The sequence below is a fragment of the Achromobacter sp. Bel genome (assembly GCF_012928505.1).
GTDB lineage: Bacteria > Pseudomonadota > Gammaproteobacteria > Burkholderiales > Burkholderiaceae_B > Achromobacter.
The window spans coordinates 1-47,618 of record NZ_JABBJN010000047.1 but is presented as its reverse complement, the minus strand read 5'-3'; the positions used below and the strand labels follow the sequence as shown (position 1 = coordinate 47,618).

Annotated in this window: 41 protein-coding genes, 1 rRNA gene and 1 other RNA gene; 33 read left to right on the top strand and 10 right to left on the bottom strand. The window is 64.9% G+C overall.

Annotated features, from left to right (window positions below; genetic code table 11):
- The first annotated feature begins 203 nt into the window (after positions 1-203).
- Both rrf and HG262_RS23710 read left to right on the top strand, forming a co-directional pair.
- Positions 204-316 (top strand): 5S ribosomal RNA (gene rrf / locus HG262_RS23715).
- A gap of 242 nt (positions 317-558) precedes the next feature.
- Complete coding sequence (locus tag HG262_RS23710; protein ID WP_169273351.1) at positions 559-924, top strand: hypothetical protein; 366 nt, start codon at positions 559-561, stop codon at positions 922-924.
- Positions 925-994: 70 nt separating this feature from the next.
- Here HG262_RS23710 and HG262_RS23705 read toward each other — a convergent pair whose 3' ends face one another.
- Positions 995-1,579: a LysE family translocator gene (locus tag HG262_RS23705; RefSeq protein WP_248293473.1), complete on the bottom strand. Its 585-nt coding sequence runs from the start codon at positions 1,577-1,579 to the stop codon at positions 995-997.
- A 158-nt stretch (positions 1,580-1,737) separates the two neighbouring features.
- Here HG262_RS23705 and gcvA point away from each other — a divergent pair, with 158 nt between their 5' ends.
- Entirely contained in the window at positions 1,738-2,613 is an 876-nt protein-coding gene (gene gcvA, locus HG262_RS23700) for a transcriptional regulator GcvA (protein ID WP_169273349.1), read from the top strand.
- Positions 2,614-2,795: 182 nt separating this feature from the next.
- Here the strand turns inward: gcvA and HG262_RS23695 are convergent, their stop codons facing one another.
- A complete protein-coding gene (locus HG262_RS23695) occupies positions 2,796-3,074 on the bottom strand; it encodes an SWIB/MDM2 domain-containing protein (protein ID WP_006217453.1) in 279 nt (92 codons plus the stop codon).
- A gap of 147 nt (positions 3,075-3,221) precedes the next feature.
- Between HG262_RS23695 and HG262_RS23690 the strand changes: the two genes are divergently transcribed.
- Together HG262_RS23690 and pyrC are read left to right on the top strand one after the other, a co-directional pair.
- Entirely contained in the window at positions 3,222-4,415 is a 1,194-nt protein-coding gene (locus HG262_RS23690) for a M20 aminoacylase family protein (RefSeq protein ID WP_105555531.1), read from the top strand.
- Between the two features lie 10 nt (positions 4,416-4,425).
- Positions 4,426-5,490 (top strand): dihydroorotase, encoded by a 1,065-nt coding sequence (pyrC, locus tag HG262_RS23685; protein WP_169273348.1) that lies wholly within the window; start codon positions 4,426-4,428, stop codon positions 5,488-5,490.
- Positions 5,491-5,624: 134 nt separating this feature from the next.
- On the opposite strand, the gene HG262_RS23680 is transcribed toward pyrC, so the two are convergent.
- Positions 5,625-7,451, bottom strand: coding sequence for an ATP-binding cassette domain-containing protein (locus tag HG262_RS23680; protein WP_169273347.1), 1,827 nt, complete (start codon positions 7,449-7,451; stop codon positions 5,625-5,627).
- 143 nt (positions 7,452-7,594) lie between these two features.
- Here HG262_RS23680 and rnpB point away from each other — a divergent pair.
- The 16 genes from rnpB (at position 7,595) to lpxC (ending at position 26,676) form a co-directional block, all read left to right on the top strand.
- Positions 7,595-7,999, top strand: an RNA gene (gene rnpB, locus HG262_RS23675) — RNase P RNA component class A.
- Positions 8,000-8,367: 368 nt separating this feature from the next.
- Complete coding sequence (gene mraZ / locus HG262_RS23670) at positions 8,368-8,796, top strand: division/cell wall cluster transcriptional repressor MraZ (RefSeq protein WP_006226256.1); 429 nt, start codon at positions 8,368-8,370, stop codon at positions 8,794-8,796.
- Positions 8,797-8,803: 7 nt separating this feature from the next.
- On the top strand, positions 8,804-9,901 hold the full coding sequence (gene rsmH, locus HG262_RS23665) for a 16S rRNA (cytosine(1402)-N(4))-methyltransferase RsmH (RefSeq protein WP_169273346.1): 1,098 nt from the start codon (positions 8,804-8,806) through the stop codon (positions 9,899-9,901).
- Complete coding sequence (ftsL, locus tag HG262_RS23660) at positions 9,901-10,191, top strand: cell division protein FtsL (protein WP_169273345.1); 291 nt, start codon at positions 9,901-9,903, stop codon at positions 10,189-10,191. The genes rsmH and ftsL overlap by 1 nt, the downstream gene beginning before the upstream one ends.
- The gene (locus HG262_RS23655) at positions 10,188-11,918 is read left to right on the top strand and encodes a penicillin-binding protein 2 (RefSeq protein ID WP_169273344.1); all 1,731 of its coding nucleotides are present in this window, start codon (positions 10,188-10,190) and stop codon (positions 11,916-11,918) included. The genes ftsL and HG262_RS23655 overlap by 4 nt, the downstream gene beginning before the upstream one ends.
- The gene (gene murF, locus HG262_RS23650) at positions 11,915-14,773 is read left to right on the top strand and encodes a bifunctional UDP-N-acetylmuramoyl-L-alanyl-D-glutamate--2,6-diaminopimelate ligase MurE/UDP-N-acetylmuramoyl-tripeptide--D-alanyl-D-alanine ligase MurF (protein ID WP_169273343.1); all 2,859 of its coding nucleotides are present in this window, start codon (positions 11,915-11,917) and stop codon (positions 14,771-14,773) included. Before HG262_RS23655 ends, murF begins: the two co-directional genes overlap by 4 nt.
- A complete protein-coding gene (gene mraY / locus HG262_RS23645; protein WP_105555524.1) occupies positions 14,763-15,932 on the top strand; it encodes a phospho-N-acetylmuramoyl-pentapeptide-transferase in 1,170 nt (389 codons plus the stop codon). The genes murF and mraY overlap by 11 nt, the downstream gene beginning before the upstream one ends.
- Positions 15,929-17,461, top strand: a complete 1,533-nt coding sequence (gene murD, locus HG262_RS23640; protein ID WP_169273342.1) for a UDP-N-acetylmuramoyl-L-alanine--D-glutamate ligase — start codon at positions 15,929-15,931, stop codon at positions 17,459-17,461. Before mraY ends, murD begins: the two co-directional genes overlap by 4 nt.
- Positions 17,458-18,651, top strand: coding sequence for a putative lipid II flippase FtsW (ftsW, locus tag HG262_RS23635; RefSeq protein ID WP_169273341.1), 1,194 nt, complete (start codon positions 17,458-17,460; stop codon positions 18,649-18,651). Before murD ends, ftsW begins: the two co-directional genes overlap by 4 nt.
- Positions 18,648-19,724 (top strand): undecaprenyldiphospho-muramoylpentapeptide beta-N-acetylglucosaminyltransferase, encoded by a 1,077-nt coding sequence (gene murG, locus HG262_RS23630; RefSeq protein ID WP_169273340.1) that lies wholly within the window; start codon positions 18,648-18,650, stop codon positions 19,722-19,724. Before ftsW ends, murG begins: the two co-directional genes overlap by 4 nt.
- Positions 19,721-21,127, top strand: coding sequence for a UDP-N-acetylmuramate--L-alanine ligase (gene murC / locus HG262_RS23625; protein ID WP_169273339.1), 1,407 nt, complete (start codon positions 19,721-19,723; stop codon positions 21,125-21,127). Before murG ends, murC begins: the two co-directional genes overlap by 4 nt.
- The gene (locus HG262_RS23620; protein ID WP_169273338.1) at positions 21,124-22,074 is read left to right on the top strand and encodes a D-alanine--D-alanine ligase; all 951 of its coding nucleotides are present in this window, start codon (positions 21,124-21,126) and stop codon (positions 22,072-22,074) included. Before murC ends, HG262_RS23620 begins: the two co-directional genes overlap by 4 nt.
- Positions 22,075-22,086: 12 nt before the next feature.
- The gene (locus HG262_RS23615; protein ID WP_169273337.1) at positions 22,087-22,911 is read left to right on the top strand and encodes a cell division protein FtsQ/DivIB; all 825 of its coding nucleotides are present in this window, start codon (positions 22,087-22,089) and stop codon (positions 22,909-22,911) included.
- Positions 22,912-22,915: 4 nt separating this feature from the next.
- Positions 22,916-24,142: a cell division protein FtsA gene (gene ftsA, locus HG262_RS23610; protein WP_006217473.1), complete on the top strand. Its 1,227-nt coding sequence runs from the start codon at positions 22,916-22,918 to the stop codon at positions 24,140-24,142.
- 187 nt (positions 24,143-24,329) lie between these two features.
- Entirely contained in the window at positions 24,330-25,514 is a 1,185-nt protein-coding gene (gene ftsZ / locus HG262_RS23605; RefSeq protein WP_035213763.1) for a cell division protein FtsZ, read from the top strand.
- Between the two features lie 238 nt (positions 25,515-25,752).
- The gene (lpxC, locus tag HG262_RS23600) at positions 25,753-26,676 is read left to right on the top strand and encodes a UDP-3-O-acyl-N-acetylglucosamine deacetylase (RefSeq protein WP_006226269.1); all 924 of its coding nucleotides are present in this window, start codon (positions 25,753-25,755) and stop codon (positions 26,674-26,676) included.
- 194 nt (positions 26,677-26,870) lie between these two features.
- Here lpxC and HG262_RS23595 read toward each other — a convergent pair whose 3' ends face one another.
- Positions 26,871-27,278, bottom strand: a complete 408-nt coding sequence (locus HG262_RS23595) for a DciA family protein (protein WP_169273353.1) — start codon at positions 27,276-27,278, stop codon at positions 26,871-26,873.
- A 127-nt stretch (positions 27,279-27,405) separates the two neighbouring features.
- Between HG262_RS23595 and HG262_RS23590 the strand changes: the two genes are divergently transcribed.
- The 9 genes from HG262_RS23590 to HG262_RS23550 all read left to right on the top strand — a co-directional run bounded on the left by HG262_RS23590 (position 27,406) and on the right by HG262_RS23550 (position 38,010).
- Complete coding sequence (locus HG262_RS23590; protein WP_169273352.1) at positions 27,406-28,392, top strand: M23 family metallopeptidase; 987 nt, start codon at positions 27,406-27,408, stop codon at positions 28,390-28,392.
- A 176-nt stretch (positions 28,393-28,568) separates the two neighbouring features.
- Positions 28,569-31,304, top strand: a complete 2,736-nt coding sequence (gene secA, locus HG262_RS23585; RefSeq protein WP_169273336.1) for a preprotein translocase subunit SecA — start codon at positions 28,569-28,571, stop codon at positions 31,302-31,304.
- 15 nt (positions 31,305-31,319) lie between these two features.
- Positions 31,320-32,039, top strand: a complete 720-nt coding sequence (locus HG262_RS23580; protein WP_169273335.1) for a VOC family protein — start codon at positions 31,320-31,322, stop codon at positions 32,037-32,039.
- Positions 32,040-32,222: 183 nt separating this feature from the next.
- The gene (locus tag HG262_RS23575; RefSeq protein ID WP_169273334.1) at positions 32,223-32,978 is read left to right on the top strand and encodes a GntR family transcriptional regulator; all 756 of its coding nucleotides are present in this window, start codon (positions 32,223-32,225) and stop codon (positions 32,976-32,978) included.
- Between the two features lie 8 nt (positions 32,979-32,986).
- Positions 32,987-33,961 carry a tripartite tricarboxylate transporter substrate binding protein gene (locus HG262_RS23570; protein WP_248293474.1) on the top strand — a complete coding sequence of 325 codons (975 nt, stop codon included), beginning with the start codon at positions 32,987-32,989 and terminating at the stop codon, positions 33,959-33,961.
- Positions 33,962-34,020: 59 nt separating this feature from the next.
- On the top strand, positions 34,021-35,715 hold the full coding sequence (locus HG262_RS23565; RefSeq protein WP_169273332.1) for a thiamine pyrophosphate-binding protein: 1,695 nt from the start codon (positions 34,021-34,023) through the stop codon (positions 35,713-35,715).
- Between the two features lie 174 nt (positions 35,716-35,889).
- On the top strand, positions 35,890-36,672 hold the full coding sequence (locus HG262_RS23560) for an SDR family oxidoreductase (protein WP_169273331.1): 783 nt from the start codon (positions 35,890-35,892) through the stop codon (positions 36,670-36,672).
- 106 nt (positions 36,673-36,778) lie between these two features.
- Positions 36,779-37,237, top strand: a complete 459-nt coding sequence (locus tag HG262_RS23555; RefSeq protein WP_006226278.1) for an Lrp/AsnC family transcriptional regulator — start codon at positions 36,779-36,781, stop codon at positions 37,235-37,237.
- Between the two features lie 161 nt (positions 37,238-37,398).
- On the top strand, positions 37,399-38,010 hold the full coding sequence (locus tag HG262_RS23550) for a gamma-glutamylcyclotransferase (protein ID WP_169273330.1): 612 nt from the start codon (positions 37,399-37,401) through the stop codon (positions 38,008-38,010).
- Between the two features lie 14 nt (positions 38,011-38,024).
- On the opposite strand, the gene pagP is transcribed toward HG262_RS23550, so the two are convergent.
- The 4 genes from pagP to HG262_RS23530 all read right to left on the bottom strand — a co-directional run bounded on the left by pagP (position 38,025) and on the right by HG262_RS23530 (position 41,847).
- Positions 38,025-38,579 carry a lipid IV(A) palmitoyltransferase PagP gene (pagP, locus tag HG262_RS23545; protein ID WP_169273329.1) on the bottom strand — a complete coding sequence of 185 codons (555 nt, stop codon included), beginning with the start codon at positions 38,577-38,579 and terminating at the stop codon, positions 38,025-38,027.
- 150 nt (positions 38,580-38,729) lie between these two features.
- Positions 38,730-40,202: a magnesium transporter gene (gene mgtE / locus HG262_RS23540; RefSeq protein WP_169273328.1), complete on the bottom strand. Its 1,473-nt coding sequence runs from the start codon at positions 40,200-40,202 to the stop codon at positions 38,730-38,732.
- Positions 40,203-40,212: 10 nt separating this feature from the next.
- Complete coding sequence (locus tag HG262_RS23535; protein ID WP_105555505.1) at positions 40,213-40,623, bottom strand: acyl-CoA thioesterase; 411 nt, start codon at positions 40,621-40,623, stop codon at positions 40,213-40,215.
- 105 nt (positions 40,624-40,728) lie between these two features.
- Positions 40,729-41,847, bottom strand: coding sequence for a YeiH family protein (locus tag HG262_RS23530; RefSeq protein ID WP_211187738.1), 1,119 nt, complete (start codon positions 41,845-41,847; stop codon positions 40,729-40,731).
- 115 nt (positions 41,848-41,962) lie between these two features.
- Between HG262_RS23530 and HG262_RS23525 the strand changes: the two genes are divergently transcribed.
- Positions 41,963-42,856 carry a LysR family transcriptional regulator gene (locus HG262_RS23525; RefSeq protein WP_169273327.1) on the top strand — a complete coding sequence of 298 codons (894 nt, stop codon included), beginning with the start codon at positions 41,963-41,965 and terminating at the stop codon, positions 42,854-42,856.
- Between the two features lie 3 nt (positions 42,857-42,859).
- Here HG262_RS23525 and HG262_RS23520 read toward each other — a convergent pair whose 3' ends face one another.
- Positions 42,860-44,056: a M20 aminoacylase family protein gene (locus HG262_RS23520; RefSeq protein ID WP_169273326.1), complete on the bottom strand. Its 1,197-nt coding sequence runs from the start codon at positions 44,054-44,056 to the stop codon at positions 42,860-42,862.
- Positions 44,057-44,132: 76 nt separating this feature from the next.
- On the opposite strand from HG262_RS23520, the gene HG262_RS23515 reads away from it, so the two are divergent.
- The gene (locus HG262_RS23515; RefSeq protein ID WP_169273325.1) at positions 44,133-45,836 is read left to right on the top strand and encodes an AMP-binding protein; all 1,704 of its coding nucleotides are present in this window, start codon (positions 44,133-44,135) and stop codon (positions 45,834-45,836) included.
- 7 nt (positions 45,837-45,843) lie between these two features.
- On the opposite strand, the gene HG262_RS23510 is transcribed toward HG262_RS23515, so the two are convergent.
- Positions 45,844-46,719: an inositol monophosphatase family protein gene (locus HG262_RS23510; RefSeq protein ID WP_169273324.1), complete on the bottom strand. Its 876-nt coding sequence runs from the start codon at positions 46,717-46,719 to the stop codon at positions 45,844-45,846.
- A 144-nt stretch (positions 46,720-46,863) separates the two neighbouring features.
- On the opposite strand from HG262_RS23510, the gene mnmD reads away from it, so the two are divergent.
- Positions 46,864-47,618: tRNA (5-methylaminomethyl-2-thiouridine)(34)-methyltransferase MnmD (gene mnmD, locus HG262_RS23505; protein WP_169273323.1), on the top strand; the 755-nt coding region annotated here is incomplete at its 3' end.

Sequence of the window (47,618 nt, the reverse complement as noted above, 5' to 3'; positions counted from 1 at the left end):
TATAGTGAGAACCCCTGCGTAAGTGATCACGGCTTTGTTTGCCCGCCACATGCGTAGCGCTGGATTCACTGCAGTACCCAAGCAGTATCAGCAGGTGCCCAAGCTGCACCAGCAGTACCTGAGCAGTGTCCGGGCCAGTGCGCTCGGGAGGTAGACCAAGATTCGAGTGGTTGACGCAATCGACAACCGCTCAAGCAGTTACGCTTGACGACCATAGCAAGGTGGTACCACTCCTTCCCATCCCGAACAGGACAGTGAAACGCCTTCGCGCCGATGATAGTGGACGGACGTCTGTGAAAGTAGGTCATCGTCAAGCTCTTATCCCTCAAAGCCCCGCCGGCATCCGGCGGGGCTTTGTCTTTGGGCGATGACTTAGTGATATCACCCGCAAATCGCGCCCGCATCCGGGCCGTGATTCCGCCCGCGCCAGGAGCCTTCGGTTGGCAGTCAACCAGGCTGCAAGCCGCGCCAATGCTGAATGTGCACAAATAACAACGCCCGTGGGCGGGCGGGCTTTGTGCGGTAAGATTGACCGAGTCAATTCGTTGGAGCGTTATCGTGAGTGATACCCAGACCCCCGTGCCCGGTACGAAGTTAGATCTGCGCACGCTGACCCACGTGGCTTACGGCTTGTTTGCCTTGGGCTTTTTGACGAGTGGAATTCTGGGCATCGCGACGTTAGCTGCCGTGGTGCTGATGTATCTGAAGCGCTCTGAGGCCGCCGGCACGGTTTACGCTGCCCACTTCGATTGGATGCTGCGTACGTTCTGGTGGGCCATGCTGTGGCTGGCCATCAGCGGCATCGCCGTGTACATCTTTATTGGATGGATCGGCTTGATCGCGACGGTCGTGTGGGTGTTGTACCGGTTGATCAAAGGCTGGCTGGCGTTGTTGGAAGGCGCTGCGCCCACCACATACGCCTGATCTGGCGCCCGTTCGGGCAGACGGAAGGCCGGCAACTTGCCGGCCTTTTTCATGCGCCTTGTTTTCAGAATCAGGACAGGACCACATACGCCGCGACGGCTAGCATTGAAAGGCCGAAGACCGCGGCTTGGATGCGCATTGCCCTGGGTGACGTGAATCGCCCGAGGATGACCTGGCCGCCATAGATCCAGGGGAAATGGCAGAACAGGCCCAGGACCACAAAGGCGGCGCTCAGCTGCGCGACCTGTGCGGAGAGGCTTGCGCCGGGCGTCAGGAACTGCGCGAACATGACCACGATCATCGAGTGGATTTTCGGGTTCAGGGCGACGCAGATGAAGCCATCCCGGAAGCCCATCGCTTGCCGTGGGCGCATCGCGCTGTCAGGCGCCATGGATGCGCGGAAGAATCCCCAAGCCAGATACAACAGGTAGGCGGCACCGGCCCATTTGAGGACGATGTGGAGCTGTGGATATTCGTGCAGCGTTCCCCCCAGGCCCAAGCCGTAGATCGCGCAGAGCGCGAGGTTGCCGGCTTCGAATCCGATCCAGAACGGCATCGAGCCCTTGATTCCGTAACGGCCGCCAGCGGTGGCCAATAGGGTGTTGCCTGGCCCAGGGCTGATGATCATGGGAATGGCGTACCCCAGGAAAATCATCCAACTCTCCCACCCGATCATTGCTGTTCCTTTGATTGTGATTGTCGCCGTTCGCCACGATGCATTCGTGCGCGGGCGAGGGCCTAGTAGATCGCGCTTCCGGCTCCCGGAAAAACGATCTATTCTCATCCCCTTGATAAACCGTACTAATCGAGATCATGCGACGTCTGCCACCGTTGGGCGCGCTGCGCGCTTTTGAGGCCGCCGCGCGGCATATGAGTTTCACGCAGGCCGCCGCCGAGCTGTGTGTGACGCAGGCGGCGATCAGCCATCAGGTGCGGCAACTGGAAGGTTGGCTTGGCCATCCCATGTTCACGCGTCGGGGCCACGCGTTGAACCTGACGCAAAAAGGCGGGGCCTATCTGGCGGAACTGTCGCAAGTTTTCGATCAGATAGCTGCCGCGACGCAGCGCGTGCGCGACAAGCGCGAGGGGCCCTTGCGGATCTCGGTGCTGCCTTCATTCGCGTCACGCTGGCTGTTGCCTCGCCTGCCGGCATTTCGCGCCAGCCATCCTGAAGTGGATTTGCGCGTGACGAGTTCGGTGCAGCTTTGGAGCGGCGACGACACGTTCGATATCGGGATACGTTCAGGATTGGGGCGCTGGCCTGGCGTCAAGGCGGACCTGATCGCGCGGGAGTTCCTAAGTCCTGTGTGCAGCCCTGCGTTGGCCTCGGGGCCGCCTGCATTGACGCGGCCGGAAGACCTGAAGCAGGTGCCGCTATTGCATGATCAACCACGCATGGCGTGGCAGCAATGGTGCCAGTACGCGGGTGTGGCATTAGACCTGTCGCAGGGCTTCGTTTTCAACGATGCGGCGTTGGTATTGCAGGCTGCCGTCGATGGGCAAGGCGTCGCGTTGGGGCGCTTGATGTTGGCGGCGAACGACTTGCGGGCAGGGCGTCTGGTGCGGCTTTTCGATCACGCATTGCCGAACGATTACAGCTATTGGATTGTGTATGCGAGGTCGTCCGCGCAGCGTCCGGAGGTTGCAGCATTCCGAGGCTGGTTGCTCGAAGAGGCGCGCCAATCCTAGCGATCAGCCCAATGGGATCGGAAGGGACTGCTAAAGGGGAATGCCATGTCCGCAGAATGTGGAGCAGGCTGTCGCGCGAGGAAGAGAGCTTGCGGGAGAGGAGAGTGTGCTAGCCCGGCGGTGAGCCAGGGCGTCGCGACAATCCAAGAGGCAGGGACGTACGGGGTACGCCCTTTGCCTGCTTACTTCAGATGTGCGTTGACCAGTTTGGTCAATTCGAACATCGTGACCTGATCTTTGCCAAAGATCGGACGCAGCTTGGCATCGGCGTTGATGTTGCGCTTGTTGCTGGCATCTTGCAGGTTGTGCTTCTTGATGTATTCCCAGATCTTCTTGGTGACCTCGGTACGCGGCACGGCTTCCGAGCCGATGACAGCGGCCAATTCGGCGCTGGGGGTCAGGGGCTTCATGAATGCAGCGTTCGGCTTGCGCGCGGTCGCGGGTTTGGAGGTTGTGGCCATAATGCGGCGCTCCTTCTCTGGCTGTTGGAAAAATTGTCCTGCGGCCGGAGCATAACGTGTCTCTCTCGTAAAGACAAAGGCATTTATCCTCTGTAGCAACTAAAATGCACAGACTGTCCCCCCTACCACGTCATTCTGTAACCTCCTATGTACGCACGATCTCCTTTGGAATCAATTCGCCTATTTCATGACGAATTGACGGCGCTGCGGCGCGATTTGCATGCGCATCCCGAGTTGGGCTTCGAGGAAGTCCGAACCTCCGGGATCGTGGCTGGCGCGCTTGAGGCGCTGGGCATCGAAGTACATCGGGGCATCGGCAAGACCGGCGTGGTGGGCGTGATCCGGGGCAAGCGCTGCGACAGCGGCCGCATGATCGGGCTGCGCGCCGACATGGATGCCTTGCCGATGACCGAGGACAACGACTTCGGCCACAAGTCCACCAAGCCGGGCCTGATGCACGGCTGCGGCCATGATGGCCACACCGCGGTGTTGATCGGGGCTGCCAAATACCTGGCGCAGACACGCAATTTCGACGGCACGGCCGTGCTGATTTTCCAGCCGGCTGAAGAGGGGCGCGGCGGCGCCCGCGCCATGCTTGAAGACGGCTTGTTCGATACGTTCCCGTGCGACGCGATCTACGCCTTGCACAACTGGCCTGGCCTGCGGCCCGGCACGATCGGCATCAACCCGGGTCCGATGATGGCCGCGGCCGACCGCTTCGAGATCCAGATCACGGGGCGGGGCGGCCACGGCGCGCACCCGTACCAGACGATTGACCCGGTGACGATCGCGGGGCAGATCATCACGGCGTTGCAGACCATCGTGTCGCGCAATGTGAACCCCTTGGATTCGGCCGTGGTGTCGATCGGCTCGATGCAGGCGGGGCATCCAGGCGCAATGAGCGTGATTCCGCGTGAAGCCAAGCTGGTGGGCACGGTGCGCACGTTTCGCAAGTCGGTCCAGGAAATGGTCGAGACGCGCATGCGCGAGCTCGTCACCGCGATCGCCGGCGCGTTCGGAGGCTCTGCCGAGCTGATTTACGAACGCATCTATCCCGCGACCTTGAACACGCCGCAGCATGCGAATCTGGTGGCCGACATCGCGACCGAGATGATCGGCAAGGAGAATGTGGTGCGCGATCTGGTACCGTCGATGGGTTCCGAGGATTTTTCGTTCATGTTGCAGAGCAAGCCCGGGGCGTATTTCCGCCTGGGCCAGGGCGGAGCCGAGTCGGGCTGCGTGCTGCATAACTCGCATTTTGATTTCAACGATGCCGTCATTCCCCTGGGCAGCGCGATGTTCTGCGCGCTGGCAGAACGGGGCATGCCGCTGGCAGATTAAGAAGCCTTCCATGTCTACTCCAAATACGAATCAGCTCACCATCACCCGCCCCGACGACTGGCACCTGCACCTGCGCGATGGCGCGGCGCTGGAAGCCGTGGTGGCGGATACCGCGCGCCAGTTCGCGCGCGCCATCATCATGCCGAACCTGAAGCCGCCGGTGACGACCACCGAGCAGGCACTGGCCTATCGCGGCCGGATCCTGGAGGCGCTGCGCAAAGCCGGCGGGAATCCGGACGCTTTTACGCCGCTGATGACGCTTTATCTGACTGACAACACCTCGGCGGAAGAGATCTTTCGCGCGCACGAGTCGGGCCAGGTCTATGCCGTGAAGCTGTATCCGGCGGGCGCGACGACCAACTCCGATGCGGGCGTCACCGACTTGCTGGGCAAGTGCGCGAAGGCACTCGAGGCCTTGGAAAAATGCGGCATGCCGCTGCTTGTGCACGGTGAAGTGACCGACCCGGCGATCGACGTGTTCGACCGCGAGGCGATTTTCGTGGAGCGCGTCATGAAGCCGTTGCGCCGCGCCTTCCCGGCCTTGAAGGTGGTGTTCGAGCACATCACGACGAAGGAAGGCGCGGAGTATGTGCGCGACGCCGAAGGGCCGATCGCCGCGACGATCACGCCGCAGCACATGCTGTACAACCGCAATGCGATCTTCCAAGGCGGCGTGCGGCCGCATCTGTATTGCCTGCCAATCTTGAAGCGCGAGACGCATCGCCTGGCGCTGGTCGCAGCGGCTACCAGCGGTAGCCCGCGTTTCTTTCTGGGTACGGACAGCGCGCCGCATGCGCGCGGCTTGAAGGAGCACGCGTGCGGTTGTGCCGGCTGCTACACGGCGCTGCACGCGATGGAGCTGTATGCGACGGCGTTCGAGGCAGTGGGCAAGCTGGACAAGCTGGAAGGTTTCGCCAGCTTCCACGGCCCGGACTTCTATGGCCTGCCGCGCAACACCGGCACGTTAACGCTGCTGCGCGAAACGTACCAGGTCCCGGACGAACTGGCGTTTGGCAATACCACGCTGGTGCCGCTGGCCGCCGGCGAAGCCCTGGCCTGGCGCGCCAAGGTCTGAACGGTTCACGGCGCGGCTGATCCGGCGCGGATCCGTGAATGACAACCGGGGGAGCGGCTGTGCGCCGTTCCCCCGGTTTTTTTACCGCGCGATGAATGCGCTCTATATATATAGCGTGACGTCAGGGCGTGATGTCAGAGCGTGCCGTCGCGGCGCGCTTCCAGCAATTCCCAGCGGGCGAAACGTTCTTCGAGTTCGCTTTCCAGTTTGGCGAGTTCGCTGTTGATGCGATCGACTTCGGCGGGGGCATCGCGGTACAGGCTTCCGTCAGCCAGCTTTCCGGCCAATTCGGCCTGTTGCGCTTCCAGGGCAGCGATGGCGTCGGGCAAGCCTTCGAGTTCGCGCAAGTCCCACGCGTTTATCTTGGTGGTCTTGGCCGGCTTGGGCTTGGCGACCTTGGCGCGCGCGGCGCTTTCGTCGACAGCTTTGGCGGCGGCGTCCACATCGGTGGCCGGGGCGGACCGGGTCGGACGCTGCGCAACCCATTCGTCATAGCCGCCGACGTAGTCGCGCCAGCGGCCGTCGCCTTCGTACGCGATGGTCTGCGTGACGACGTTGTTCAGGAACGCGCGGTCATGGCTGACGAGCAGTACGGTGCCGGCGTATTCCTGGAGCAGCTCTTCCAGCAGTTCCAGCGTTTCGATGTCCAGATCGTTGGTCGGTTCGTCCAGCACCAGTACGTTTGCGGGGCGGGCGAACAGGCGCGCCAGCAGCAGGCGGGCGCGTTCGCCGCCGGACAGGCTGCGCACCGGCGAGCCGGCGCGGGCGGGCGAGAACAGGAAGTCGCCCAGGTACGTCATGACGTGCTTGCGGGTGCCGCCGATTTCGACCCATTCGCTGCCCGGGCTGATGATGTCGACGAGCGAGGCGTTTTCGTCAAGTTGCGCGCGCATCTGGTCGAAATACGCCACCGCGACGTTGGTGCCCAGCCGGGTGCTGCCGGTATCGGGCTGCATTTCGCCCAGGATCAGCTTGAGCAGCGTGGTCTTGCCCGCGCCGTTGGGGCCGACGATGCCGATGCGGTCGCCGCGCAGGATGGTGGTGGAGTAGTCGTCCACCACGATCTTGTCGCCGAAGGTCTTGCCGACATGTTCGAGCTCGGCGACGAGTTTGCCCGAGCGTTGGCCCTCGGCCAGCGCCAGCGACACGTCGCCGATGCGTTCGCGGCGCTCGGCGCGCTGGACACGCAGGCTTTCCAGGCGACGGACCCGTCCTTCATTGCGCGTGCGACGGGCCTCGACGCCCTTGCGGATCCAGACTTCCTCTTGCGCCAGGAGCTTGTCGAAACGGGCCTGCTCCAGGCGTTCGGATTCCAGCCACTGGGCTTTGCGCTCTTGCCACTGGGAAAAGTTGCCGGGAAAACTGAGCAGGCGGCCGCGGTCGAGTTCGACGATGCGGGTGGTGACGGCGTCAAGGAAGCGGCGATCGTGGGTGATGATGACCGCGGCGCCGCGCCAACTGCGCAGCATCTCTTCCAGCCAGGCGATGCCGTCGAAGTCGAGGTGGTTGGTGGGTTCGTCCAGCAGCAGCAGGTCAGGCTCTTCGACGAGGGCGCGCGCCAGCGCGACACGCTTGCGGGTGCCGCCGGACAGGCCGGCGACTTGCGCATCGGCGGGCAAGCCCAGTTTTTCCAGGATGGCGCGCACGCGCGAGGGGCGCTGCCAATCCTCATGGTCGCCTTCCACGTTGCAGACGACATCGAACACGGTGGCGTTTTCGTCCAGTTCCGGTTCCTGTTCGACCGTGGCGACGCGCAGGCCCGAGTTGCGGGCGATGTCGCCGTCGTCGGGCAGCGTCCTTCCGTCCAGCAACCTCAGCAGCGACGACTTGCCGGCGCCGTTGCGGCCAATGAGGCCGATGCGCTCGCCGGCCTGGATGGCGAAGTCGGCGTGGTCCAGCAACGGATGGTGGCCATAGGCCAGCTGGATGTCGGTAAGAGTGATGAGAGTAGCGAGGGCCATGTATGGGGTCGTTTTTGCGGCGTCTAAGCGGATCAGGGCGTATTGTCGCAGGAACCCCGCAAGCCCGTTTGCGGCGGGTCGGCGCATCCGTTCGGCGCAGGCTCCGGGGACAGAGTCGCGACCTGTAATAGAATACGAACCGCAAGGCGGGTCGGGCGATCGCGGTGGATGCGAATCCATCGAGGAAGGTCCGGACTCCATAGGGCAGGGTAACGGCTAACGGCCGTCCGGCCGCGTCTTCGGGCGCGGTTGAGGAATAGGGCCACAGAGACGAGACTGCGAAGCGGGCGTGCTTGCACGCACAGATACGGCCATCTCCGTATCGCGCCATTCGGCAACGAAGGGCGGCGTCGCAGGGTGAAACGCGGCAACCTCTACCCGGAGCAACATCAAATAGGCATGCGTGCGGCCCTCGGGTCGCGAAGGGCGGCTCCGTCCAAGCATGCGGGTAGGTGGCTAGAGCGGCTCAGCAATGATCCGCGCAGAGGAATGATCGTCCGCCAGGGAAACCTGGTGTACAGAATCCGGCCTATAGACCCGTCTTGCATCGAATTCCCACTCGCGAGTTGGCCAGGCCCGGAGCCTGGCCGCACCGGCCTCTGGCCGGCAGAACCGGCTGCGCCATTTTTTTGATGGCCCCGGGCGGCGCGTCGGGCGGGAAGCCTCGCCAGAACGGGCGATACGGCCCTTCGTAAAACAATGCAAAGTCATCCTTAGGCGCTACTTCTGAAGAAGGACTTGTAGTGTGTGCCGCAACCTCCTGATTTATTAGGAGGTTTTTCTTTTTGCGGTTTTACATATTGGCCTAAGTCCTTGTTGTGATTGAAAAAATTGCAACCACGCGCTTGACCGCCCCTGTGCCATACCGTAGAGTGGGAAATAGTAGGAAATTGTGCAATTAAGTGGGGTAAAAGTGGTGTTTCAGGGAAGCAGCGCGCTCACGCTGGATGCCAAGGGGCGGATCTCGATCCCGACCCGGCATCGTGACGCGCTCATGTCGCAGGCCGATGGCCGGCTGACCCTGACCCGCCACCCCGACGGCTGCTTGCTGGTGTACCCGCGGCCGGAGTGGGAAAAGAAGCGCGAGCAAATCGCCGCCTTTCCCATGACGGCTCGTGCGTTGCAGCGGCTGTTGCTCGGCAACGCTCAGGACGTGGAACTGGATGGCTCCGGCCGGGTCCTGATCGCTCCTGAACTGCGCAACGCTTCCGGTATGACGCGCGATGTGATGCTGCTCGGTCTGGGCGCGCACTTCGAGCTGTGGGACGCCGCTACCCTGGCCAGCCGCGAGGCTGAGGACTTGGCCAAGGGTATGCCGGATGTGTTGAATCAGTTTTCGTTCTGAACAATCTATGGAATTCGAACATCGGCCCGTTCTGCTGGAGCCGACGGTGGACGCACTACTGCTGCCCGACTTCGGGGGCAAGGGCGCGACACGGTCGCACACGCAGACCGAGCCGGATACGGCTACGCGGGCGGAACGCGGCGTGTTTGTCGACGGCACTTTCGGCCGGGGCGGGCACAGTCGCGAACTGCTCGGGCGCTTGGGCAAGGACGCGCGGCTGGTGGTGTTCGACAAGGACCCCGAGGCGATCGCCGTCGCCCATGCGTTGGCGGCGACGGACCCCCGGGTCACGGTTATTCATGGGGGCTTTGCCACCATGGCTGAAGAGTTGGAGCAGCTCGGCATCGGCAAGGTCGATGGCGTGATGCTGGATCTGGGCGTGTCGTCGCCTCAGATTGATGATGCCGAGCGCGGTTTCTCGTTCATGCGAGATGGCCCGCTCGATATGCGGATGGACACCACTCGTGGTCCCACGGTGGCGGATTGGCTGGCGCAAGCCAGTGTGGATGAGATGCGGGAGGTCATAGCGGATTATGGCGAAGAACGGTTTGCTTTTCAGGTTGCAAAGGCGATTGCTGCTCGCCGCGCAACAAGGCCGCTGCGCACCACGCTCGAGCTTGCCGAGTGCGTCGCCAGCGCCGTCCGCACGCGCGAAAAGGGGCAGCATCCGGCCACACGCACCTTTCAAGCTTTACGGATTTACATCAATCGGGAACTCGAAGAGCTCGCGCGCACCCTCGCGGCAGCTCTAGACCTGCTCGCCCCAGGGGGGAGGTTGGCGGTGATCAGCTTTCATTCGCTTGAAGACCGCATGGTCAAGCAGTGCATCGTGGCGGCGGCTCGGCCGGCCGCCGCGCATGCGCGCCTGCCGCTGCGCGAAAGCGAAATGCCCCAACCGGTCCTGCGCTCCCTGGGTCGTGTCCAGGCGGAAGACGACGAGGTCTCGGGCAATGCCCGTGCCCGCTCCGCTGTCTTGCGCGTCGCCGAGCGTACCGAAACGCCGCTGCCCGCCGAGGGCGGCTTCGCGTTCGTGAAGATCGGCTCGCTGCCTGGCAGCGACCTGGCCCCGCCGCCTCGCCGCGGCGGCAAGGGAGGGCGGCGCTAATGGGTCGTGTCAACCTGATCATTGCGGCTTTACTGATGCTGTCGGCCATTTCCCTGGTCACCAGCCGGTATCAGTCGCGCCAGCTGTTTGTAGAGCTGGGACGTGATCAGGCTCAGGAACGCGACCTGGAAACCAACTGGCGCCGGCTGCAGCTTGACCGCGCCGAACTCGCCCGCAACGCGCGGGTCGATGTGATTGCCCGTGACGGCCTGAAGATGATCCCCATCGTTCCGGACCGCACGCTGTACCTGAATCAAGCGCCCGTCTCCACTCCCGGAGGCGCGCAATGAAACGCGTCCCCTTCTTCGACAACCCCGTGCTGCGTGGGCAATTGCCCACCTGGCGCGCGCGCTTGGTGCTGATCCTGCTGTTTGGCGGGTTTACGGTGCTGGCGGGCCGGGCGCTCTTCCTGCAAGGGCTGTCGACGGAGTTCCTGCAGCAGCAGGGTGAGCGCCGCTATGAACGTACGCTGACGCTGGCAGCCACGCGCGGCAAGATCATGGACCGCAACGGCGCGGTACTGGCCTCCAGCGTGCCGGCGCGCGCCATCTGGGCCATTCCGGAAGATGCCAAGCAGGGCACGCCCGCGCAGATGGATACGCTGGCCAAGCTGCTGGAAATGCCGGTGGCCGACTTGCGCCACCGCCTGGTAGACGAAGACAAGAACTTCGTCTACCTGAAGCGCCAGGTCCCGATGGACGTGGCCGACAAGATCAAACAGCTGGGCATGGCTGGCGTGCATCAGCAGCCCGAGACCCGCCGCTACTACCCGGACGGCGACGTGATGGCCCACGTGGTGGGTTTCAATAGCGTCGAAGACCAGGGCCAGGAAGGCGTCGAACTGACGTTTAACCAACAGTTGCAGGGCCGGCCCGGCAGCCGCCGCGTCATCAAGGACCGGCTGGGTCGGGTCATCGAGGACGTGCAGGCAGTGACCTTGCCGGTGGACGGCCGCGACTTGCGCCTGTCCATCGATACCCGTTTGCAGTACCTGGTGTTCAAGGAATTGAAGGACGCCATGGACAAGCACCAGGCCAAGGGTGCCACCGCCGTGGTCGTGGACGTGCATACGGGCGAGATTCTGGCGCTGGCCAACGTGCCGACCTTCGATCCGAACAAGCGCGAGAGCTTCCACGGGTCCAAACTACGCAACCAGGCCATCACCGATACGTTCGAGCCAGGCTCGATCATGAAGCCGTTCACCGCTGCACTGGCGCTGGACCTGGGCCGCATTACGACGTCGACGCTGTTCGAAACCGGCAACGGCCGCTTCACCTATCAGGGCAGCACGATCAGCGACGTGAGCCGCAACGGCACGTTGGACGTGGCCGGCGTGCTGCGCAAATCCAGCAACATCGGCATGACCATGATCTCCGAGAAGCTGGAATCCCGCGAGATGTGGGACCGCTTCACCGAATTGGGCCTGGGCCAGGCCCCTCAAGTGGGATTCCCCGGCGCGGCGCCCGGCCGCCTGCGTCCGTGGGACCGCTGGCGCCTGATCGAGAAGGCGACGATGGCCTATGGCTACGGCCTTTCCGTGTCGTTGCTGCAGGTGGCGCGGGCCTACACCGTCTTTGCCCGCAACGGAGACATGGTGTCGCTGACGCTGGTCAAGCGCGACAGCGATCCCACCAGCGTCAAGATCTATACGCCGAAGACCACTGCCATGGTGCGCGCGATGCTTGAAGCCGCCGCCGGCCCCGAAGGCACGAAGGCGGCCCAGGTGCAGGGTTATCGCGTGGCGGGCAAGAGCGGCACCGCGCGCAAGATCGTCGACGGCAAGTACAGCATGCAGCGTTATCGGAGCTCCTATGTGGGCTTCGCTCCGGTGTCGGACCCGAAGATCGTGGTGGCCGTGTCCATCGACGAACCGACGGTCGGCGGTTATTACGGCGGCGCGATCGCTGCGCCCGTGTTCTCCCATATCGTGGGGGGGAGCCTGAGGCTGATGGGGGTGCGGCCGGACGCGCCTTTTGAATCCACGATTGTTGCTGGTCTCAAGGAGCCAGGCAGATGAGCGCCAAAGGCTTCCTCTCCCACCCTGTCGCCACGGTTGCCGAAACCGTGGCGTGGTTGCATGCGCGCGTCTCGTTGACGGCGCACCTGAAGCTGGACTCGCGCGATATCGAGCCGGGCGACGTGTTCGTCGCCTGCCCGGGCCTGTCCAGCGACGGACGTCTCTATATAGATAAGGCGTTGGCGTTGGGCGCCAGCGCCGTGTTGTTCGAAGCCCCGACCCGCGAGGCCATCCAGGCCGCCGGCGTCGATGTGCCGATGTTGCCGGTGACCGGCCTGCGCGCCTTGCTGGGCGAGTTGGCCGATACCTGGTACGGCCGTCCGTCCGCCGCGCTGGCGGTGGTGGCGGTAACGGGCACCAACGGCAAGACCTCGTCGGTGCAGTGGATCGCGCATGCGCTGAGCCGCAACGACAAGCCTTGCGGCACCATCGGCACCCTGGGCGCCGTGTTGCCCGACGGCCGTACGCTGGGCGGCGACTTGACGACGCCAGACGTTCTGACCGTGCACCGCACGCTGGCCGCGATGCGCGACGCCGGCGCGAAGGCGGTGGCCATGGAAGCGTCGTCGATCGGTATCGAACAGGGCCGCCTTGACGGCGTGCGCATCGCGCTGGCCGCGTTCACGAACCTGACGCGCGACCATCTTGATTACCACGGCACGATGGAACACTACGAGGCCGCCAAGGCCCGCCTGTTCCGCTGGCCGGGCCTGACGGCCGCCATTGTCAATGCCGACGACGCGGCGGGACGCCGGCTGATCGCCAGCCTGCCCGCCGGTACGGGGGCGATGGGCTACAGCCTGAGCGATGCGCCCGAGATCCCGGCCGCGATGCGTGCGCGTGATCTCCAGGCCACATCCCAAGGCCAGATTTTCACGTTGGTATCGCCGCATGGCGAAGCCCAGATTGTGACGCGCCTGCTGGGCGCGCACAACGTGTCGAACCTGTTGCTGGTGGCTGGCGTGCTGTACAAGCTGGGCTTGCCCTTTGCGCAAATCGCACGGGAGTTGGCCGCGACGGACCCGGTGGACGGCCGGCTGCAAACCGTGGAAACGGTGCCGGTCACGACCCAGGCCCATGCGGGCCGCGGCCCGCTGGTGGTGGTCGATTACGCGCACACGCCGGATGCGTTGTCGCGTGCCCTGACGGCCTTGCGCGCGGTGGCGGTTGCCCGCTCCGGCCGCCTGATCTGCCTGTTCGGCTGCGGCGGCGAACGCGATCCGGGCAAGCGCCCGGAAATGGGCCGCATCGCGGCCGAACTGGCCGATCACGTGGTAGTGTCCAGCGATAATCCGCGCACGGAATCGCCGGAAGCGATCGTGGAACAGATATTGGCCGGCATCCCGGAAGCGGCGCAGGCCGATGTCCAGGTCGACCGCGCACGCGCCATCATGCAGACGATCTGGGCTGCATTGCCCGAAGACGTGGTGCTGTTGGCCGGCAAGGGGCACGAAACCTATCAAGACATCGGGGGCGAAAAGCTGCCTTTCGACGATCGCGAATGGGCGCGCCTGGCGTTGCTGCTGCCGCAGGTCAAGGGTGTGTCCACCGACACCCGCCGCATCGGCGCGGGCGAATTGTTCGTGGCGCTGGTTGGCGAGAACTTCGACGCGCACAACTATCTGGATCAGGCCGAAAGCCGCGGCGCTTGCGCGGCGGTCGTGGCGCATGCCGTCGGCGACGCGAAACTGCCGCAACTGGTGTTGGGCGATACCCGCGTGGCGCTGATGCGCATCGGCGCGGCGTGGCGTTCACAGTTCTCGCTGCCGGTCGTGGCGGTGACGGGCAGCAACGGCAAGACGACCACCAAGGAAATGATTTCGGCCATGCTGGCCGAATGGCGGGGCGAGGCGGGCCGATTGGCCACCGCAGGCAACCTGAACAACGATATCGGCGTGCCGCTGACGCTGCTGCGCTTGCGTCCCGAGCACCGCGCGGCCGTATTCGAACTGGGCATGAATCACCCGGGCGAAATCGCGCAGTTGGCCGCCATGGCTGCGCCGACGGTCACGTTGGTGACGAACGCGCAGCGTGAGCACCAGGAGTTCATGCACACCGTGGAAGCGGTGGCGCACGAGAACGGCGCCGCGATCGCGGCCCTGCCAGATGACGGCATCGCCGTGTACCCGGGTGACGAACCGTATTGCGCGATCTGGGACGCGCTGGCCGAACCGCGCCGCGTGCTGCGTTTTGGCCTGCAGCCTGGCCTGGACGTGTACGCGGAAAACATTCTTGCCGACGTGAGCGCCACGCGCTGCCGCGTCGTGACGCCCGTGGGAACGGCAGATCTGTCCCTGCCGGTGCCCGGTTTGCACAACCTGCGCAATGCGCTGGCCGCGATCGCCAGCGCCATCGCGGCGGGGGTGCCGCTGGACAGCGCCGTTCGCGCCTTGGCGGGTTTTGTCCCCGTCGCGGGCCGCATGCAGCACAAGCAAATGAGTGACGGAACGTTGCTTATCGATGACACCTACAATGCCAACCCCGATTCGGTTCGTGTGGCCATCGACGTGCTGGGCCGCATGGCCGGCAAGCGTGTCCTGGTGTTGGGCGACATGGGTGAAATCGGGGACAACGGTCCCGCCTTGCATGCCGAGGCGGGCATTTACGCGCGCGAGCAAGGGCTTGACGCGTTGATCACGCTAGGTGAAGCCAGCCGGGCGGCCGTGGCCGCGTTCGGAGCTGGCGCGCACGCCTGCGCATCGGTAGACGAAGTGGTTGCCGCCTTGCGCGGTTTGCGCGCGTCCTGCGTATTGGTAAAGGGATCGCGTTTTATGCGCATGGAGCGGGTTGTGACGGCTTTTTCTTTGAATGACGGACAGGTGGCCAAGGGGCAGGGAGAACACCATGCTGCTTGAGATCGCCCGCCTGCTTTCCGATGATGTGCGCGCGCTGGGCGTGTTCGAATACATCACGTTGCGCGCCGTGCTGGCGTGCGCGACGGCGTTGCTGATCGGTCTCGTCGCCGGTCCGCGTGTGATCCGCAAGTTGACCGAGATGAAGATTGGCCAGGCCGTGCGTTCGTACGGTCCGGAGACGCATCTGGTCAAGACCGGCACCCCCACAATGGGCGGCGTGCTGATCCTGATTTCGATCGCCATCAGCACCTTGCTGTGGGCGGATTGGACCAACCGCTTCGTGTGGGTGGTGCTGCTGGTGACGTTCGGTTTCGGCTGGATCGGCTGGCGCGACGATTACCGCAAGGTCGTCTATCGCGATCCCGAGGGCATGCCCGCCCGGCAGAAGTTCTTCTGGCAGGCCACCATCGGCATGATCGCCGCGGTGTACCTGGCATTCGCGGTGTCGGCGCCCGCCAATACCGAACTGTGGCCGCTGTTCAAGGCCTGGGTCGGCAGCGGCTTCACGATGGCATTGCCGACGCGTGCCGACTTGATCGTGCCGTTCTTCAAATCGGTGAGCTATCCGTTGGGCGTGCTGGGCTTTGTCGCGCTGACCTGGGCCGTGATCGTGGGCACCAGCAACGCCGTGAACCTCACTGACGGTCTGGACGGGTTGGCGATCATGCCGACCGTGATGGTGGGCAGCGCGCTGGGCATCTTCGCCTACGTGGTCGGTCGCGTGGACTATTCCAAGTACCTGTTGTTTCCGTATATCCCCGGCGCCTCTGAATTGATGGTGCTGTGCGCGGCGATCGGGGGCGCGGGGTTGGCATTTTTATGGTTCAACGCGTATCCGGCCCAGGTGTTCATGGGCGACGTTGGCGCGCTGGCGCTGGGCGGCGCGCTGGGCACCATCGCGGTCATCGTGCGCCAGGAAATCGTGCTGTTCATCATGGGCGGCGTGTTCGTGGTGGAAACGCTGTCGGTGATGATCCAGGTGACCTGGTTCAAGTACACGAAGCGACGTTATGGAACAGGTAGACGCATCTTCCGCATGGCGCCGTTGCATCATCACTTTGAAGTGGGCGGCTGGAAAGAAACCCAGGTGGTCGTGCGTTTCTGGATCATCAGCATGATGCTGGTGCTGATTGGCCTCTCAACCCTGAAGTTGCGATGAATACGATGGAAACCTCCCGCGCTGACGCGCCGCTCGTCCTGATCCTCGGATTGGGCGAGACGGGTGTCGCCGCCGCACGCTGGTGCGCCCGCCTGGGCGCCCGCTTGCGCGTGGCCGACACGCGCGCCGAGCCGGGCGGATTGGCGGCGCTGCGCGATGCGCTGGCGCAAAGCGATGTGGAATACCGCCTGGGTTGCGACGTGTCCTTCGATACGGCGTTGCTGGATGGCGTGGATCAGGTCGTGCTGAGTCCCGGCCTGGCGCCGACCCTGCCGCCTGCCGCCGACCTGCTGCGTGAGGCCGAGGCCCGCGGCATCGAAGTCGTCGGCGAAATCGAATTGTTTGCACGCGCGCTGGCCGACCTGGCCGAGACGCGCGAGTACCGTCCCCGCCTGCTGGCGGTGACGGGCACCAACGGCAAGACCACCGTGACCGCGCTGACGCGCGACCTGATCGACGCCAGTGGCTTGTCGGTCGTGGCGGCCGGCAATATCAGCCCCGCCGCGTTGACGGCGCTGATCGACGCGCTGGACAACGACGCGTTGCCGCAGGTCTGGGTGCTGGAGTTGTCCAGCTTCCAATTGGAAACGACGCGTTCGCTGATGGCCGACGCGGCCGTCGTGCTGAACGTCACGCAGGACCATCTGGACTGGCACGGCGGCATGGACGCGTATGCGGCGGCCAAGGCGCGCCTGCTGAAGATGGCGCGCATCGCCATCGTCAACCGCGACGATCCGCTGACCGTGCGCATGGTGCAGACCGTGAATGCGCTGAACGTGCGCACCTTCGGCCGCGACATGCCGGAACTGGTGGGCGACATGGGCCTGGAACTGGGGCAGGGCGTGGCCTGGCTGGTCGCCGCTGAACCCGTCGATTTCGATGAGCCCGCGCCGCCCGTGCGCAGGAAGAAGGACGCACCCGAACCGGTGCGCGCCAACGGCCGCATGAGCCGGCTGATGCCGGTGGACGCCTTGCGCATCCGCGGCATCCACAACGCTTTGAATGCGCTGGCCGCGTTGCAGTTGGCGCGCTGCCTGGACCTGGGCTGGGGCGCCATGCTGCGCACGCTGCGCGAATACGCCGGCGAACCGCATCGCGCGGCGTTCGTGCGTCAGATCGGCGGCGTCGACTACATCAACGACAGCAAAGGCACCAACGTGGGCGCCACCGTCGCCGCGCTGGAAGGCCTGGGGCAACCCGTGGTGCTGATCGCGGGTGGCCAGGGCAAGGGCCAGGACTTCTCGCCGTTGATCCCGGTGGTATCGCGCCACGCGCGCGCCGTGATGCTGATCGGCGTGGACGGGCCCGAGATCGGCCGCGTGCTGGCCTCGACCGGTGTCAACTGCGTCACCGTCGGTTCGCTGCATGACGCCGTGCGCGGCGCGGCGGAACTGGCGCAGCCCGGCGACGCCGTGCTGCTGTCGCCCGCCTGCGCAAGCCTGGACATGTTCCGCAACTACCCGCACCGCGGGCAGGTGTTCGTGGAAGAGGTCGATGACCTGGCCCGCGACCGTGGAGAGGTGGCATGAGCCTGATCGCCGACCTCACCGCCAGCGTCAATGCCGTACGGCCCGGCCGTACCAAGATGCGCAACTTCGATCTGCCGCTGGTCATCGCGGCGTCGACGTTGCTGCTGCTTGGCTTGCTGATGGTGTATTCGGCGTCGATCGCGCTGGCCGACGGCCCGCGTTACGCGTCCTATGGGCGCTACTACTTCGTGATCCGCCACGGCCTGTTCGTCAGCGCCGGGCTGCTTGCCGGCGCCGTGGTGCTGGCGATCCCGATCCGCGTCTGGCAACGCATGGCCGTGCCGTTGTTCGTGGTGGCGATGATCTTGCTGGTCGCGGTGTTGATCCCCGGCATCGGCCGCGAGGTCAATGGCGCCCACCGCTGGATTCCGCTGGGCCCGCTGAACTTCCAGCCGTCCGAATTGATGAAGCTGGCCGCGCTGCTCTACGCGGCCGATTACACCGTGCGCAAACAGGAACACATGCAGGCGTTCGCCCGCGGCTTCCTGCCGATGGCTTTCGCGCTGGCCGGCGTGGGCATGCTGCTGCTGCTGGAGCCGGACCTGGGCGCCTTCATGGTGATCGTGGCGATCGCCATCGGCATCCTGTTCCTGGGCGGCATCAACGGCAAGTATTTCAGCAGCCTGCTGGGCGTGCTGGTCAGCACGTTCCTGATGCTGATCTGGCTGTCGCCGTGGCGCCGCGCGCGCCTGTTCGCCTATCTGGACCCCTGGAACGAAGACAACGCCTACGGCAGCGCCTATCAGCTGTCGCACTCGCTGATCGCACTGGGTCGCGGCGAGTGGCTGGGCGTTGGGCTGGGCGCCAGCGTGGAAAAGCTGCATTACCTGCCCGAAGCGCACACCGACTTCCTGATGGCGGTGGTAGGCGAAGAACTGGGTTTTGCCGGCGTCATGCTGGTGATCACGCTGTTCGCCATCATCGTCTATCGCGGTTTCGACATCGGCCGCCAGGCCATTGCCATGGAACGCACGTTCGCGGGCCTGGTCGCGCATGGCGTGGCCATGTGGTTCGGCGTGCAGTCATTCATCAACATGGGCGTGTGCCTGGGGCTGCTGCCCACCAAGGGCCTGACCTTGCCGCTGATGAGCTATGGCGGTTCGGGCGTGGTGATGAACCTGTGCGCCCTGGCCATGCTGATCCGGGTGGATGTGGAAAACCGCGTCATGATGCGTGGGGGACGGGTATGACCGCGGCCCGCACCATCCTGATCATGGCTGGCGGCACCGGCGGGCACATCATGCCCGGCCTGGCCGTGGCCGATGTGCTGCGCGAACGCGGCTGGCGCGTGCTGTGGCTGGGCAATCCCGACAAGATGGAAGGCAAGCTGGTACCGCCGCGCGGCATCGAACTGGTGCCGCTGCGTTTCCAGGGCGTGCGCGGCAAGGGCGCATCGGCGCTGCTGAAACTGCCGTTCCTGCTGTTGCGCGCTTTTGCGCAAGCATGGTCGCGGCTGTCCGACGTGCGGCCGGACGTGGTGCTGGGGATGGGCGGCTACGTGGCCTTTCCGGGCGGGGTGATTGCCGTGTTGCGCGGCACGCCGCTGGTCGTGCATGAACAGAACGCCGTGGCGGGCACCGCGAACAAGTGCCTGGCCAAGATGTCGCGCCGCGTGCTGAGCGGGTTCCCCGGCGTGCTGCCCAAGGGCGAAGCCATGGGCAACCCCGTGCGCGCGGACCTTTGCGCGCTGCCGGATCCGGCCGTGCGCTATGCCGGCCGCACCGGCCCGCTGCGCGTGCTGGTCGTGGGCGGCAGCCTGGGCGCGCAAGCCTTGAACACAACCGTTCCGCAGGCGCTGGCGCGCCTGCCGCAGGACAGCCGCCCGGTGGTCATCCACCAGGCCGGCGAACAACATTTGCCCGCGCTGCAGCAGGCCTACGCCCAGGCGGGCGTCCAGGCCGATTGCCGCGCGTTCATCGATGACATGGCGGGTGCCATGGGCGATGCGGATCTGCTGATCTGCCGCGCAGGCGCCATGACGGTGTCCGAAGTGGCTGCAGCGGGCGTCGCGGCGCTGTTCGTGCCGTTCCCGCATGCCATCGATGACCACCAGACCGCCAACGCGCGCTTCCTGAGCGACGCCGAGGCCGCTTGGCTGCAGCCGCAGACCGCCTTGACGCCCGAGTGGCTGGCGGACTGGCTCGCCCAGCGTTCCCGACAAGAACTGGAAGCCGTCGCCGTCCGGGCTCGCGCCCACGCGCACCCGGAAGCGGCGGCTCATATCGCCGACGTCTGTGAACAAGCAGCGGGGCGTTCATCATGAAACATAGAATTCAACATATCCATTTCGTAGGCATCGGCGGCTCGGGCATGAGCGGCATTGCCGAAGTGCTGCTCAACCTGGGCTACACGATCAGCGGGTCCGACCTGCACGAGTCCGCCGTGACGCGCCGCCTGGCGGGCCTGGGCGTGAAGATCGCGATCGGCCATGTGGCCAGCAATGTCACGGGCGCGGGCGCCATCGTCACGTCCACCGCCGTGGCGGGCGACAACCCCGAAGTGATCGCGGCCCGCGCATCGCGCATCCCGGTGGTGCCGCGTGCCATCATGTTGGCCGAGCTGATGCGCCTGAAGCGCGGCATCGCCGTGGCCGGCACGCACGGCAAGACCACGACCACCAGCCTGGTGGCCAGCGTGCTTGCCGCTGGAGATCTGGACCCCACCTTCGTGATCGGCGGCCGCCTGAATTCGGCCGGCGCCAACGCGCGGCTGGGGCAGGGCGATTACATCGTGGTCGAGGCCGACGAGTCCGACGCGTCGTTCCTGAACCTGCTGCCGGTGATGGCCATCGTGACCAACATCGACGCCGACCACATGGACACCTATGGCCACGATGTGGCGCGCTTGAAAAGCGCATTCATCGAGTTCACGCAGCGCCTGCCGTTCTACGGCAGCGCCGTGCTGTGTTCGGACGACGCCAACGTGCGCGAGATCATGCCGTTCGTGTCGCGTCCCATCACGACTTACGGTTTGAATGAAGACGCGCAGGTGCGCGCCTATGAAGTGCATCCGGAAGGCACGCGCATGCGCTTCAACGTGCAGCGCACGCACCGAGAAACACTGCTGCCGCCGTTGCAGGTGGAACTGAACCTGCCCGGTCTGCACAACGTGCGCAATGCGCTGGCCGCGATCGCCGTGGCGACCGAGCTGGGCGTGGCCGACGAAGCGATCTGCGATGCGCTGGCCGCGTTCAAGGGCGTAGGCCGCCGCTTCACGCAAACAGGCGAATTCCCCGTGCCGGCCAGCCATGGCGGTGGCACGTTCACGGTGATCGACGACTACGGCCATCACCCGGTTGAAATGGCGGCCACCCTGGCGGCGGCGCGCGGCGCATGGCCCGACCGCCGCATCGTGCTGGCGTTCCAGCCGCACCGCTACACGCGGACGCGGGATTGCTTTGAAGATTTCGTGCGCGTGCTGGGTACGGCGGACGCCGTGCTGTTGACCGAGGTCTATGCCGCCGGCGAACCGCCCCTGGTGGCAGCCGACGGCCGCGCCCTGTCGCGTGCGTTGCGCGTCGCCGGCAAGGTGGAACCGGTTTTTGTCGAAGATGTGGCCGAACTGCCCCAAGCCGTGGTGGATTTCGTGCGGGACGGCGACGTGGTGATTGTGATGGGTGCGGGGTCGATCAGCAAAGTCCCGGCCCAAGTGGGAGAACTGGCATGAGCACGCAATTCGGCAAAGTGGGTGTCCTGTACGGCGGCCGTTCCGCGGAACGCGAAGTCTCGCTGATGTCCGGCAAGGGTGTGCAGCAGGCGCTGGCAAGCGCCGGCGTGGACGCGCACCTGTTCGATACGGGCGAACGCAGCCTGGCAGAGCTGGCCGCGGAAGGGTTCGACCGCGTGTTCATCGCCCTGCATGGCCGCTATGGCGAAGACGGCACGATCCAGGGCGCCTTGGAACTGCTGGGCATCCCCTATACCGGCAGCGGCCCGATGGCCTCGGCGCTGGCCATGGACAAGACCATGACCAAGCGCGTGTTGCTGCAGCATGGCCTGCCCACGCCCGACTTCGAAGTGCTGGATGCCGATACGGAACTGCGCCTGGTGCCTGATCGCCTGAGCCTGCCGCTGATCATCAAGCCGCCGCATGAAGGCTCGACCGTCGGCATCACCAAGGTGGTGGGCTATTCGGACATGAAAGAGGCCTATGCCGCAGCCGCCCGCTTCGACAGCGAAGTGTTGGCCGAGCAGTTCATTATCGGCCGCGAGCTGACCGTGGCGGTGCTGGGTTCCGGCAAGGCCGCGCGCGCGCTGCCCGTGATCGAGATCGCGGCGCCCGGCGGTAACTACGACTACGAACACAAGTATTTCTCGGACGACACGCAGTACTTCTGCCCGGCCACCTTGCCGCCCGAAGTGGCCGAGGAAGTCTCCGCGATCGCCGTCAAAGCCTATCGCGCGCTGGGTTGCGAAGGCTGGGGCCGCGCCGACTTCATGCTGGACCGCGACAACCGCCCTTGGCTGCTTGAATTGAATACCTCGCCTGGCATGACCAGCCATTCTTTGGTGCCCATGGCCGCGAAGGCCGTGGGGATCAGCTACGCCGACCTGTGCGTGGCGATTCTGTCCGAGGCCTCGTGCAAAGTGCACGGCGTCTCCCGTAACGCTTGACCTGGATAATCCGTGTGGAACGACGCTCGCACTACCAACCTGATCGCCAACACGCTAGCCGTGCTGGCGGTTTGCGCCATGCTCCTGGCGGGCGTGGTGTGGGTAGCGCAGCGCCCGTTCTTCACGCTGTCGGCGATCGAGCTGGAATCCATGCCGGACACCGAGCTGCACTATGTGTCGCCGGGGGCGGTGCGGGCAGCGATTGCCGGCCGCTTCAAGGGCAACTTCTTCACGGTGGACCTGGACGACGCGCGCGAGATCTTCGAATCGGTGCCGTGGGTGCGTCATGCCACCGTGCGCCGGATCTGGCCCAATGTGCTGCGCGTCCGCATCGAGGAACAGCAGCCTCTGGCGCTGTGGAACGAGAACCAGATGATCAACACCTGGGGCGAAGCGTTCACGGCGAACACGGGCGAGGTGGACGACGAAACCGTACTGCCGCAGTTCTCCGGACCCGAGGGCACCGAGCCGCTGGTCGTGCAGCGCTACGCCGAATTGGCGCGCTGGTTCGCGCCGCTGGACATGCATGTCAAACAGTTGGAACTGAGCCCGCGCTACGCCTGGCGCGTCGTGCTGTCCAACGGCATGATGCTGGACCTGGGCCGCGATCCGGGCGCCGATGCGCCGGATCCGCATGGCTTGCCCGGCGCGCTGCCGTTCGCGGCTCGTATTCAACGCTTTGTGCAGGCGTGGCCCGCCGTGTCGGGGCGCCTGGAAGGGCGCACCATCACGCAGGCCGACCTGCGCTATCCCAATGGTTTCGCCCTGGCGCTGGCCCCGTTGCCCGCGTCGGAAGCCAAATCCAAATCCACACCGAAACCTCCCAAGAAACGCTAACGCCATGACCCGTGACATCAAGGACCTTATCGTCGCCCTCGATATCGGCACCAGCAAGGTGGTGGCTGTGGTGGCTGAAATTTTGCCCGAAGGGCGATTCGAAGTGCTCGGCCTTGGCCAGCACGAATCGCGCGGCATGCGCAAGGGCGTGGTCGTCAACATCGAGACCACTGTGAATTCGATTCAGCGCGCGCTTGAAGAAGCCGAGCTGATGGCAGATTGCAAGATTCGCGACGTCTACACCGGCATTGCCGGCAGCCATATCCGCAGCTTCAACTCCAGCGGCATGGTCGCTGTGAAGGACAAGGAAGTCACCGCCACCGACGTCGCCCGCGTCATCGAGACCGCCAAGGCGGTGAACATCCCGACGGACCAGCAGGTGCTGCATGTGCTGACCCAGGAATTCATCGTCGACGGCCAGGAAGACATCCGCGAGCCTATCGGCATGAGCGGCCTGCGCCTGGAAGTGCGCGTGCACATCGTGACGGGCGCGGTCAGCGCCGCGCAGAACATCGTGAAGTGCGTGCGCCGCTGTGGCCTGGAAGTGCAGGACCTGATCCTGCAACCGCTGGCCTCCAGCCTGGCCGTGCTGACCGCCGACGAGAAAGAGCTGGGCGTCGTGCTGGTCGACATCGGCGGCGGCACGACCGATGTCGCCATCTTCACCGGCGGGGCGATCCGCCACACCGCCGTGCTGCCGATCGCCGGCGACCAGATCACCAACGACATCGCGGCCATGTTGCGCACGCCGACGCCGGACGCCGAAGAAATCAAGCTGCGCTACGGCGTGGCCAAGCAGGTGCTGGCCAGCCCCGACGAGTCCGTGGAAGTGCCGGGCCTGGGTGACCGCGGCCCGCGCCAGGTCAAGCGCCAGGCGCTGGGCGCCGTGATCGAGCCGCGCGTGGAAGAACTGTTCACGCTGGTGCAGCAGGTCGTGCGCGATTCCGGCTATGAAGATCTGCTGGCGTCGGGCGTGGTCCTGACCGGCGGGTCGGCGCAGTTGCCCGGCATGATCGAACTGGCCGAAGACGTGTTCCTGAAACCGGTGCGCGTGGCGGTCCCCGAATACGAAGGCAGCCTGGCCGACGTGATGCGTAATCCGCGCTTCTCGACGGTGATGGGCTTGCTGCAGGAAGCGCGCATGCAACGCGTGCGAGGCCGCAAGGTCGCGGCGCAGACGGGCAATTTCAAGAGTCTGCTGGCGCGCATGAAGGAATGGTTTATGAATTAAAGGGTGCAGGTTGGGGCCTGCTCCTTGGCGTGACTCGCGGCGGTATTGCGGGGCACGCCAGAAAGAGGAGGCGTCTCAAACCCGTAGCGGACCTATGTAGTCGGCGTCGGCTTTGAGGCGATTCACAAAAGATAGGCTGTTGGGGAATTTTTGTGATTTGCAAAATCGGACTTGTGAGGGAGTCATCATGATGAACTTTGAGATGCTTGAGAACAACACCAAAGGGACCGTAATCAAGGTCGTTGGTGTGGGCGGTGCGGGCGGCAATGCCGTCGCGCACATGATTCGCAACGGCGTGCATGGCGTGGATTTCATCTGCGCAAACACCGATGCGCAAGCGCTGGCGGCAACCAATGCCCCGGTGCAGATTCGTCTGGGCCGTACCGGCCTGGGCGCGGGCGCCAAGCCCGAGCAGGGACGTGCGTCGGCTGAAACCGCGCGCGAGGAGATCCGTGCCGCGCTGAATGGCGCGCACATGGTCTTCATCACCGCCGGCATGGGCGGTGGCACCGGCACCGGCGCGGGTCCGGTCGTGGCCGAGGTGGCGAAGGAACTGGGCATCCTGACCGTAGGCGTGGTCACCAAGCCCTTCACGTTTGAAGGCAACAAGCGCCTGAAGATGGCCGAGGACGGTATCTCGGAATTGGCCAAGCACGTGCATTCGCTCATCGTGGTGCTCAACGAGAACCTGTATGAACTGATGGACGAGGACGCGACGCAGGAAGACTGCTTCCGTTCGGCCGACGATATCCTGCACAACGCGTGCGCGGGCATCGCCGAAATCATCAACGTCGAAGGCAACGTCAACGTCGACTTCGAAGACGTCAAGACGATCATGGGCGAGCAAGGCCAGGCCATGATGGGCACGGCATCGGCGTCGGGCGCAGACCGCGCACGCGTCGCCGCCGAGCACGCCATCGCTTGCCCGCTGCTGGAAGGCGTGGACCTGAACGGCGCTCGCGGCGTGCTGGTCAACATCACCGCCAGCCGCTCGCTGAAGATGCGCGAAACGCGCGAAATCATGGAAACGATCCGCAGCTACGCTTCGGACGACGCGACCGTGATCTTCGGCACCGCCTACGACGAGACGATGGGTGAAAACCTGCGCGTGACCGTGGTGGCAACGGGCCTGGGCCGTGCGCAAGCGCGTCCGCAACTGGTCCAGAACACCGCTGAAGTGCTCCGCACCGGTACCGACAACATGCCCATGGGCACGATGCCGGCCGGCCAAGGTGGCGATTACCGCAATCTGGACATGCCGTCGGTCATGCGCAATCCGCGCAGCCAGGCGTCTGCCCAGGTGCGTGCGCTGGAAAGCTCGGGCATGGATCATTTCGACATCCCGGCATTCCTGCGCAAGCAGGCGGATTGAACCAAAGAGCCTTCTACAGGCTCTGAACGCACTCCCTCATCTCCGGCTTGCCTGTCCCCGCGGGCAAGCCGGAGGCGGAGCGGTCCGTGTTTCCCTTGCACGGTTCTAATAAGGGACGGAGGTATCGGTCGATCCTGCGCGCTGATGGCGTCAAGGGTCGGACAGCGTTACAATACGTCAGTTACGCCGGCAATCTGTTCTCTTCGTGCCGGCTTCCTGGCTCTAACACCCAAGTCTCATGTTCCGACAGCGCAGCATTCAGAATCTAGTCCGCACGACAGGCGTCGGCGTCCACTCCGGACGGCGGGTAGAACTCACCCTGCGTCCGGCACAACCCAATACTGGCATCGTTTTCCACCGCGTGGACCTGCCGCAGGTCGTCGACCTGCCCGCGCAAGCCACTGGTGTGGGCGATACGCGCATGGCGTCCGTCCTGCAACAGGGCAACGTCCGCGTCTCCACGGTGGAACACCTCATGTCGGCGCTGGCCGGCCTGGGGATCGACAACCTGCATATCGACCTCACTGCCGAAGAAGTCCCTATCATGGACGGCAGTGCGGCAACGTTCGTTTATCTGTTGCGCTCGGCGGGCATCGTCGAGCAGAACGCGCCCAAGCAATTCATCCGCGTCAAGAAGACGGTGGAAGTGCGCGAAGGGGAAGGCCGCAACGAGAAATGGGCCCGCCTGGAACCCCATGAGGGCTACGCACTGGCGTTCTCGATTGACTTCCGCCATCCCGCCATCGATTCCACGGCCAATTTCGCCGAGATCGATTTCGCGACGCACTCGTATGTGCGCGAGATCGCCCGTGCGCGCACTTTCGGGTTCGTGAACGAAGTGGAAGCCTTGCGTTCGATGGGCCTGGCCCGCGGCGGCAGCCTGGACAACGCCATTGTCATGGACGAGTACCGCGTGCTGAACAGCGACGGGCTGCGTTACGACGACGAATTCGTGAAGCACAAGATCCTGGACGCCATCGGCGACCTGTATCTGTTGGGCAAGCCTTTGGTGGCGCGCTATGTGGCGTGCAAATCGGGCCACGGTCTGAACAACCAGTTGGCCCGCGCGCTGCTTGCTCAGCAAGACGCCTGGGAACTGGTCACCTATGAATCACAGGCAGAGGCGCCTCAGGCGTTCCGCCACGAGTGGAAGCTGGCCTGACGCCAGTCTGTCCCCGAACCTGAATGCCAGGGCCCGTTCCCGGACCGGTTCAGGTTCCTGCTTAAGGATGGCGCGGGTTGCCATCCTTCCGAGAAAAAGTCGCCATCCGGTTGCAAACCATTGGGCTATCTGCCCGAAAACTTGGTTTCGCTTCGTTTCCGGGCGCCTCTGGCGCCGGACAGAGCTGGATCGATTCAGCTACTCTTGTGATGCCTCAAGAGCTTGGCGACCGCGTCGGCCAACGGGCCGGGGCGCAAGTTGTCACGCAGCGTCTCGAAGGCTCCCAGCGCTTTGTCCCCCAAGGGCTGCGCCTCTTTGGGAGGGCGCGGCTGACGGGCACCGGGCTTCGGTAACCCCGCTTGTACCTTGACGGCAATTTCGTTAAGGTTCCAGCCTTGGTCTGCCAAGGTTCGCGCGATGCGCGGCGCCAATTGACGCATCTTGGCGGCATGGGCGGCACTGGGCACCACCAGATGCAGGCACTGGTTTTCCAGTTTCCCCACCTGGCAGACAGCACCCAGCGGGGCGGGCAGAACCGCCGCCACCGCATACTGAATTTGTAAGTGCTTGCGGGCAGTCGCCAGTACCCCGGCGCCTCGCATGTCATGACCCAGCCATCCCAGTGCGGTATTTTCTTTCCGCCGGCTGGAACTGGAACGTTGACGGGTTGAAGCAGGTCTATTCATCCCGGCTCTAAAGAATTAGGAAGCAACCTTGAAAATCGTGATTATGCACGCCCGCGACGGGCGGGACGGGCATTTCACCCTGGGAGGCGCGCGACTGGCGTTGTTTCTAGGGGCCGCGCTCGTCACGGCAGCCATCTTCGGCGCCGCACTACAACGATACCTCACTCCGATGCTGCCCACCGTCCAGACCGTGGGCTGGCCATTGGGCGGACAACCGGGGCGTGACACCGATTTCCTGCGTGGAAACATGAACCTGCTGGCCGCCAAGGTGGGCGCGTTGCAGGCCAAGCTGGTCAGCATCGACGGATTGGGCCAACGTGTGGCCAAGGTGGCGGGCGTGGCCTATACCGACCCGGAACTGGCCAAGCAATTGGCTGTGGCGCAGCCCGAAGCGCTGACCCAGCCCGAAGCCACCCAGGTCATGGACGACCTGTTCACTGACCACCCGCCGCCCAGCGCGGCATCGGCCGAAGCGCTGGGCCGCCAATTGGATGAAATCCAGGCGCGGCTGTCGCAGCAGTCCGACAACCTGAAATTGCTGGACGCGGCGCTGACCAAGCGGTCGGCGGACCAGGCGCGCATGCCCACCGCCATGCCGATCACCGACTACCCCTACCTAAGTTCTTCTTACGGCTGGCGCCGCAACCCGGTGACGGGCCGTACGGCCATGCATGAGGGGCTGGATTTCGCGGCTCCATCGGGCACGCCGATCCTGGCGGCTTCGGGCGGCGTGGTGCTGGAAGCCAAGTTCCAGCCGGGCTTCGGCAATATGGTCGAGATCGACCATGGCGACGGCTTGATCACGCGTTATGCGCACGCGTCATCACTGCTGGTCAAGCAGGGGCAATTGGTGGACCGCGGCCAGCAAGTGGCGCGCGTGGGCAGTTCGGGCCGTTCGACGGGTCCGCACCTGCACTTTGAAGTCCGCCTTGCCGGACAGCCGCTGGACCCGCGCTTGTTCCTGGGCTCGCAGCAGCATGCCCCGCCTGCGGTGGCGCAGGCCACGGCCACTGAACCTGCGGCGCGCTGACCGGTCCAACAGGACAATGACAGCACCCTGGTCATAGATCCAGGCTATTACGCTCCAGGTGCGTTAAACTGGTTCGTTTCCCAGCGGACCCCCGCTCAACCAATAACATCAAAGTCACGGGTGACGCTGCCCTGGCCCTTTGCAGGCGCGGCGTGGCACGTGCGGCCGACATACGCATGGTTTCTCTGCTCAAAAAACTCATAGGTAGCCGCAACGACCGGCTGCTTAAGCAGTATCGCAAGCTGGTAACCCAGATCAATGGGCAGGAGCCCAAGATTTCCGCGCTTTCCGATGCGGAGCTGGCGGCCAAGACTGACGAATTCCGATCCCGATACGCCCAGGGCACCACGCTGGACGACCTCTTGCCCGAAGCGTTCGCCGTTGTGCGCGAAGCCGGCAAGCGGGTGTTCGGCATGCGCCACTTCGACTCCCAACTGCTGGGCGGCATCGCGCTGCACAGCGGCAAGATCGCCGAAATGCGCACGGGGGAAGGCAAGACGCTGATGGCCACGTTGCCCGTCTACCTGAATGCGGTCGCCGGCAAGGGCGTGCACGTGGTGACGGTGAACGATTACCTGGCCCGCCGCGACGCCGAATGGATGGGGCGCCTGTACCACTTCCTGGGCATGACCACCGGCGTGGTGGTGCCGCAGCAGCCCAACGACGAGAAGAAGGCCGCCTACGCCGCCGACATCACGTACGGCACCAATAACGAATTCGGCTTCGATTACCTGCGCGACAACATGGAATACCGTGTTGAGGACCGCCGCCAACGCGTGCTGTTCTACGCCATCGTCGACGAAGTGGACTCGATCCTGATCGACGAAGCCCGCACGCCGCTGATCATTTCCGGCCAGGCCGAAGACCACACCGAGCTCTACATCCGCATGAACGCGGTGCCGCCGCTGCTCAAGCGCATGGCCAGCGAGCCCAAGCCGCAGGAGCCGGAACCCGAAGGCGACTACTGGGTCGACGAAAAGAGCCAGCAGGTCTACCTGTCCGAAGCCGGGCACGAAAACGCCGAAGCCATCCTGGCCCGCCTGGGCATCCTGCCGGAAGGCGAGTCGCTGTACGACCCCCGCCACATCGCGCTGATGCATCACCTGATGGTGGCTCTGCGCGCCAACAACCTGTTCTTCCGCGACCAGCAGTACGTCGTGCAGGACGGCGAGGTGGTGATCGTCGACGAATTCACGGGCCGCCTGATGGTGGGCCGCCGCTGGTCCGATGGCCTGCACCAGGCCGTCGAAGCCAAGGAAGGCGTGAAGATCCAGCACGAGAACCAGACGCTGGCGTCCATCACGTTCCAGAATTACTTCCGCATGTATGAAAAGCTGTCCGGCATGACCGGCACGGCCGACACGGAAGCGTACGAATTCCAGGAAATCTACGGGCTTGAAACGGTCATCATCCCGACCAACAAGCCCATGATCCGCAAGGACCAGAACGATCAGGTCTTCAAGACCGATCCGGAAAAGTACAACGCGATCCTTGAAGACATCCGCGATTGCCACGAGCGCGGCCAGCCCGTGCTGGTGGGCACCACCAGCATCGAAAACTCCGAGCTGCTGTCGGGCCTCCTGACAAAGGCCAAGCTGCCGCACGAAGTGCTGAACGCCAAGCAGCACGCCCGCGAGGCCGAGATCGTTGCCGAAGCCGGCAAGCCGGGCCACATCACCATCGCCACCAACATGGCAGGCCGCGGCACTGACATCGTGCTGGGCGGCAGCGTCGACAAGCAGGTCGACCTGATCCGCGCCGACGAATCGCTGTCGGAAGCCGAAAAGGCCGCACGCATCGAAAAGGTGCGTGCCGAGTGGAAGCCGCTGAACGAGCAGGTCAAGGCCGCTGGCGGCCTGCGCATCATCGGCACCGAGCGCCACGAATCGCGCCGTATCGACAACCAGCTGCGTGGCCGTGCCGGCCGCCAGGGCGATCCGGGCTCGTCCCGTTTCTACCTGTCGCTGGAAGATTCGCTGATGCGCATCTTCGCGGGCGACCGCGTGCGCGCCATCATGGAACGCCTGAAGCTGCCGGAAGGCGAGCCGATCGAGGCGGGCATGGTGACGCGTTCGATCGAGACGGCGCAGCGCAAGGTGGAAGGCCGCAACTTCGACATCCGCAAGCAATTGCTGGAGTACGACGATGTGGCCAACGACCAGCGCAAGGTGCTGTATTCCCAGCGCAACGACGTGCTGGAAGCGGCCAGCGTGGGCGCCACCGTGCAGAACCTGCGCGACGCCGCCGTGACTGAGCTCTTCAACACCTACGTGCCGCCGGAATCAGTGGAAGAGCAGTGGGACGTGCCGGCGCTGCAGAAGGCGCTGGAAGCGGACTGGCAGCTGCATCTGCCGCTGACCGAGATGCTGGAGAAAGAAGCCAGCCTGACCGACGAGGACTTGCGCGAGCGCGTGGTGGCAGCCGCCCGCGACGCCTACCAGGCCAAGGTCGATCAGGTGGGCACGGAATCGTGGTCGCAGTTCGAGCGTTCGATCATGCTGCAGGCGATCGACACGCACTGGCGCGAACACCTGTCGGCGCTGGATTACCTGCGTCAGGGCATCCATCTGCGCGGCTATGCGCAGAAGAACCCCAAGCAGGAATACAAGCGCGAAGCCTTCGAACTGTTCTCGGGCATGCTGGATCGCATTCGCGACGACGTCGTGCGCGTGCTGATGACGGTGCGCGTGCAGTCCTCGGAACAGGTCGAGCAGGCTGAAGCCGAAGCTGCCCAGCCGCATGTGCAGAACGTGCAATACCACCACTCTGATTACGACGAAGCGCTGGCCCAGTCTGAATCGGATGAGGGCGCGCAGCCGGTGCGCAATGCGTTGCCGAAGGTCGGCCGCAACGACCCGTGCCCGTGCGGCAGCGGCAAGAAGTACAAGCAGTGCCACGGCAAGCTCGTCTGACCTGGGGATAACGCCATGCTGCATTCCGTCGGCCGTACCGAATTCGACCACGCCGTCGTCATGGTGCGCGACCGGCTGGATGCGCTGGCGCCGCACTTCGAGCGCCAGGGCTTTCACCTGAGCGACAAGGCGGTGCATAACCTGGGGTCGTGCAATCGGCTGATCGTGCTGGAAGGCACGTATGTCGAACTGCTGGGCTGGCCGCCGGGGGCGCCGCCTGCTCGCCGCGAAATCGCCGATTCGCCGTTCGGGCTGGAAGCGCTGGTGTTCCGCACCTATGACGCCGAAGCCACCTACGAACGGCTGAAGGCAGCGGGGTTCGCCGTGAACCCCGTGCAGGAACTGACGCGTCCCGCCATGCTGGACGGCCAGGAAGTGCAGGCCCGTTTCCATACCGTGCGTTTTGCCGAGCAGCCCTTGCCCGGTATCCGCATGTATTTCTGCCGCCATTTAACGCCCGAATGCGTGTGGTCACCCGATTTGATGGCGCACCCCAATGGCGCGCGCAGCCTGCTGCGCATCGATGCCCGTTCGGCGGATGCGCGGGCGGTGGCTGAGCGCCTGGCCTTGGTGGCCGACGTCGCGGCCGAATCCGCTACCGGTGGCTGGGATGTGCCGTTGGCCAATCTGCGCATCCACGTGCAGCAGGATGCCGCGGCCACGACGCCGACGCTGACTACGCTGACGCTGGAAAACCGCGACGGCGCGCACTACACACTGGATACCGGTCTGTAATTCATCCCGGCTTATCCAGCGTTCATCCGGGCCCGATGGGGCCCGTTTTCATTTTTCCTTTGGCTTGTCTTCTCGCAATGAGGGCGGGCGTTTGCTGGCTCACGTCCGGGCAAACCCGAGTTGTCGGGCAAAGTGTATGCACTTTAGTATGCACTTCATGTTCCCTGGAAAATGTCCCGCGGCATGACGCAAACCCCTTCAGCTATCCGACCTGCCGCCCGCACGTCCGCCGGCCAGGCCGAGCTGTACGGCGCGGTGAAGGCCATGGCGGTGCGCTTTGAATTCAAGCCGGGCGAACGCATCAACGAGGTCGAGCTGGCGCGGCGCCTGAATGTCAGCCGCACGCCGCTGCGCGAGGTGCTTAACCAGTTGATGGTGGAAGGATTCCTGACCCGCTCGGTCAACCGGGGCTTTATCGCCCGCCTGTTGGACGCCAAGCAGATCCATAGCCTGTACGAATACCGCGCCGTGCTGGAGGCCGGCATCGTGCGCGCCGCGTGTGAGCGTGCAAGCGATGAGGAACTGGCCAGCCTGCGCCAATTCGTCGAGCGGTCCCGCGATGTGCCCGAAGACAGCGACGCGACGCGCCTGCTGGAACTGGACGAGGCCTTCCATCTGCAGCTGGCCCGCCTGTCGCGCAATGAAGAATTCGTGCGCGCGCTGGAAAGCGTCAACGCCCGCATCCATTTCGTGCGCTGGATCGATATGCAGCAGGGCCGTCGCAGCCATACGCAGGGCGAGCACCTGCGCATCGTGCAGGCGCTGGAGCAGCGCGACATCGACGCTTTGTCCGGATTGATGGGCACGCATATTGGCCGCCGGCTGGACCAGATCACTGACGTGATACGCACAGGTTTTTCAACGATTTACATGCGGGACCAGGCCGAACCCGCCACGGCAGCGCCGGCCAACACCATGACAACAGGGGAAAAACAATGACTCACACGATGAAGCGGGTACTGGCGGCGCTATGCGCGACAGCCGCGGCCGGGGGCGCCATGATCGCGGCGCCGGCCGCAGCCGAAGAACGACCACTGATCCTGGTGGTGCCATACCCGCCGGGTGGCAGCACGGACATCCTGGCCCGAATCTTGCAGCCACGCCTGTCGCAGCAATTGGGCGGACGCGCGGTGGTGGTGGAAAACCGCCCGGGCGCAGCCAGCCAGATCGCGACAGCCTTTGTGGCCCGCGCCGAACCTGACGGCAACACGTTGCTGGTCAGCTTCGACAACCATGGCATCAATCCCGCCGTGAAGTCCAAGCTGCCGTACGACACCTTCAAGGATTTCGTGGCGATTTCGCAGACCGTGCGGTTCCCGCTGGTGATCGGCGCGAACCCCAGCGTGCCTGGGGATAACCTGAAGGCGTTCCTGGCGGCTGCCGCCAAAGAATCGCCGAACAAATTCAATTACGCGTCCACGGGCGTCGGTTCGCTGAACCACCTGGCGCCTGAAGAACTCAAGCGCTTGTCGAAAGTGGAATTGCTGCATGTGCCGTACGGCGGTGGTGGCCCGGCCATCCAGGCCGTGGTGGGCGGGCAGGCCAACATGACGTGGCTGAGTTTCGCGGCGCTGCGCGGCCAGATCCAGGCCGGCAAGATCAAGCCGCTGGCCGTGGCGGGTGAAAAGCGCCTGCCGGAACTGCCCAATGTGCCAACGGTGGCCGAGTCCGGGTTCCCGGGTTTCGTCGCCTATTCGTGGAGCGGCATGTTCGCGCCGAAGGGCACGCCCGACGCGACGGTGAAGAAGCTGACCGTGGATTTCAAGGCCGTGCTGGCCGACCCGGAAATCAAGAAGAAGGTCACCGAGGCGGGCTTTGAGATCGTGGCCTCTGATGGCCCGGCGCTGGATGCGTATGTGAAGTCGGAGTACGACCGCTGGAGCGCCTTCATCAAGAGCAGCAACATCAATCTGGATAACTGAGTGGCGGACGGCCGGGCGGCTCAGCGCCCGGTCCCGTCCACGATACACGTGGAGATGACATGGAAAACCTGACCGGCGCCGAAGCCATGGTGCGGATGTTGCAGCACAACGGCGTCAAACATATTTTTGGCCTGTGCGGCGACACCAGCCTGCCGTTCTACGATGCGCTGTACCGCCTGGACCACGGCATGCAGCACATTTTGACGCGCGATGAGCGCAGCGCCGGCTACATGGCCGACGCCTATGCCCGCGTCACCGGCAAGGTCGGCGTATGCGAAGGCCCCAGCGGCGGCGGCGCCACCTATCTGCTGCCAGGTCTCGTCGAAGCCAACGAGTCGTCGATTCCCGTACTGGGCATCACGTCCGACGTGGCGGTGGGTTCTCGCGGCAAGTACCCCTTGACGGAGTTGGACCAGGAAGCGATGTACCGTCCGCTGACGAAGTGGAACCGTACGATCGACCGGGCGGATCAGATTCCGGGTATGGTGCGTGCGGCATTCCGCGCCATGACCACCGGCAAGCCTGGTTCGGCGCACCTGTGCTTTCCGTATGACGTGATGAAGCAGCAAGTGGACGCGTCCGATGTCTGGGCGCAGCCCGAGCACGGCCAGTTCCCGTCGATGCGCTTCGCGCCCGACCCTGCGGATGTGGCGCGTGCCGCGCAGCGCTTGATCGGCGCACGCGCGCCCGTGATCATCTGCGGCGGCGGCGTGGTCATCGCTGGCGCCTGCGGCGCCTTGCAGACCCTGGCGGAAACGCTGAAAGCGGCGGTCTGCGTGACGGTCAGCGGGCAGGGCAGCCTGGCCGACACGCATCCGCTGAATGCCGGCGTGGTGGGCTCCAACGGCGGCGTGATGGCCACGCGCGACGTGGTGGCCGCGGCCGACGTGGTGCTCTTCGTGGGCTGCCGCGCCGGGTCGACGTCGACCGAGCACTGGCGCTTCCCGAACCGCGACGTGCCCATCCTGCACATCGATATCGATCCCATGGTGATCGGCGCCAACTACCTGACCGAAGTCGGTCTGGTGGGCGACGCCAAGCTGGCGCTGGAAGCGCTGGGCGCCGAGGTGCAAGCCCGTCTGGCGCACCGGAATTCCGACGCCGTGGACGGCGCGGTGCTGGCCGGCCGCGCCAAGGCCGCCCGCCTGGCGCAGCTGGAACCGTTGGCCAACAGCCTGGATGCGCCAATCCGCCCCGAGCGCGTCGTGCAGTCGCTGAACCGCCTGCTGCCTGACGATGCGGTGGTCTGCGCGGATCCCGGCACGCCTTGCCCGTACTTCTCGGCGTATTACGACGTGTCCCGCCCTGGCCGCCATTTCATCACCAACCGCGCACACGGCGCATTGGGCTTTTCGATGTCGGCCGCGCTGGGCGCGTGGGTCGGCCGGCCGCAGTCCAAGTGTGTGTCGGTGATGGGCGACGGCAGCTTCGGCTTTACGGTGGGCGAGCTGGAAACCATCGTGCGGCACAAGGCGCCGCTGTTGATGATCGTGTTTTCGAATTCGGTCTACGGTTGGATCAAGGCCAGCCAGAAGGCAGGCTACGACCAGCGCTACTACAGCGTGGACTTCAACCGCACCGACCATGCCCGCATTGCCGAAGCCTATGGCGTGAAGGCCTGGCGCGTGGAAGATCCGGCGAAGCTGGACGCCGCCATCAAGGCCGCCATGGAGCATGACGGCCCCGCCCTGATCGACGTGGTGGCGCAGCCCCTGCAAGACGCGGCGGCACCGGTCAGCCAGTGGATGGGTTGATCGAAAGCGCATCGCAAAGGGCCCTTCGGGGCCCTTTTTTTCGCCATGGTCTTTGGCGTCGCAGGATGGGCAGAGCCAAAAATTCAATTCCGAAGCGCGGCGGGCGCTCCTATACTGGTGCGCTTCGGCGTCGCGGTCCAAGCCAGCGGCGCGGCGCGCAACGGGAGCGATAGCATGGACCTGGGGATCAGCGGCAAAACGGCATTGGTCTTTGGCGGCAGCCGCGGCATGGGCCGGGCGTGCGCACTGCAGCTGGCGCGCGAAGGGGCGGCGGTCACGATCGCAGCGCGCAACCCCCAAACGCTGGAGCAGGCCGCCGCCGAAATCTCGCGGGAAACCGGGATCGGGGTGGGCTGGGTGTCGGCCGACCTGACCCAGCCGCAAGGCCGGGATGCGGCGATCGCCGCCTGCCCCCATCCGGACATCCTGATCAACAACGCCGACGGCCCCTTGCCCGGAGACTTTCGGGACTGGACGCGCGAGGACTGGATCGCGTCGCTGGATGCCATGATGTTGGGGCCGATCGACATGATCCGGCGCGTGGTCGACGGCATGATCGAACGGCGCTTCGGCCGTATCGTGAACATCGTGTCGCGCAGCGTGAAGGCGCCGCATGCCGAATTGGGCTTGTCCAACGGCGCGCGGTCGGGCCTGATCGGCTTCGTGGGCGGTCTGGCGCGCCAGACCGTGCGGCACAACGTCACGATCAACAACCTGCTGCCGGGCGCCTTCGCCACGGATGCACAGGTCCGGCATATCCAGGGCATGGTGGAGCAGTCCGGCGGCAAGACGTTCGACCAGCTCTGGGACGAGCGTGGCCGCGCGAATCCGGCGGGGCGCTACGGGCAGCCCGAAGAGATCGGGGCGTTGTGCGCCTATCTCTGTTCCGCGCATTCCGGCTACATGACGGCGCAGAGCCTCCTGATCGATGGCGGGGGCTATCCGGGCACGTACTAGGCCCGCTACGGCCCGCTCGGGCCCACTTGGGCCATCCGCGCAGGCGCCTGGCTGGACGCCGGCTGGCGCAGCAGGCAAGATTGGCACCCACCGTGTTGAGGACATCATGGACCAGACCGACATCAAGATATTGGCGTTGCTGCAAAAGGACGCCACCTGTTCGGTCGCTGAGATCGCCGAGCAGGTGAACCTGTCCGTGACACCCTGCTGGCGCCGCATCCAGAAGCTGAAGGACGACGGCGTCATCGCCCGCAATGCCATCCTGCTGGACCCGCGCGCGCTGGGTTTGAACCTGACGGTGTTCGTGTCCATCAAGACCAGCCAGCACAACGAGAAATGGACGCAGAGCCTGATCAACGCCGTCATGGCGCTGCCCAATGTGGTGGAATTCCACCGCATGGCGGGCGATATCGATTACCTGCTGAAAGTCGTGGTCGAGGATATGGCGGCTTACGACCGCTTCTACCGTCGTCTGATCGGCGCGGTGGACTTGCTGGACGTCAGCGCCAGCTTCTCGATGGAAATCATCAAAAGCACCACGGAATTGCCGCTGGACGCGGTCTAGCCGCCGGCGCGCAATTTTTTTTCCGCGTGCGCGGGCTGCGGCGGATGCAAATTTCTTTCGGCGTGTTGCGAAGGCCCAATCTCGCAATTCTTTTGCGTGGCGGTCGGCGTAGGATATCGCTCATTCCTGCTAGGGAATGAATCGGGATATCAGAGGACCCTATGTCGTTCGCAGTACCCGCCGGCTGTGCCGGTCTGGCAAAAACGCGGCAAGCGCTATCGGTGGACGACCTGCTGGCCGGATGGAACGGCGTGGACGACCTGTGGGTGTTCGCCTACGGATCCCTGATCTGGCATCCCGGGTTTGCGTGGCGCGAGCGCCGTCTGGCGACCGTGCGCGGTTATCACCGGTCGCTCTGCTTGTGGTCGCACGACCACCGCGGGTCGCCGGACAACCCCGGCCTGGTGTTCGGGCTGAACCGCGGCGGATGCTGCCGCGGCGTGGCGTTCCTGATCGCGGCGTGCGATGTGCCGACGGTATTCCAGGCGCTGTGGCGCCGTGAAATGGTGACCGGCGCCTATACCCCCCGTTGGCTGACCTGCCACACCGAGGCCGCGCCCGTGCAGGGATTGGTTTTCCTGCTGAACCGCGCCTGCCAGGAGTACGCGGCTGACTTGAGCGACGACCGCCTGTTGGCGTCGGTGCGCAATGCCGTTGGCCAATCCGGGCCCTGCCTGGACTACGTGGTGGAAACCGAGCGCGCGCTGCGCGCCCATGGCATCGATGATTGGCGCCTGGGGGACCTGGTCCGCAAGTTGGGCCAGGCCTTTTAAGCGGTGGCCGCGCGCTAGAAGTGCCAGCGGCCGAAGACGAACAGCACGTTGCCCGCGCCGGACGAGCCGGGGATGTAGGTCGCGTAGAGCATGGCGTCCTTGTAGCCGGCGCCCACCAGCGGCAGGATCCCCGGGAACGGCACGTAGCTCATGATGTCGTGGCGCGCCGTCAGGAAGACGGTGTAGCCCGCGCCCAGCCGGAAGTTCTCGCTGACCTGTCCGATCTTCAGGAAACCGTAGCCGGCGATGGGTTCGACCTTGCTGTGCGAATCCAGGAAGGCCATGGCGTACAGGCCCTGCCAGTCCCCGTCTTCGTCGTAGATGCTACGGCCGTAGCCGCCGCCCCAGGCAAGTTCGTTGAAGCTGTTGATTTTCTCTCGGCTGTAGGTGGCGCGGTTGTGCCACGAGTAGCCGGTCACGTAGAGGTCGTGGCCGCCTTCGGTCCAGATCTGGTCCAGACGGTTGCAGGCCGACTTCGCCCACGAGGGCAGGTCTTCACAAGCTTGGGCGGTGGCGGCGAAAGTCGAGAGCAGCACGAAAAGGAGCGCTGCCCGGAGTTTGGCGGTCATTGCGGGTACTAAGGGAAAAAGATGACAGTTCCATGACTTTACATGGAGTCAGCATCATTTTCCCTGTCACTTGGCTGTCATTGCGCGGCTTTTACCTTGTTTGCCTGCGAAGACGGGCAAGCAAGACAGTGCGTGACTGTTGCTGCGAGGCTACAGCAGGAAGAACGTGGCCAGGCCCAGGAAAATGAAGAAGCCCAGCGAGTCGGTGGCGAAGGTCAACAGCACCGACGAACCCATTGCCGGATCCTTGCCGAAGCGGGCGCGCACCATCGGCACCAGCACGCCGACCGAGGCGCCGACCAGCATGTTGCAGACCATCGCCGCCATCATGACCAGCGCGATCGAGACCGAACGGGAGATCACCCAGGCGAACAGGGCGGCCACCAGGCTGCCGCATAGCCCCACCAGCAGGGTCACGAAGAGTTCGCGCTTGACCAGTTGCCACAGGTTGCGCCCGGTGATCCGGCCCATGGCCAGCGCCCGGATGATGAGCGTCATGGTCTGGTTGCCCGAGTTGCCGCCGATGCCGGCGACGATCGACATCAGGAAGGCCAGGATCACAATGTGGCTGACCGTGCCTTCGAACTGGGAAGCCACGAACGAGGCCGTGGCGGCGGTACAGAGGTTGAGCAGCAGCCAGGGCGCGCGGTTGCGCAAGGCAGTGCTGACCGGCGCGAAGATGTCTTCTTCTTGCAGGCCGGCGCGCGACAGCGCCTGTTCCTGCGAGTCTTCGCGCATCACGTCCACGACGTCGGCGATGGTGACGCGGCCGATCAGGCGGCCCTGGTCGTCCATGACGGGGGCGGACACCAGGTCATAGCGTTCGAATGCGCCGGCGGCGTCGGCGTCGGAATCCAGCGGGTTCAGCGCCAGGAAATCCGAATTCATGACGGCGTGCACTTCGGTTTCGGGTTCACTGACCAGAAGGCGGGACAGCGGCAGGATGCCTTGCAGCTTGTCCTGGCGGTCCACCACGAAGATCTGGTCGGTGTGGTCGGGCAGTTCGTGCAGGCGCCGCAAATAGCGCAGTACCACTTCCAGCGTGACGTCCTCGCGCACCCGGACCATTTCGAAGTCCATGATCGCGCCCACGCTGTCTTCTGGATAGCCCATGGCTTCCAGCAACTGCGCGCGTTCTTCTTCGGTCAGGCCCTTTTGCACTTCGGCCACCACGTCGGGCGGCAGGTCGGGCGCCAGGTCGGCCAGTTCGTCGGCGTCCATGTTGCCGGTGGCGGCGACCAGGTCCTGGCGGTCCATCGCTTCGATCAGCGATTCCCGCACCCAGTCTTCGACTTCCAGCAGCACGTCCGCGTCGTGCTCGGGGCTGACCAGCTTCCAGATGGCCTGGCGTTCGTCCTTGGGCAGCGATTCCAGGATGAAGGCGATGTCGGCCGGGTGCAGGCCGTCAAGCAGCGTCTTGAGTTCCGCCTCGTGCTGGCGGTGCACCAGGTCTTCGACCAGGGTGGCCTTGGCGTCGCCTTCTTCCTGGCGATGCACCAGGTCGGCCACCAATTGCTGGCGGCGCAGGCGTTCCTGCACTTCGGCCAAGGCGGTCTGGGCGTCTTCCGGGTCGAGGCGGCGGGGCGTCGCGGGCGGTTTCTGCGCGGCGGCGGACTGCGTCATGCGTTACAGCTCAAAGAGTGGGAAGGGGGCGGCTGCGCCGCGCTTCGTCGGTGGCGACGTAGGTCAGCGTGGCCTCGGTGACCTTGACGACTTCGGCGTCCAGGCGCTGGCGTTCGGCATAGACCTCGACCGACACCGTGACCGACGTCGTGCCGGTCTTGGCGATGGATGCGTAGAAGCTGAGGAGGTCGCCCACGAACACGGGCTCTTTGAACTGGAAGGCATTGACCGCGACGGTAGCCACGCGGCCTGCCGCGCGGCGGGCTGCGGGGATCGATCCGGCGATGTCGACCTGGGCCATGATCCAGCCGCCAAAGACGTCCCCGTGGATGTTCGCATCCGCCGGCATCGGCATGACGCGCAATACCGGGTCGCGATGGGCGGGCAGAGTCGTAAACGGGGTTTTGGTGCTGGAGGTCATGCGGCCGACTCCAAAGCAAGGGAACCAGCCGATTATGCAGGAAAAACGAGACAGCGGCGTGCGCGGGGGAGCCCGCCGCGGCGCATTGCCGCGACGGGCCGGCGATCAGGTCGCCAACTTCACGATACCGTAGCCGCCAACCAACAGCCACGCGTACAGGATAAGGCCCAGGGCCATCACGCGGGGGCCGGCTTTCTTGATCTGGGCAAAGCGGGTTTCGATGCCTAGCGCCGTCATGGCCATGGTCAGCGCGAAGACGTCCAGGCGGCGGACGGCGGCGATGGCGTCCGGCGGAATGATGTTCAGCGAATTGATGATGGCCAGCACCAGGAAGCCGACGGCGAACCAGGGAATCGGCAGTTTGGCGCCTTTGGCCTGGCCGCCGGCCTGGCTGGCCGCGCTGCGCAGATACATGCCCAGGACAAGCAGGACCGGCACCAGCAGCGCCACGCGAGTCATCTTGACGATGGTGGCGACTTCGGTGGTGGCAGGATCGATGTTGCTGGCGGCGCCCACGACCTGCGCCACTTCATGGATCGTGCCGCCGATGTAGATGCCAAGCGCCTGGGTATCGAAATCAAGCCAGCCTGCATGGTAGAGGATGGGGTACAGGAACATGGACAGGGTGCCGAACAGCACCACGGTCGCGACGGCGACGGCGCTCTTGTGCGGGGCGGCCCGCAGCGTGGGTTCGAACGCCAGCACGGCGGCCGCGCCGCAGATCGCGCTGCCGGCGGCCGTCAGCATGGCGGTGTCGCGGTCCAGGCCCAGCATGCGCTGCCCCACGACGGTGCCGATCAGCAAGGTGCCCAGCACGACGGCGACCGAGACAGCCAGTCCGGGCAGCCCTACGGCCGCGATCTGCTGGATGCTGATGTTCAATCCATAAAAGGCCACCGCGATGCGAAGCAGGCGCCGCGCGGTGAAATTCACGCCCACGCCCCAATCGGCCGGCATCGTGCCGCGCAGGAAGTTGCCGTACAGCATGCCGCAGACAATGCCCACGACCAGCGGGGAAAAGCCCAGTTGGCGAATGGCGGGCAGGTCGGCCAGCTGCATTACCGCACCCGCCATCAGGCCGACGAACAGCACGCCGTTGAGCTTGTCGCGCCAAGGCGTGGTGCTGGCCGAAGCGGTGGCGGCCGGCGATGCGGCGCAAGGGGCTGCCGGCGCGGAGGCGGCGGTGGCCGGGAGGGGGGCGGTGGTGCTGGAAGAGGTGCTCATGACTGGCCCTTGGGGCATATCTAAATAACTTCACGAAATATTAGATCCCGGCCTATTATTTGAAAAATCTCTATTTCTAATATGTAATATCAGAAATTCCGATAATAATGCCGTCATGACACCGGATCAGCTACTGACTTTCGCTTGCGTCGCCGATACAGGCAACATCAGCCGCGCGGCCCTGGTGCTGCATTTGTCCCAACCCGCCGTGTCGGGGCAGTTGCGCATGCTGCAGGAATGGTTCGGCGAACCGCTGTACCGCCGCAGCGGCCACGGCATCGCGCTCACCGAAGCCGGCGAGCGCCTGGCTGAACAGGCACGGCAACTGCGGCAGGTGTACCGGCAGGCGCAGGCGGTGCGCGAAACCTGGCGCGGGTTGGAAACGGGCGCGCTGCGCCTGGGCGCCAGCACCACCCCCGCCAGCTACCTGCTACCGCGCCTGGTGGCGGATTTCCGCCATGCCTTCCCGGCGGTCAGCCTGCACCTGTCCGACGGCAACACGCGGGAAATCGTCGAACGGCTGCCCGCGCTGGACCTGGCTTTCATCGAAGGGGACGTGCCCGCCGGGTTGCCGGCGGACACTGCGGTGCATGCCTGGCGGCAAGACGAAGTCGTGGCGATTGTTCGGGCCGACCACGCACTGGCGGGCAAGGGGGCGGTGACCTTGCGGGATCTGGCCGCGTCCCCGCTGATCATGCGCGAACCCGGCTCGGGCGTGCGCCGGCTGGTCGAGCGCGCGTTCGCGGATGCGGGACTGGCGCCGTCTGTAGGGCTGGAACTGGCGGGTGTCGAAGGCGTGAAGCAGGCCGTGCGCGCCGGACTGGGGGTGGGATTCGTGTCCGTCATGTCGATGCGGCACGAAGACGGGGCATTGGCGGCGTTGCGCCTGTTGCCCAAACCGCTGACGCGCACGCTGAGCATCCTGGTGCCGCATGCGGACGCCGCCGCCCGCGCCACGGGCCGTTTCTTGGCGATGTGCCTGGCGGTCGGGGCGGCGGACGGCGGGTAGGGCTCAGGCCTTGGCCAGGCGCTTGAGCGCCAGTTGGACCCAGTACGTGCCGCCCAGGGGCAGCAATTCGTCATTGAAGTCGTAGCTGCCGTTGTGCAGCATGCAGGGGCCCAGGCCGTGGCCGCTGTCGCGGTGGTCGCCCGTGCCGTTGCCGATCCAGACGTAGCAGCCGGGCAGTTCCTGCAGCATGAACGCGAAGTCTTCCGCGCCCATCGTGGGTTGCACGTGGTCGTTGACGTTGGCCTCGCCCACGATGTCGCGCAGCACGTCGGCACAGAACGCGGCTTCTTCGGCGTGGTTGATGGTGGGCGGATAGTTGCGCTGGAACGTGAATTCCACCTCACAGTCCATGGCCGCGCAGGTGTGGCGCGTGATCTCTTCCATACGGCGTTCGATCAGGTCCAGCACGTCCAGCGTGAACGTGCGCACGGTGCCGCGCAATTCCGCATGGTTGGGCACGACGTTGTCGGCGCTGCCCGCGTGGATCTGCGTGATGCTGAGCACGGCGGCATCCAGTGGATTGCGGTTGCGCGTGATGATGGTCTGCAGCGATTGCGCCAACTGCACCGCGGCCATGACCGGATCGATGCCCAGGTTCGGCATGCCGGCGTGCGTGCCCTTGCCCTTGACCACGATCGAGAACTCGTTGCTGGAGGCCATGATGGGGCCGGGCGTCAAGCCGAACTGGCCGGGCTTCATGCCGGGCCAGTTGTGCATGCCGAACACCGCTTCCATCGGGAAACGCTTGAACAGGCCGTCGTCGATCATGCGCTTGGCGCCGCCGCCGCCTTCCTCGGCGGGCTGGAAGATCACGTACACGATGCCCGCGTAATCACGGTGTTGCGCGAGGTATTGTGCCGCGGCCAGCAACATGGCGGTGTGGCCGTCATGGCCGCACGCGTGCATCTTGCCTTCGTTCTTGCTGGCGTGCGCGAAGGTGTTGACCTCTTGCATGGGCAGCGCGTCCATGTCGGCGCGCAGGCCCACGGCGCGGTCGCCGGGCTGGTTGCCGCGGATGATGCCGACGACGCCCGTGCCGCCCAATCCGCGGTCGACTTCGATGCCCCATTCTTCAAGCTTGGCCGCCACCACGTCGGCGGTGCGGAATTCTTGGAAGGCCAATTCGGGATGCGCGTGGATGTCGCGTCGGATCTTGGAGATATCGTGATGCCAGGCGACGATGGGTTCGAGCAGTTTCATGGGGGAAGTCAGGCGGAATAAGGGAACGCAACAAGGTTATCATCAATCAAAAATCTATTTAATGGAGACAACTACCATGACGCGTCCGTGGCTTGCCCATTACCCGCAGGGGGTGCCGGCAGAGATCTCCACTGAGGGTTATTCCTCTCTGGCTGACTTGCTGGACCGGGCCTGCAAGCAATACGCATCGCGCATCGCCTGCACGGCGATGGGCAGCGATATCACCTATGCGCAGCTGGACCGGCATGCGCGCGCGTTCTCGGGCTGGCTGCAAAGCCTGGGGCTGCCCAAGGGCGCCCGGGTGGCGCTGATGATGCCGAACGTGCCGGCGTATCTGGTCGGCATGCTGGGCACGTTGCGTGCCGGGCTTGTCGTGGTAAACGTGAACCCGCTCTATACGGCCGACGAGCTTGAGCGCCAGCTTCAGGACAGCGGTGCGTCCGTCATCCTGATCCTGGAAAACTTCGCGCACACGCTGCAGGCGGTGAAGAACCGCGGGCAGCTCAAGCATATCGTGGTGACCGGGCCGGGCGACCTGCTGGGCGGCCTGAAAGCGCCGATCGTCAATTTCGCCGCCCGCCATATCAAGAAGATCGTGCCGGCCTGGCGCATCGACGGCGCGCGCATGCTGCCGAAGGTGCTGGGCGAAGGCGCGGGCCTGCCGTTTACGCCGCCCACGTTGACGATGGACGACGTGGCGGTGCTGCAATACACCGGCGGCACCACTGGCGTGCCCAAGGGCGCCATGCTGTCGCACCGCAACCTGACGGCCAACGTGCTGCAGACGGAGGCGGTGGCGCAGCCCGTGGTGCATGACCTGGCCAATAGCCAGTTGACCATCATCAGCGCGCTGCCGCTGTACCACGTCTTCGCGATGACGGTGTGTGGCCTGTACGGCCTGCACGCGGGCATGCGCAACGTGCTCATCATCAACCCGCGCGACCAGCCTTCGCTGATCAACGCATGGCGCAAGGTGCCGGTCAATCTGTTCCCGGGCGTCAATACGCTGTTCAACGCGCTGGCGCACAACCCCGATTTCGCGAAGCTGGATTTCTCGGCCTTGCGGCTGACGCTGGGCGGCGGCATGGCCGTGCAGCAACCGGTGGCCGAACGCTGGCTGAAGATTACCGGCCGGCCGCTGATCGAAGGCTACGGCTTGTCCGAGACCTCGCCCGTCGCCACGGTGAACCCCACCAACGCCACGGCGTATTCGGGTTCCATCGGCTTGCCGCTGCCGTCCACCGACGTGGCCATCCTTGACGACGCCGGCCACGAAGTGCCGCTGGGCGAGCGCGGCGAAGTGGGCATTCGCGGGCCGCAGGTCATGCTGGGGTATTGGCAAAAGCCCGAGGAAACGAGGCAGTCCATGACGGCCGATGGGTTCTTCCGCACGGGCGACATCGGCATCATGGACGAGCAGGGCTACACGCGCATCGTGGACCGCAAGAAAGACATGATCGCGGTGTCCGGCTTCAAGGTCTATCCGAACGAGGTCGAGGCGGTGGTGGCGCAACTGCCGGGCGTGCTGGAGTGCGCGGCCATCGGCGTGCCGGACGAACACTCGGGCGAAGCCGTCAAGGTGTTCGTGGTGAAGAGCGATCCGTCATTGACCGAGGCGCAAGTGCAGGACTGGTGCCGGGAAAAGCTGACGGGCTACAAGCGCCCGCGCTTCGTGGAATTCCGCGATGAACTGCCCAAGAGCAACGTGGGCAAGATCCTGCGCCGCGAACTGCGGCCCGATGCGCCGGCCGCTGCGTCCACGGGCAAGGCCACCGCGTAAACCCGGCTTAGCCGGGATTGGCGAGGTGGGGCGCGATCATCTCGTGCAAGGCGCGTTCGATGGCGGGGTTGCCCGCCACGACGCGCCCACCGATCGGCCACGGATCCAGCTTGTGCATGTCCGAGCACGCGCCGCCCGCTTCGCGCAGGATCAGCGTGCCGGCGGCCACGTCCCAGGGCGCCAGGCCCATTTCCCAATAACCGTCGTAGCGCCCGCAGGCCGTCCACGCCAGGTCCAGCGCGGCCGCGCCCATGCGGCGCACGCCGCGCGCGCGCTTGATGGCGTCGTTCAGCATGGGCATGTACTGCCCGGCAAAAGAGAAGTCGCGGAACGGAAATCCCGTCGCCAGCACTGCGTCTTCGATCGTCTGCGTGCGCGAGCATTTGATGCGGCGACCGTTCAGCCAGGCGCCGATGCCGTACACGGCGGTGAACAGCTCTTCGCGGTTGGGGTCGTACACCACGCCGATCACGGGCGTGTCTTCCGTGAGCGTTTCGGTGGCCGAGACCGCGGTGCCCGCGTGGGCGATCAGCGCGATGGACACGGCGTAGTGCGGTATGTCGTGCAGGAAATTGGTGGTGCCGTCCAGGGGGTCGATATACCAGGTGGCAATGCCCTTGGGCTTGCCGCCGGTCTCTTCGGCCACGATGCCGAACTTGGGTGTGCGGGCCTGCAGTTCCTGAATAATGACGGCCTCGGCTTCGCGGTCCGCCTGGGACACGAGATCGTTGCGCGCCTTGCGGTCGATCACGAGATCGGCGCGGTGATGCGCGTAGGATTGCAGGATGGCTGCACCGCCATGAGCCGCAGTGACGGCCGCGTCGATCGCGGCGCACAGGTCTATGGGCGAAGCCTGCGAACGGGGCTGATCATAGGTATCCATGTAAACCAGTGTAAGCCCATGTATGCGTCAAATTTGAGGCAAGGGCTTGAAACACGGGCTTCCCGTGGTGTCCATCCAACGCCTGCGCGGCAGACGTTCGATAATTCGCCTTTATCTCAACCTTGATTGTTTTTCCAGGATTCCATGTCCGCGCCCTATGTTCCCTTGACGCCCGCAGCGGTCGGTTTCGACGCCGACGGAAAGCTGTACAGCCCCGTGTATGGGGATGTCTATCATTCGCCGGCGGGCGCGACGGGGCAGGCGGAGCACGTGTTCCTGCACGGCAACGGCCTGCCCGACCGCTGGCGCGGCCGCACGCGGTTCACCGTCTGTGAAACGGGGTTTGGCCTGGGCCTGAATTTCCTGGTGCTATGGAAGGCCTGGCGCGACGATCCGCAGCGGCCCGCCACGCTGCACGTGGTGTCGATGGAAGCGCATCCGTTCACGAAAGAGGATCTGTCCGCCTTGCTGGCGCGCGAGGCGGCCACGCCGTTCGCGGCGTTGGCGCAGCGTCTCGCCGCGCAATGGCCGACGCTGTTGCCGGGGCTGCATCGCCTGGAATTCGAAAACGGCGCCGTGACATTGACGCTGGGCTTCGGTGATGCGCAGGTGCTGGCGCCGCGTCTGAGCGCTCGGGTCGACGCCTTTTTCCTGGCCGGTTTTGCGCCGGATCGCAATCCCCGGATGTGGGCGCCGGCGTTGTTGCGGGACCTTGCCGCCCTGGCCGCGCCCGGGGCAACGGTGGCGACCTGGGCCTGCACGGGCGAGTTGCGGCAGGCGCTGCAGGATGCGGGTTTCGACGTGCGGCGCGAGCCCGGCTATGGCGGCAAATGGCACATGACGGTGGGCACGGTCCGGGCGGAAGGGCGCGCGGCCGCATCCCCGGGCGTGGACGCGAC

What these genes read in the sequence shown, in the direction of transcription:
- HG262_RS23705 (WP_248293473.1), bottom strand. Translation starts at nt 1,579, where the DNA reads ATGATTTTCCTGGGGTACGCCATTCCCATGATCATCAGCCCTGGGCCA.
- gcvA (WP_169273349.1), top strand. Translation starts at nt 1,738, where the DNA reads ATGCGACGTCTGCCACCGTTGGGCGCGCTGCGCGCTTTTGAGGCCGCC.
- HG262_RS23695 (WP_006217453.1), bottom strand. Translation starts at nt 3,074, where the DNA reads ATGGCCACAACCTCCAAACCCGCGACCGCGCGCAAGCCGAACGCTGCA.
- HG262_RS23690 (WP_105555531.1), top strand. Translation starts at nt 3,222, where the DNA reads ATGTACGCACGATCTCCTTTGGAATCAATTCGCCTATTTCATGACGAA.
- pyrC (WP_169273348.1), top strand. Translation starts at nt 4,426, where the DNA reads ATGTCTACTCCAAATACGAATCAGCTCACCATCACCCGCCCCGACGAC.
- HG262_RS23680 (WP_169273347.1), bottom strand. Translation starts at nt 7,451, where the DNA reads ATGGCCCTCGCTACTCTCATCACTCTTACCGACATCCAGCTGGCCTAT.
- rsmH (WP_169273346.1), top strand. Translation starts at nt 8,804, where the DNA reads ATGGAATTCGAACATCGGCCCGTTCTGCTGGAGCCGACGGTGGACGCA.
- ftsL (WP_169273345.1), top strand. Translation starts at nt 9,901, where the DNA reads ATGGGTCGTGTCAACCTGATCATTGCGGCTTTACTGATGCTGTCGGCC.
- HG262_RS23655 (WP_169273344.1), top strand. Translation starts at nt 10,188, where the DNA reads ATGAAACGCGTCCCCTTCTTCGACAACCCCGTGCTGCGTGGGCAATTG.
- murF (WP_169273343.1), top strand. Translation starts at nt 11,915, where the DNA reads ATGAGCGCCAAAGGCTTCCTCTCCCACCCTGTCGCCACGGTTGCCGAA.
- mraY (WP_105555524.1), top strand. Translation starts at nt 14,763, where the DNA reads ATGCTGCTTGAGATCGCCCGCCTGCTTTCCGATGATGTGCGCGCGCTG.
- murD (WP_169273342.1), top strand. Translation starts at nt 15,929, where the DNA reads ATGAATACGATGGAAACCTCCCGCGCTGACGCGCCGCTCGTCCTGATC.
- ftsW (WP_169273341.1), top strand. Translation starts at nt 17,458, where the DNA reads ATGAGCCTGATCGCCGACCTCACCGCCAGCGTCAATGCCGTACGGCCC.
- murG (WP_169273340.1), top strand. Translation starts at nt 18,648, where the DNA reads ATGACCGCGGCCCGCACCATCCTGATCATGGCTGGCGGCACCGGCGGG.
- murC (WP_169273339.1), top strand. Translation starts at nt 19,721, where the DNA reads ATGAAACATAGAATTCAACATATCCATTTCGTAGGCATCGGCGGCTCG.
- HG262_RS23620 (WP_169273338.1), top strand. Translation starts at nt 21,124, where the DNA reads ATGAGCACGCAATTCGGCAAAGTGGGTGTCCTGTACGGCGGCCGTTCC.
- ftsA (WP_006217473.1), top strand. Translation starts at nt 22,916, where the DNA reads ATGACCCGTGACATCAAGGACCTTATCGTCGCCCTCGATATCGGCACC.
- ftsZ (WP_035213763.1), top strand. Translation starts at nt 24,330, where the DNA reads ATGATGAACTTTGAGATGCTTGAGAACAACACCAAAGGGACCGTAATC.
- lpxC (WP_006226269.1), top strand. Translation starts at nt 25,753, where the DNA reads ATGTTCCGACAGCGCAGCATTCAGAATCTAGTCCGCACGACAGGCGTC.
- HG262_RS23595 (WP_169273353.1), bottom strand. Translation starts at nt 27,278, where the DNA reads ATGCGAGGCGCCGGGGTACTGGCGACTGCCCGCAAGCACTTACAAATT.
- HG262_RS23590 (WP_169273352.1), top strand. Translation starts at nt 27,406, where the DNA reads ATGCACGCCCGCGACGGGCGGGACGGGCATTTCACCCTGGGAGGCGCG.
- secA (WP_169273336.1), top strand. Translation starts at nt 28,569, where the DNA reads ATGGTTTCTCTGCTCAAAAAACTCATAGGTAGCCGCAACGACCGGCTG.
- HG262_RS23580 (WP_169273335.1), top strand. Translation starts at nt 31,320, where the DNA reads ATGCTGCATTCCGTCGGCCGTACCGAATTCGACCACGCCGTCGTCATG.
- HG262_RS23575 (WP_169273334.1), top strand. Translation starts at nt 32,223, where the DNA reads ATGACGCAAACCCCTTCAGCTATCCGACCTGCCGCCCGCACGTCCGCC.
- HG262_RS23570 (WP_248293474.1), top strand. Translation starts at nt 32,987, where the DNA reads ATGAAGCGGGTACTGGCGGCGCTATGCGCGACAGCCGCGGCCGGGGGC.
- HG262_RS23565 (WP_169273332.1), top strand. Translation starts at nt 34,021, where the DNA reads ATGGAAAACCTGACCGGCGCCGAAGCCATGGTGCGGATGTTGCAGCAC.
- HG262_RS23560 (WP_169273331.1), top strand. Translation starts at nt 35,890, where the DNA reads ATGGACCTGGGGATCAGCGGCAAAACGGCATTGGTCTTTGGCGGCAGC.
- HG262_RS23555 (WP_006226278.1), top strand. Translation starts at nt 36,779, where the DNA reads ATGGACCAGACCGACATCAAGATATTGGCGTTGCTGCAAAAGGACGCC.
- HG262_RS23550 (WP_169273330.1), top strand. Translation starts at nt 37,399, where the DNA reads ATGTCGTTCGCAGTACCCGCCGGCTGTGCCGGTCTGGCAAAAACGCGG.
- pagP (WP_169273329.1), bottom strand. Translation starts at nt 38,579, where the DNA reads ATGACCGCCAAACTCCGGGCAGCGCTCCTTTTCGTGCTGCTCTCGACT.
- mgtE (WP_169273328.1), bottom strand. Translation starts at nt 40,202, where the DNA reads ATGACGCAGTCCGCCGCCGCGCAGAAACCGCCCGCGACGCCCCGCCGC.
- HG262_RS23535 (WP_105555505.1), bottom strand. Translation starts at nt 40,623, where the DNA reads ATGACCTCCAGCACCAAAACCCCGTTTACGACTCTGCCCGCCCATCGC.
- HG262_RS23530 (WP_211187738.1), bottom strand. Translation starts at nt 41,847, where the DNA reads ATGAGCACCTCTTCCAGCACCACCGCCCCCCTCCCGGCCACCGCCGCC.
- HG262_RS23525 (WP_169273327.1), top strand. Translation starts at nt 41,963, where the DNA reads ATGACACCGGATCAGCTACTGACTTTCGCTTGCGTCGCCGATACAGGC.
- HG262_RS23520 (WP_169273326.1), bottom strand. Translation starts at nt 44,056, where the DNA reads ATGAAACTGCTCGAACCCATCGTCGCCTGGCATCACGATATCTCCAAG.
- HG262_RS23515 (WP_169273325.1), top strand. Translation starts at nt 44,133, where the DNA reads ATGACGCGTCCGTGGCTTGCCCATTACCCGCAGGGGGTGCCGGCAGAG.
- HG262_RS23510 (WP_169273324.1), bottom strand. Translation starts at nt 46,719, where the DNA reads ATGGATACCTATGATCAGCCCCGTTCGCAGGCTTCGCCCATAGACCTG.